Origin of the sequence: Pseudomonas sp. PSB18, assembly GCF_014596565.1 — a bacterium.
Taxonomy (GTDB): domain Bacteria; phylum Pseudomonadota; class Gammaproteobacteria; order Pseudomonadales; family Pseudomonadaceae; genus Aquipseudomonas.
In genome coordinates this window covers 1-56,764 of the sequence record NZ_NOIN01000018.1, presented here as the reverse complement: position 1 = coordinate 56,764, position 56,764 = coordinate 1, and the positions used below count along the sequence as shown (strand labels likewise).

The window sequence follows — 56,764 nt, the reverse complement described above, 5'->3', positions numbered from 1 at the left end:
CTTCAGCAACTTCCGGGCGAGCAACAGCTGGGGCATGGCGTGGCAAGTGGGCGCCGACTACATGCTGACCGACAACATCATGATCAACGGCCAGATCCGCTATATCGACATCGACACCACGGCGTATGTCGACAACAACGCCGTGGCCGGTGGCACCCGGGCCAAGGTGAATGTCGATGTGGATCCGTGGATCTACATGGTGGGGTTGGGTTACAAGTTCTAACCGAACTCGAACATACGACGTCCCTGTGGGAGCGAGCCTGCTCGCGATGGCGGCACGACAGTCACTGAAGAGGTGAATGTCAGGCCGCTATCGCGAGCAGGCTCGCTCCCACAGTTTTTTTGTGGCAATTGGAAACTCAGCGGCCCAACAACCGCGCCAGGCCCACGCTCATCGGCGTCTGTTGCGGGAAACTGAAGCGCTGCAACAGACGATGGTTATCGGCCCGGGAATGGCGGATATCCCCCGAACGTGCCGGGCCGTAGCTGACCGGAGGCAGGTCACCGACAACCGTGGCCAGGGCCTGAAGCATTTGCTTGAGGGTCGTGGCCTGGTTCCAGCCGACGTTCACCGCTCCGACTTCCACCTCAGGCTTTTCGATGGCCTGCACCAGCAAGTCCACCAGGTCTTCGACGTAGACGAAATCCCGGGTCTGCTCGCCATCGCCGAACACGGTGATCGGCAAGCCTTTCTGTGCCCGCTCGCTGAAGATGCTGATGACCCCGGAATACGGCGAGGACGGATCCTGGCGCGGGCCGTAGATGTTGAAGAAGCGGAACACCACCGGCTCCAGCGCGTGCTGGCGGCGGTAGAAGTCTAGGTAGAACTCGCTGGCCAGTTTGTCTGCGGCGTAGGGTGTGAGCGGAGCCTTGGGGGTTTCTTCGTCGATGGACTGGCCTTCGCCATTGTTGCCGTAGACCGCTGCGCTGGAAGCGAACAGCACTCGCCTCACGCCGGCCTGGCGCATGGCTTCGCAGACATTCAGGGTGCCGATGAAATTGCTTCGATGAGTGCGCACCGGGTCGTCCACCGAGGCTTGCACCGAAGCCACCGCGGCCAGGTGTGCCACGGCGCTGCAGCCGGCCATGGCCCGGGTCACCAGGGCGGCATCGGCGACGTCGCCTTCGATCAGTTCGATGGCGGGATTGTCCAGCGGCAGGTTGCTGCGCTTGCCGGTGGACAGGTCATCGAGGATGCGCACGGAATGTCCCTTGGCAAGCAAGGCGTCGGTCAGGTGCGAACCAATGAAACCCGCACCACCGGTAATTAAAACAGGGCCGTCAGCCATGGCGATAGAACCTATCCAGTAAGCCCGGGAGTGCGGCGCGCCAGGCGCGGGGCTTGATCCCGAAAGTGTGCAGAATTTTCTTGCAGGCGAGTACCGCATGCTGCGGTTCTTCCGCGGCATCCGGCCGTGCGGCGTGAGCCTGGGCCGTGGGCGATTCGATCGCCAGCGGATGCAGGGCACGGGCTTCGGTGAGGATCGCCTGGCCCAGCGCCAGCGGCGTGGTCGCCTCATGTCCGGCGTAATGATAGGTGCCCCACAGCGGCGCGGCACAGTCGAGTTGCTTGAGCACGGAGATGATCACCCGGGCCGCATCGTCCACTGGCGTCGGGTTGCCTCGACGGTCATCGGCCAGCAACAGCTCTTCGGGCTGCTCGGCCCGGGCGAGAAACCGTCCGAGGATGCCGTCGGCGCTGTCGTCCAGCAGCCAGCCGAAACGCAGCAGTACATGTTGTGGGCACGTGGCCCGCACACTTTGCTCGATCCGCCACAAGGCCTGACCCCGCAGGCCCAAAGGCACGGGCTCGTCCTTTTCGCTATAGGCGGTGGCGCGGGAGCCGTCGAATACGCGATAGCTCGACGGTTGCAGCAAGATGATGTTGTGGTGCTGGCACAATTCGGCCAGGCGCTCGACTGCACGCTCCTGGCTGGCCAGGCGCTGCTCGCTGACGACCTCGGCCTGAAACCAGTCGAAGTAATACGCCAGGTTGATCAAGGCGTCCGGACGGGTGTCGTCGAGCAGCTGCGTCAGGCTCGCGGCATCCCAGCCATCTTCGGGGGGGCGGGGGGCGAGAAAACCGATGTCTTCTTCCGCACCGAGGCGAATCAGCGCCTGCCCAAGGGCATTTCCGCCGCCCAGTAACATAAGGCGCATTCGCATAAAGTCAGCAGGCCCAGTCTGTTGGCACAAGAATTTGGTCGACAACGCCCACGGGCGTTGCCGGAATCGTTGCATTTTGCGGGTTTAGTGCGCAACCGTCATCCGTAAAGTGCAGATCAGGGATTTTGCGCCGCGCTTCAGGGCCCCATCGCGAGCAGGCTCGCTCCCACAATGGCTCTGTGGTGCTCCACCCTGTGGGAGCGAGCCTGCTCGCGATCGGGACTGCCAGACAACGGAGATATCAGCCGGCACTTGCATCTTCCCCCTCCCACCCGCATAACTGCCCCTATGAATCTGCCCCTTGCAGCCGACCACGCCATGGCAGGCTTCCACCCCGCCGTCCGTGCCTGGTTCGGCCAGACTTTCCCGGCGGTCACGGCCGCCCAGGCCCAGGCGTGGCCGCTGATCGGCCAGCGTCGTTCGACCCTCGTGGCCGCGCCCACCGGCTCGGGCAAGACCCTCACGGCGTTTCTCGCCGTGCTCGACGACCTGGTGCACCGCGGCCTGGAACAAGGCGGCCTGCCGGACCAGACCCTGGTGGTCTACGTCTCGCCGCTCAAGGCCCTGAGCAACGACATCCGGATCAACCTGCAAACCCCGCTGGCCGGCATCACCGAACAATTGCGGCAGATGGGCCTGCCGCCCCTGCAAATCACCACCGCCGTGCGTACTGGCGACACACCGCAGAAAGAACGCACGGCGATGCGCAAGACCGCGCCGCACATTCTGGTGACCACGCCCGAATCCCTCTACGTGCTGCTCGGCTCCGATTCCGGCCGGCAGATGCTCGCCAGCACCCGCACGGTGATCGTCGATGAAATCCACGCCATCGCCGCCAGCAAGCGCGGCAGCCACCTGGCCCTGAGCCTGGAACGCCTGCAAGCGCTGTGCAGCGAGCCGCTGGTGCGCATCGGCCTGTCCGCCACGCAAAAGCCCATCGAAGCGGTGTCGCGCTTTTTGGTGGGCGAAGGCCGCTCGTGCGAAATCGTCGACATCGGCCATGCCCGCCCCCGCGACCTGGACATCGAGGTGCCGCCAGTACCACTGTCGGCGGTGATGGCCAATGACGTGTGGGAACTGGTCTACAACCGCCTCGCCGACCTCGCCCGGGCGCACCGCACCACCCTGGTATTCGTCAATACCCGGCGCCTGGCCGAACGCTTGAGCCGCCATCTGAGCGAGCGCCTGGGCAAGGACGCCGTGGCCGCCCACCATGGCAGCCTCGCGAAAGAATTTCGCCTCGATGCCGAGCAACGGCTCAAGCGCGGCGAATTGCAGGTGCTGATCGCCACCGCGTCGCTGGAACTGGGCATCGACATCGGCGACGTCGACCTGGTGTGCCAGATCGCCTCGCCCCGCTCGATTTCGGCGTTCCTGCAACGGGTTGGCCGCTCCGGTCACCAGGTCGGCGGCACGCCCAAGGGACGCCTGTTCGCCACCACCCGCGACGATCTGATCGAGTGCGCCGCCCTGCTCGATTGCGTACGCCGGGGTGAACTGGACATCCTGCACATCCCCAAGGCACCGCTGGACGTGCTGGCCCAACAGATCGTCGCCGAAGTCAGTTGCCAGGAATGGCAGGAGCAGGCGCTGCTGGACACCTTTCGCCGCGCCTCGCCCTACGCCGAACTAGACGAAGGGCACTACCAGGCGCTGCTGCAGATGCTCGCCGAAGGCCTCAACGGTCGCCAGGGCGTGCGCAGCGCCTACCTGCACCGAGACGCGGTCACCCGCACCCTACGCGGGCGCCGGGGCAGCAAACTGACCGCCGTGACCAGCGGCGGCACCATCCCGGACAACGCCGACTACAGCGTGCTGCTTGAACCCCAGGGCCTGAACATCGGCAGCGTCAACGAAGACTTCGCAGTAGAGAGCATCGCCGGCGACGTGTTCCAACTCGGCAATACCTCCTACCGCATCATTCGCGTCGAGACCGGCCGCGTGCGGGTCGAGGACGCCCAGGGCCAGCCGCCGACCATTCCGTTCTGGCTCGGCGAGGCCCCGGGGCGCAGCGCCGAACTGTCCCTGGCCGTGGCCCGCCTGCAAGCGCAGCTCGATCAACTGCTCGGCGCCACGCCCGGCAATCTGCAACCAGCCCTCGACTGGCTGACCGGCACCCTGCAACTGAACCTGGCCAGCGCCGAACAACTGGTGGATTACCTGGCCCCGGCCCGCCTGGCCTTCGGCGCCCTGCCGTCCCAGGACACACTGGTGATGGAGCGGTTCTTCGATGAATCCGGCGGCACGCAACTGATCATCCATACGCCGTTCGGCAGCCGCATCAACCGCGCCTGGGGCCTGGCCCTGCGCAAGCGTTTCTGCCGCACCTTCAATTTCGAATTGCAGGCCGCCGCCAGCGAAGACGCCATCGTACTGTCGCTGTCCACCAGCCACAGCTTCGAGCTGGATGAGGTCTGGCGCTACCTCAACAGCCACAGCGCCGAACAGATCCTTGTGCAGGCGGTGCTGGATGCGCCGCTGTTCGGCGTGCGCTGGCGCTGGAATGCCGGGGTAGCCCTGGCCCTGCCGCGCTACACCGGCGGACGCAAGGTCGCCCCGCAGATCCAGCGGATGAAAAGCGAAGACCTGATCGCCAGCGTGTTCCCCGATCAGATCGCCTGTCTGGAGAACCTCGCCGGCGAGCGGGAAATCCCTGACCATCCGCTGGTGGAACAGACCCTCGACGACTGCCTGCACGAAGCCATGGACAGCGAAGGCTGGCTGGCGCTGCTGCGGCGCATGGAAGCCGGCGAGGTTCGCCTGATCAGCCGCGACCTGCCTGCCCCGTCGCCCTTGGCGGCAGAAATCCTCAGCGCCCGGCCCTACACCTTCCTCGACGACGCGCCGCTGGAAGAGCGTCGAACCCAGGCGGTCATCAACCGGCGCTGGAGCGATCCGCAATCCACCGACGACCTCGGCGCGCTGGACGCCGAGGCTATCCAGTCGGTCAGGGAGGAAGCCTGGCCGACCCCGGCCAACCTCGATGAAATGCACGAAGCACTGATGAGCCTGGCCTGCATCGCCGACAGCGAAGCCCGCGCCCACGAATCGTGGCCGGGCTGGCTGCAGGCGTTGGCCGAACGCGGGCGAGCCAGCCATGTGCAGATCAGCGCCGAGCGCGGCCTGTGGGTGCCATTGGAGCGGCTGACCTGCCTGCAAGGGATTTATCCACAGGCCCAGTGGCAGCCCGCGCTGGCACCCCTGGCCGGGTTCGATGAGGCCTGGGACAGCGACGAAGCCGTGGTGGAGGTGCTCCGCGCCCGGCTCAGCGCCTTTGGCCCGCTGCCGCTGACAGCCATCGCCTATCCGTTGGGGTTATCGACAGCGCAAGCCACCCAGGCCCTGGCGCACCTTGAACAACAAGGCTACGTGCTGCGCGGCCGCTTCACACCGGGCACCGGCCAGGAAGAATGGTGCGAACGGCATCTGCTGGCCCGCATCCACCGCTACACCGTCAAACGCCTGCGCCGGGAAATCGAACCGGTGATGCTGCAGGACTTCATGCGGTTCCTGTTCGACTGGCAACACCTGTCGCCGTCGACCCAGGGCCGGGGCAGCGCCGTGTTGCCGTCGATCATCAGTCAGTTCGAAGGTTACCCGGCCGCGGCCTCGGCCTGGGACAGCGACCTGCTGCCAGCGCGGATCAAGGACTACTCCGCCAACTGGCTCGATGAGCTGTGCCGTAGCGGCAAGCTGGTCTGGACTCGCCTCAGCGCCCGGCAGAAATCTTCCGCCGCGGCCCTGCGCAGCACGCCGGTGGTGTTGCTGCCGCGCAGCCAGGTCACCTTGTGGAGCAGCCTGACAGAACAGACGCCACTGAGCGAACTGTCCCTCAAGACGCAGAAAGTCCATCAGGCCCTCAGCGAGCATGGCGCGCTGTTTTTCGACGAATTGCTGCACGAAGCTCACCTGCTGCGCACCGAACTGGAAATCGCCTTGCAGGAGCTGGTGGGCGCCGGCCTGGTGAATGCCGACAGCTTCGCCGGGCTGCGGGCGCTGATCACCCCCGCCAGCAAACGCCAGGCCCGTAGCAGTCGGCGTGGGCGCGGGGCGTTTGTCGGTGGCATGGACGATGCCGGGCGCTGGGCCTTGTTGCGCCGCAGCCAGCCAGCACCGACCGAAGGCAACCGACCCGCGCCGACACCACCCGACACCCTGGAGCACATCGCCATGACCCTGCTGCGCCGTTACGGCGTGGTGTTCTGGCGCTTGTTGGAGCGGGAGGCGGATTGGCTGCCGAGCTGGCGCGAGTTGCTGCGCACCTTCCATCGCTTGGAGGCACGCGGCGAAATTCGTGGCGGACGCTTTGTCAGCGGCTTGGCCGGAGAACAATTCGCCCTGCCCGAAGCCATCCCGCTGCTGCGCGAAGTCCGTCGTCGTCCCACTGACGGCAGCGTGATTGCGGTGTGCGGCGTCGACCCGCTGAACCTGGCCGGGACATTGCTGCCTGGGGCGAAAGTGCCGGCGCTGGCAAGCAATCGCCTGGTGTATCGCGATGGACTGCCGGTGGCGGCACAGATTGCCGGGAAGCTGCATTTCTGGTTGGAGCTGGATGTGCAGGCGATGGGAGACATCCGGAGCAAGCTTATCCAGAAAGGTTGAAGAGCCGAACGCGGAGCGTCCGTAGAGGCGTTCCCACGCGGAGCGTGGGAACGATCAAACCGCCTCCTCGCCACCTTCTTTCGGCTCTTCCACCAATCGCTTCGGCAACATCACCTGCTGTGGATAAGTCTGCGCGAAATGCACTGCCGGATGGTTATCCACAAGCTTCTTCAAACGCTGGTTGAATGCCCGGCTCACCGCATACTGCCCACCTGAAACGGTACGGAACTGCGCCGTGAGCACCACGCCGTTGAGGTCCATCCGGTCCACGCCAAACACGTCCAGCGGCCCTTGCAGGTTGAACTTGAGAAACGGGTCTTCCGAAATCGAACGTCCGGCTTCGCGGATCAGTTCAATGGCCTGGTCCACGTCGGTGTCGTAGGTGAACTGCACCGAGAAAAAAGCAAAGGCAAACTGCCGGGACTGATTGGTCACCGCCTTGATCTGGCCGAACGGCACCGAATGCACGAAACCCTTGCCGTCGCGCAGGCGCAGAGTGCGGATCGTCAGGCCTTCCACGGTGCCGGCGTGGCCGGAGTCGAGCACCACCCAATCGCCGATGGACAAGGTGTCTTCGATGATAATGAACAGCCCGGTAATCACGTCCTGCACCAGTTGCTGCGAACCGAAGCCGATCGCCAATCCCACCACCCCGGCGCCCGCCAGCAACGGCGCGACGTTGATGCCCAGGTTGGCCATGGTGGTGATCGCGCAAATCACCACCAGGATGATTTTCGCCGCGTTGCGCAGCAGCGGCAGAATGGTCTTGATCCGTGTGCTGGGCTGGCGCGCGCCGCGCTTGTTCAGCGGTGGTTTCAAGGCTTCCTGAATCGCCGTGTCGAGCACCACCCACATCAGCCAGGTCACCAGGAAAATCAGGCCAATGCGGCTCAAGGAGTCGCTGATCGCCCGCCCCACCGCGTTGCGCGAGGCGAATTCGAACAGCGAAATCCCCCAGATCCGCCCGAGGATTTCAATGAACGCCACTGCCATGACAATCCGCAGCAAGGCGTGCAGCAGGCTCAGCAACCGGCCCTTGTAGGCGCTGTTGCGCTGGATGGTTTCGGCCTTGGGCGACTTGAACACATGCTGGAGCACGGTGCTGAGAAACACCGTGGCGATCAGCAGGATGGTGGTGAACAGCGCACAACGCAGGGCTTTCTGGTTGTCTTCGCCGACGCCGATGAGGCTGACCGCCGAAACCAGCACCATCAACAGGATCGGCCAGTTCCAGAGTCCGGAAAAGATCCGTAGCGACTCCTGCAAGGCGGGCTGCTTCAGGCGCTGGGCCAGCGGCCGGTTACGGATCAGGTGTGCCACCGGCCGGCGCATGCGAATCACCAGCCAGCCAAAGATCACCGAGGCCAGCAACCCGGTGAACACCGCCACGCTGCTGGTGATGTTGCTGCCCAATTGCCGGGCAATCTGCGGGCTGGTGAGCGCATCGCTCAGGGCGGCGAGGAAACCGATCAGGAACAACGGCCGCGGGCTGAAATGGCGAATGATCGCCACCGCCCGGCGTTTGTGGCCGGCGTTGAACATCACGATTACACACAGCAGCACTGAGGTCGAGAAAACGCCGCTGCTGGTGGCATAGGCGAAGCACAGCGCCAGGGCACGCCCGACCGACACTTGCAGGAAGTGGCTGACGTACAGGGTCAGCGGCAGACAGACCAGCGCCGGCACGGTGTAGGGCAACAGGTAACCGAGCAGGTCCAGCACCCGTTGACGGGTGCGCAGCCAACGACGCCGGCCCAGGTGACGCACCAACAACCGTGCGCCGGCCCAGATCAGCCCGAAGGCGCCCAGCCAGACGCCGGAGAGCAGCAGGAAATCCCCCGCCACACGCCAGGACGAACGGGAGGTCTGGTCCACCAGCCGGTCCACCTCATCCGCCGCCCGGTCCGCCCGCAAGCGCCAGGCATCGATCAGGCTCTGGTTGAGGTCGAGCTTGTCCTGGACGTCATCGATGCTCGAACTGATCGCTCCGAGCAAGCCACCCTGGACCAGCGGTTCGGGTTCGGCGGGGGCTTCACTGGGCGCGGGCGTGCCGGGAACGGCGGCGCCATAGGCGATACCGCCGGTCAGCGCCAGCAAGACCAGCAGGAATACACGGCTCAATCGAGACAAAACGCGAAGCTCCTTGATGGGATCGGTAAGGAACTGATCCACAACGGGCCGGCAAGTTCGCTCCAGAGGCCAATACAAAACCCTGTGGCGAGGGGATTTATCCCCGTTGGGCTGCGCAGCAGCCCTAAATACTGACACCTCGGTGTATCAGACAGATTGTGTCGATTGTCTTGGGGCTGCTCCGCAGCCCAACGGGGCGGTGCGACGTTTCGCTAAATCCCCTCGCTACAAGAACCCCACCGCTTTCGCCACCGGGCACTTCGTCGAAACTTTCTGCGTCGCCCGACAGTCATCAGCAAGACACCGGCAGTACGAGGTCATTTGGCACGGGAGGGACACATGACGGCGATCCACATCGGCATTTCCGGTTGGCGATACACGCCATGGCGGGGGGATTTCTACCCCAAGGGGCTGACCCAGAAGCGTGAATTGCAGTTCGCCTCGCGAGCGGTCAACAGCATCGAAATCAACGGCTCGTTCTACGCCCTTCAACGTCCCGAACGCTATGCCCAGTGGTATGCCGAGACACCGCCGGGCTTCGTGTTCAGCGTCAAGGCGCCGCGTTTCATTACCCACATCAAGCGCCTGCGGGATATCCACAAGCCGTTGGCCAACTTCTTCGCGTCCGGGGTACTGGAACTCAAGGAAAAGCTCGGCGCCATCCTCTGGCAGTTTCCCCCCAGTTTCAAATTCGACCCGGAGTTGTTCGAGGACTTCCTCAAGCAACTGCCCCATGACACCGAAAGTGCCGCCGCCCTGGCCCGGGAGCACGAGCCGCGCCTGGACGGCCACGCCAGTACCAAAACCGACAAGAAGCGGCCGCTGCGCCACGCGGTCGAGATCCGCCATGAAAGCTTCATCGACCCGCACTTCATCGCCCTGCTCAAGCGCTACGACATTGCGCTGGTGATCGCCGACACCGCCGGCAAGTGGCCATACCGCGAAGACGTCACCAGCGATTTCGTCTACCTGCGCCTGCACGGCGCCGAAGAACTCTATGCCAGCGGCTACACCGACGAGGCGTTGAAACGCTGGGGCGACCGGATCGAGGCCTGGAGCCACGGCACGCAACCGAAAGACGCCCACCTGATCGACCCGAAAAAGAAACCCAGGGCGCGCAAGAGCCGGGAAGTGTTCTGCTATTTCGACAATGACATCAAAGTCCGTGCGCCCTATGACGCGCGCCACTTGCTGGAGCGCTTCGACCTGGACAAAGACCTCGCCACCACACCCGGCGAGCGCCCGGCAGAGGGAGTATTGCCATGAGCACGTCTGGCCCTACCGAAGCGACCCGTGATGCGACCACCGATGCCCCACAGAATCTGGCGCATGACCTCGACCGGATCAGCCGCTTCACGGTCCTGACGGTCAATACCCACAAGGGTTTCACCGCCCTGAACCGGCGCTTTATCTTGCCGGAACTGCGCGAAGCGGTGCGCAGCGTGTCCGCCGACGTGGTGTTCCTGCAGGAAGTGCATGGCGCCCATGAACATCACCCCCAGCGTTTCTCCAACTGGCCGAGCATGCCGCAGTACGAGTTCCTCGCCGACAGTCTCTGGCCGCAGTTCGCCTACGGGCGCAACGCCGTGTATCCGGCGGGCGACCACGGTAACGCGCTGCTGTCGAAGTTCCAGATCATTCGCCATGACAACCTGGACGTCTCCATCAGCGGCCATGAGAACCGCGGCATGCTCCACAGCGTGTTGCGCCTGCCGGGTGGCGACGGCCCTCAGGTCCATGCCATTTGCGTGCACCTGGGGCTGCGCGAGGGTCATCGTGTCGAGCAACTGAAATTGTTGTGCAAACGCCTGAGCGAACTGCCACCCGAGGCACCGGTGATTGTCGCGGGGGACTTCAATGATTGGCGCGGCAAGGCCACCGACCTGCTCGAACCCTGCGGCCTGCGAGAAGTGTTCGCCGAACAATGGGGCAAGCCGGCCCGCAGTTTTCCGGCGCGCCTGCCGATCCTGCGCCTGGACCGAATCTATGTGCGCAACCTCAAGGCCCATCAGCCCAAGGTACTGAGCGTACGCCCCTGGTCGCACCTGTCCGACCATGCGCCGCTGTCGGTGGAGATCGAACTATGAGCGCGACGATGGACAAAGCGACGGTGGAGCAGGTCGAGACGCCGCCCACCGAGCGCGATCCGGCGCTGGTGGACGTCGAGTACGGCTGGCATGGCAATAACCGCGTCACCCTGCTGGAAAATGGCGAGGAATATTTCCCGCGGGTGTTCGAGGCTATCCGTCGATCCGAAAATGAAATCCTCATCGAGACCTTCATCCTGTTCGAGGACAAGGTCGGCAACGAATTGCGCGACGTGCTGGTGGACGCCGCCCAAAGGGGCGTGCGAGTCACCCTGAGCCTGGATGGTTTCGGCTGCGGGGAACTGACGCCGAACTTCCTCGCTTCGTTGAGCGACGCCGGTGTGCGCTTGCAGATGTTCGACCCCGCCCCCCTGCACCTGGGCATTCGCACCAACTGGTTCCGCCGCCTGCACCGTAAGGTGGTGGTGATAGACGGCGTGATCGCCTTCATCGGCGGGATCAATTTCTCCGCCGACCATCTGGGGAATTTCGGCCCCGAGGCCAAGCAGGATTATTCGGTGGAGATCAAGGGCCCGGCGGTGGTCGATATCCATCACTTCGCCTTGATGCAAAGCGGTCGGCCGGCCCGGGCCAAGTACTGGTGGCAGCGGCGCCGCAGCCGGCGCAGCGAGCTGGCTTTCAGCGAGCATGACGGCCAGGTGCGGCTGGTCTATCGCGATAACCACGAGCACCAGACCGACATCGAAGAGGTCTACCTGCAAGTGCTGCGCAGCGCCAAACGGCGGGTGGTCATCGCCAATGCCTATTTCTTCCCCGGCTATCGGTTGCTGCGGGAAATCCGCAATGCGGCGCGGCGCGGCGTGGAGGTGCGGCTGATCCTGCAAGGCCAGCCGGACATGATGATCGCCAAGCTGGCGGCGCGGATGCTGTATGACTACCTGCTCAAGGCCGGTGTGACGATCCACGAATATTGCGAGCGGCCCCTGCATGGCAAGGTCGCCTTGGTGGACGAGGACTGGAGCACCGTCGGTTCGAGTAACCTCGACCCCCTGAGCCTGTCGCTGAACCTGGAAGCCAACGTGCTGATCCGCGACCGGGGGTTCAACCGCGAACTGTTCCAGCGCCTCGATCACCTGAGCCGCGAGCACTGCACCGTCATGCGCGCCAACCACGCTCCACGGGGCCTGCTCTGGCGCATGACCATCGGTTTCATGGTGTTCCACTTCCTGCGTCACTTCCCGGCCTGGGCCGGATGGCTGCCGGCCCATAAACCGCGCCTGAAACCTTTTTCGCCGCCGACGGCGGTTCGGAGCGAACCCCATGAACCACTCTGAAGCGCATACCGCGCCAGGCGATGCCCGAGTCCGGGACGAGATCAAGCCCAAGTCACGCTGGAGCCGCTGGAAAAGACCGCTGACCCTGGCGTTCTTCCTGCTGCTGATCGTGCTGTTCACGACCCTGGCCCGGCGTATCGACTGGGCCGAGGTCTTCGACACCTTGGCAGACTTCAAGGTACGGACCTTGTTCATCGCCGCCGCGCTGACGGTCGCCAGTTTCATCACTTATGCCTGCTTTGACCTGATCGGTCGCACCTACATCCGCCAGAAGCTGGGTTGGCGGCAGATCCTGCCCGTGGGGGTGATCAGCTACGCCTTCAACCTCAACCTCAGCGCCTGGGTCGGTGGCATTGCCATGCGCTACCGGCTGTATTCCCGACTGGGGGTCAGCAACGGCAACATCGCCAAGATCCTCGGCCTGAGCCTGGCCACCAACTGGTTCGGCTACATGACCCTGGCCGGGGCAGTGTTCAGCAGCGGTCTGGTGACGATGCCGCCGGGCTGGAAACTGAGCAGCGATGCCCTGCAGGGGGTGGGCGCGCTGTTGTTGCTGGCGAGTGCCGGGTATCTGCTGGCCTGCCGGTTTTCCAAGCGTCGTGCCTGGACGATCCGCGGCATGGAAATCAACCTGCCCTCGCTGCGCATGGCGGTGCTGCAACTGGCGCTGGGGGCGCTGAACTGGTCGTTGATGGCGGCGGTGATCTTCACCCTGTTACCCAGCAAACTGGAATACCCAGTGGTGCTCGGCGTACTGCTGATCAGCAGCATTGCCGGGGTCATCACCCATATTCCGGCGGGGCTCGGCGTGCTGGAGGCGGTGTTCATTGCGCTGCTGCAACACGACGCATCCCGGGGCAGCCTGCTGGCGGGGTTGATTGCCTATCGGGCGATCTACTTCATCCTGCCGTTGCTGGTCACGGTGGTGATGTACCTGGTGATCGAGGCAAAGGCCAAGGCGTTGCGGATCAAGCCTGGGCTCAAGAAGCCCGAGCATTGACCATCGTCTGACCCTGCTCGCGATAGCGCCCGCATGGACAACGCCCCTCAACGCTCCTGAATGATGCTCAACCGCTCTCCCACCACCATTTCCGTGATCCAGTCCACCAGGATCGAGGTGTAGGCCTGTTGTGAGATGGGGTCGCTCAAGGCATGGTCGGCGCCATCGATGATTCGATGGGTCAACGAATGAGTCTGCTGGCACGCAGCGCGGTAGCTCATGATGGTGGCATGGGGCACATGGTCGTCGGTTTCCGACTCCACCAGCAGCACATCGCCGGTAAATTGCGAACAGGCGTGCAGCGCGCGGTTGGTACCGGCGTGCACCAGGGTACTGCGATAATCCAGCAGGTCACTCTTGTCCAAGTCGCGCTTGGGCGTGTGCCACTGCTCATCGCGGTACAGCGCCGGTACCCGCAACGCCAGCCAGCGGACCGGTCGCAGCGAGGTCAGAATCGCGGCGAGATAACCGCCGTAGCTGGTGCCGACCACCGCAATCGCCGACGTGTCCAAGGCGGGATGAGCGAGCAGTCGGTCATAGGCCGCCAGCAGGTCCCGCAAGTTGTCTTCCCGCGTCACCCGGGACAGCGGAATGCCCGCCCCGCCGGTATGGCCGCGCAAGTCGAAGGTCAGACAGACGCAACCCAGGCCGGCAATGCCCTTGGCCCGTTCCAGGTCACGCTCCTGGCTGCCGCCCCAACCGTGCACGAACAATACGCCAGGGACTTTCGACTTGGGGCTCAGGAACGTGCCGTTCATGCGCTCGTCGTCGATCTCGATCTGAATGGTTTCACTTCTAGCCGTCATGGGAATGGACCGTTACGTATTTAAGTAGAAAATCACCGTTGTGCGCCGGGCCGCGGTACACCTCCATGGCGCCGGGAGGCAACGGCTGGTCGATGTAGGTTTCCACCGAGGACACGCGGACCACGCTGGTCGACGGTTCCTGGACGAATATTTGCAGCGCCGCGAGTTCCGCACTGCTGGCCCCGCCCATGCGCCAGGATTGCTCCAGCACGCCGCCACGGGGCTGGCCGCAGGTATCGATGCCTTGGGCAATGTCGTAGTTGCGCCGGGAGGCAAAAAAACCCGGATAGGCCTGGTTGGCCGCATCGTCGAACACTTGCGCGAGCCGCACCGCTTCGCGTACCTCATCGGGCAGTTCAAGCCTGAGCAACTCGATGTAGCCGCCCTGCACCACCAACAGATCCGAGCCGCCGTACACTTCCAACCCTTGGCTGTCCCGGGTCAGGTGTTGCACACCGCAATAGCTCAGACTCTTGCCATGGATAGTGCTCTGGCCGACGCTCTGGGTCCTGACCTCATCGAGGTTCTGCTCCAGCACCACACCGTCGCGGAACACGGCCTGGGCCTCGGGATCAGCGGCGATTTCGTCGAACTGTGCGAGGTTCTGGATCACCCGCTGGTCGCGCCCGGCACACGCATGAATCGGCTTGAAGCGGATCGGCCCGGCGTACAACAGATGCTCAGCGGCCAGGCGTGCGTCCTTGAGTGAAAAGACACTCACGCCATCGAGCACCACGCTACGGGCAAGCTTGGCAAACAGTGGCGACCAGCCGATAGGGGCGACGGCATACTTGTTCAGTAGACCGTGGGTGATGGCCTTGGTGCAGATGAAATCATGCTCGACGTAACCGCCCCACAGATCGTCCGGCCCCGAGACACTCAGCTGTCGCGCGGCTTCCGGGCCGATCAAGGTTTGCGTGGGTAACAGATACAGATCGCGCCCGGCATGCTGCTGGCTGTCATAGCTGCCGCCGTATTCCATGCCTAGAATCTGCGCCAGCCAACGGGCCAAGGCACGATTGGTTTCCACTTCATGAAGTGGCGCGTGAGGGTTGACCGAATGGGCCACCACGGTTTTGTTGCGATTGACTGACGTCATGCGTTGCCCTTTTACCTGCGCTCATGGCTGTAGGTAAACGGGTGCAGAGATCAGGCCAACAGGGTGGCGCTGGTGGACAGCCAAGGAAACGGGCGGATTTCGGAAGACGGATAGCATCGAGCCTGTTTCATTCTGCACGATCCGTAGCGGGTATCCCGCAAATTGCACGATGCTTTGAATCTCACATCCCCCTCTAACGAGAGAGCCATTACTGTTTTGAAGCGCTTGGCGGACTCACTCCGAACCTTGCCCGATAATCGCTCGGCGCCAGCCCGGTGATTTTCTTGAATGTCGCCCGAAAAGCGCCAGGATCCTGATAACCCACGGTCCAGGCGATGTGATCAATGGTGCCGTTGGTGAATTCCAGCATCTCCCGGGCCTTGCCCACTCGCAGATGCTGGCAGTACTCGGTGGGCTTGAGCCCGGTGGCGCTACGGAACCTGCGCAGGAAGGTGCGCTCTTCAAGGCCCGCCTGCTCGGCCATCGCGGCCAGGGAGACGTCCACCGCGCCGCTGCCTTGCAACCAGTGTTGCACCTTGAGAATCGCCCCGTCGCCGTGACCGAGGATCGGCGCAAAATTGCTACCGCACTCGCTGGCGCTGTCACTGTGTTCGATCACCAGGAACCGCGCCGTGCGTGTCGCGATGCTAGGGCCCAGCAAGCGATTCACCAGCCGCAGCCCCAGCTCTGCCCAGGCCATCAGCCCGGCGGTGGTGATCAGGTCGCCGTCGTCGACGATCGGTTTGTCGGCGTCGAGCTTGATCTTCGGGTAACGCTCGGCAAAGGTCTTGGCCGACGTCCAGTGGGTGGTGGCGCTACGCCCATCGAGCAAGCCGCTTTCAGCCAGCAGGATCGACCCCACGCACACCCCGCCCAACACGGTGCCGCCGGCGTGCTGCGCCCGTAGCCAATCCACCAGCGCCTGGGAGACAAGCCCTTCGCTGAAACCGGCGATGGAAGGTGGAATCAGCAACGCAACCAAGCGGCCCGCAGCGCCGGATTCACTGTCGAACACCCGCTGCGGTACCTCACCTTGCTCTGCCCGCCAATGGCTCACTCGCAACCGTGGCAACTGCGCGCCGACCTGCTCGGCCGCGATCCGCTCCGCCACGGCAAACAGATCGGTCAAGCCGTGCACCGCCGCCAGTTGTGCACCGGGATAAATCAACACCCCCAGCTCGGCGACCGCCCTTTCCTGCGCCATTGTCAGTTTTCCCTCGCTTATTGTCGTTGCGGCCAATCCTCGAATTGGCGGCAAGAGCCAATACTGGCCCCACACACCTTTTCGAGGAAGCCTCCATGTCCAAGCAAGCGCTCATCGTAGTCGATATCCAGAACGACTACTTCCCCCAGGGTAAATGGCCACTGAGTGGCGTCGAAACCGCCGCGGACAACGCCGCCCGGATGATCGCAGCCTTTCGCCAGGCAGGAAATCAAGTGGTGCACATTCGCCACGAATTCACCTCCGAAGACGCGCCGTTCTTCACCCCGGGCTCCGAAGGCGCGAAACTGCATCCCAAGGTCCTCAACCAGGCCGATGAACCGGTGGTGCTCAAGCACTTCGTCAACTCATTCCGCGAAACCGAACTGCAATCCCTCCTCGACCATCACGGCATCACCCAACTGGTCATCGTCGGCAGCATGAGCCACATGTGCATCGACGGTGTCACCCGGGCGGCGGCGGACCTGGGCTACGACGTCACAGTGATCCATGACGCCTGTGCAACCCTGGACCTGGAATTCAACGGCGTCGTTGTCCCCGCCGCCCAGGTGCATGCGGCCTTCATGGCGGCGTTGGGGTTTGCTTATGCGAAGGTGGTGAGTACGGAGCAGTTTCTGGCGGCCAGCCACTGAGGCCCAGGCAAAGCAAACCGCGCTTCGAGTATCGAGGCGCGGTTTTTCATTCGAAACCGACGATTGCTGATTTCCACTAGGCGTAGTTGAGGAATAACGATAAGAATGGCCGCTCAGTTTTTTCCAAGAGCCAGCCGCATGAAACGCAAACACCCGCCGCGCCTGGTCGCCTCCCCAGTCCCAACCGATACCGCCACATCCACGCCACAACATCCCCCCACGTGGGATTACCCAAGCGAAATATCCACAACGGGATACCTGGGTACCCTGTTGTACGCTGTGGCGCTGTTGCTTGCCTTGCCGGTCTACGGGCTGGGGGTGATATCGATCGAGCTGTTCTCCACCGAAGGCTTGTCGAGCGCTCATACCAGGGTGATCGAGGACCCTCTGTTTTTGACACTCATGTTCGTCAGCGCATTAGCGGCCACCGGCATGCTCTACTGGCTGTTCTCCGGCCCTCAAGTGCTTGGCTTCTGCTTTGACGAACGCCAGCAACGCCTCACCTTCACCCAGCGCCGTCCAGCACGCGCGCCCACCGAAGAGTGCGTGCCCTACAGCGACATCTATTCCATCACGCCCTGCGTGGAAAACTCTATCGCCCACGCCTGTCATTTGGTGGTGTGCTTCACCGGGGACAATGGCAAGCCGATCGAGGTCCGGTTCTGGATGCACATTCCACTCAAGGACATGGCGTTTCATTCAACCTGGTTACGGCAGTCCATTGGCGAAAAGATGCAGGAGGTCTTGGATCTGGATTTGTGACCGGTCCTGATGCAGGCGCCAGCCCGATCTGGCCAGCGTCGAAACAAAAACCCCAGGCACGGGGCTCTGGGGCTTTCGGGGCGATACCGGGCAGGCTAGGCCTGAGACGCAGCCTTAGAACGGAATATCGTCATCAAAGCTGTCGAAATCCGGAGCCGGTTGCGGTGCGGCCTGTTGTGGGGCCGGGCGCTCGCGTTGTGGCTGTGGCGCCGATTGCGGGCGCGGTGCCTGCTGACGTGGAGCCGACTGCTGGTAGTTGTTGCCACCCTGCTGCTGGTCACCCTGTGGACGACCGCCCAGCAGTTGCATGGTGCCCTGCATGTCGACGACGATTTCAGTGGTGTAGCGCTTGATGCCGTCTTTTTCCCACTCACGCGTCTGCAGCTTGCCTTCGATGTATACCTGCGAACCCTTGCGCAGGTATTCGCCGGCGATTTCCGCCACTTTGCCGAACATCGACACGCGATGCCATTCGGTCTTTTCGACCTTCTGGCCAGTCTGCTTGTCGGTCCACTGTTCGCTGGTCGCCAGACTCAGGTTGGTCACGGCGTTGCCGTTAGGCAGGTAGCGAACCTCGGGATCCTGGCCGCATGTGCCGACCAATATGACTTTGTTAACCCCACGGGCCATAACGTTCTCCTAGGCTTCGCACGCAGTCGGGGCCGGGTTGTTCACCAGGCGCTCGAGGGTCGCACGATCCAATAATTCGGTGTCCAGTTTGATATAAACGGCCGCTTCGTCGGCGACCACCACTGCATCGGTTACGCCAACGACGGCCCTGAGGCGCTCGACCAGCCCTGCTTCGCGAATGGCTTCGGGCGATAACGGCAAGCGCAGGCTCGTCACATACGGTGGTTCGCGCATGGTAACAGCAAAGACCAGCCAAAGTGCAGCCAGCGCGGCGCATCCCAGGAAGACAACCGACAAACCGCCATGCTGGAACAGCCAACCACCGAGAATCCCGCCCAACGCCGAACCGAGGAACTGGCTGGTGGAATAAACCCCCATTGCCGTGCCCTTGCCGCCGGCCGGTGAAACCTTGCTGATCAGCGACGGCAACGACGCCTCCAGCAGGTTGAACGCGGTGAAGAACACCACCGTGCCGATAACCAGGGCCCGCAGGCTGTCGCCGAACTGCCAGAAGAATAGCTCAGTGAGCATCAGCGTCACGACGGCGCCGAGCAAAACTCGTTTCATTTTGCGTCGCTTCTCGCCATAGATGATGAACGGGATCATGGCGAAGAACGAAATCAGCAGCGCCGTCAGGTAAACCCACCAGTGCTGCTCCTTCGGCAGCCCGGCCTTCTCGACCAAGGCCAGCGGCAAGGCGACGAAACTGGACATCAGCATGGCGTGAAGCACGAAAATACCCAGGTCCAGGCGCAGCAGGTCGGGGTGTTTGAGCGTCGGGATCAGCGCCTGGCGCGCTACCCCGGATTCACGGTGCTGCAGCGGCCCGGTGGAACGGGGCACCATGAACGCCACGATCAGGATACCCACCAGCGCCATGCCACCGGTCGCCAGGAACAGGCCCGACAAACCGAAGGCACGGGTCAGCAAGGGACCGACAACCATGGCGACGGCGAACGACAGACCGATGGTCATGCCGATCATGGCCATGGCCTTGGTCCGATGCTGTTCGCGGGTCAAGTCGGAGAGCAAGGCCATGACGGCAGCGGAAATCGCCCCCGCGCCTTGCAGGATCCGTCCGGCGATCACGCCCCAGATCGAGTCGGCGTTGGCTGCCAGCGCACTGCCGAGGGCGAAGACGATCAGCCCCAGGTAGATCACGGGACGTCGGCCGATGCGGTCGGAAATGATCCCGAACGGGATCTGGAAAATGGCCTGGGTCAGGCCATAAGCGCCAATCGCCAACCCGATCAGGGCCGGCGTCGCGCCCGCCAGGTCCATGCCATAGGTCGCCAGCACCGGCAACACCATGAACATGCCCAGCATACGGAAGGCGAACACCAGGGCCAGACCGCTTGCCGCCCGGGTCTCGCCGCCACTCATGCGCTCGCTGTGGGGATCGTGCATGGAAAAACCTCATCTGAACCGGCGGCGATTCTACCAGTCCCATCGATTGAGGGGGTATATCGCGACGGTTTGACGCGCAGTCTTCATGTATGGCTTCAATCGCACGCTCAATAGTGTTTATCCATCCAGTATTTGCCCGTATACTCCTACGTTTTCGACGCCCGCCGAGCGAGGCCACTTTGGACAAGATCCTGATTCGTGGGGCCCGTACCCACAACCTGAAGAACATCGACCTGACCCTGCCACGGGACAAGCTGATCGTCATCACCGGCCTGTCCGGATCCGGCAAGTCATCGCTGGCATTCGATACCCTGTACGCCGAAGGCCAGCGACGCTATGTCGAATCGCTGTCGGCCTATGCCCGGCAGTTCCTGTCGATGATGGAAAAACCGGACGTCGACACCATCGAAGGCCTGTCGCCGGCCATCTCCATCGAACAGAAGTCGACGTCCCATAACCCGCGGTCGACGGTCGGCACCATCACCGAGATCTACGACTACCTGCGCCTGCTGTATGCGCGGGTCGGCATTCCCCGCTGCCCCGACCACGACATTCCCCTGGAAGCCCAGACCGTCAGCCAGATGGTCGACCTGGTGCTGGCCCAGCCGGAAGGCAGCAAGTTGATGCTGCTCGCGCCGGTCATTCGCGAGCGCAAGGGCGAACACCTGCTGGTGTTCGAAGAACTGCGGGCCCAGGGCTTCGTGCGGGCCCGGGTCAATGGCAAGCTCTGCGAGCTGGACGAACTGCCGAAGCTGGATAAACAGAAGAAGCACTCGATCGATGTGGTGGTCGACCGCTTCAAGGTCCGGGCCGATCTGCAACAGCGGCTGGCCGAATCCTTCGAGACCGCACTGAAACTGGCTGACGGCATCGCCCTGGTGGCGCCGATGGACGACGAGCCCGGCGAGGAAATCATCTTCTCGGCACGTTTCGCCTGCCCGATCTGCGGCCACGCCATCAGCGAGCTGGAGCCCAAGCTGTTCTCGTTCAACAACCCGGCCGGCGCCTGCCCGACCTGCGATGGCCTAGGGGTGAAGCAGTTCTTCGACACCAAGCGCCTGGTCAACGGCGAACTGACCCTGGCCGAAGGCGCGATTCGCGGCTGGGACAGGCGCAACGTCTATTACTTCCAGATGCTCGGGTCGCTGGCGGCTCATTACAAGTTCAGCCTGGACAAGCCCTTCAACGAACTGCCCGCCGACCAGCAGAAATTCATCCTGCATGGCAGCGGCTCGCAGAACGTCGACTTCAAATACCTGAACGACCGTGGCGATATCGTCAAGCGCTCGCACCCGTTCGAAGGCATCGTGCCGAACCTCGAGCGGCGCTACCGCGAGACTGAATCGGCCAGCGTGCGCGAAGAGCTGGCCAAGTTCCTCAGCACCCAGCCCTGCCCTGATTGCCGCGGTACCCGCCTGCGTCGCGAGGCGCGCCATGTGTGGGTGGGCGAGAAGACCTTGCCGGCAGTGACCAACCTGCCCATCGGCGACGCCACCGATTACTTCGCCGGCCTGAAGCTCACTGGCCGCCGGGGTGAAATTGCCGACAAGATCCTCAAGGAAATCAGCGAGCGTCTGCAATTCCTGGTGAACGTCGGCCTGGATTACCTCACCCTAGACCGCAGCGCAGACACGTTGTCCGGCGGCGAAGCCCAGCGTATCCGCCTGGCCAGCCAGATCGGCGCCGGCCTGGTGGGGGTGATGTACATCCTCGACGAGCCGTCCATTGGCCTGCACCAGCGGGACAACGACCGGCTGCTCGGTACTCTCAAGCACCTGCGGGACATCGGCAACACGGTGATCGTGGTCGAGCATGACGAAGACGCGATCCGCCTGGCCGATTACGTCGTGGACATCGGCCCAGGCGCCGGTGTGCATGGTGGACATATCGTCGCCCAGGGCACCGCCGCCGAAGTCATGGCGCACCCCGATTCCTTGACCGGCAAGTACCTGTCGGGACGGGTGAAGATCAAGGTCCCGGCCAAACGAACGCCGCGCAACAAGAAGCTGTCGCTGACCCTAAAGGGCGCCCGTGGCAACAACTTGCGCAACGTCGACCTGGAAATCCCGATTGGCCTGCTGACCTGTGTCACCGGGGTATCCGGCTCCGGCAAGTCGACGCTGATCAACAACACTCTGTTTCCCCTCAGCGCCACGGCCCTGAACGGCGCGACCACCCTGGAAGCCGCCCCCCACGACAGCATCAAGGGCCTGGAGCACCTGGACAAGGTCGTCGACATCGACCAGAGCCCGATCGGCCGTACACCGCGCTCCAACCCGGCGACCTACACGGGGCTGTTCACGCCGATCCGCGAATTGTTCGCCGGCGTGCCGGAATCCCGCTCCCGGGGCTACGGCCCGGGACGGTTCTCGTTCAACGTCAAGGGTGGGCGTTGCGAAGCCTGCCAGGGCGACGGCCTGATCAAGGTGGAAATGCACTTCCTGCCGGACATCTACGTGCCTTGCGATGTGTGCAAGAGCAAGCGCTACAACCGCGAGACCCTTGAGATCAAATACAAGGGCAAGAACATCCACGAAACCCTCGAGATGACCATCGAGGAGGCCCGAGAGTTCTTCGACGCGGTGCCAGCCCTGGCGCGCAAGCTGCAGACGTTGATGGATGTCGGTCTGTCGTACATCAAGCTCGGCCAATCGGCGACGACGCTGTCCGGCGGCGAAGCCCAGCGGGTCAAGTTGTCCCGCGAGCTGTCCAAGCGCGACACCGGCAAGACCTTGTACATTCTCGACGAGCCGACCACCGGCCTGCACTTCGCTGATATCCAGCAATTGCTCGATGTATTGCACCGTCTTCGCGACCACGGCAACACCGTGGTGGTGATCGAGCACAACCTGGACGTGATCAAGACGGCTGACTGGTTGGTAGACCTGGGGCCGGAAGGTGGCTCCAAGGGCGGCCAGATCATTGCGGTGGGTACGCCTGAGCAAGTGGCCGGGATGAAGCAGTCCCACACAGGGCACTACCTGAAGCCGTTGCTGGAACGTGATCGGGATTGATCCATCCCCGAGCATGAAAAAGCCCCTGTCATCTCATCTATGACAGGGGCTTTTGCTTTTCTGTGGGAGCGAGCCTGCTCGCGATAGCGGTGTGTCAGTTTGCATTCATGTGACGATCAATCGCTATCGCGAGCAGGCTCGCTCCCACAATTATCGCAATCAGAACTGCGACTGCAGGTAATTCTCCAACCCGATCAACTTGATCAGACCCAGCTGCTTCTCAAGCCAGTAGGTATGGTCTTCCTCGGTGTCATTGAGCTGAACACGCAGGATTTCGCGGGTGACATAGTCGTTGTGCTGTTCGCACAGCTCGATACCCTTGCACAGCGCGGCGCGGACCTTGTATTCCAGGCGCAGGTCGGCAGCGAGCATGTCGGGCACGGTAGTACCGATGTCCAGGTCGTCCGGGCGCATGCGCGGCGTACCTTCGAGCATCAGGATTCGACGCATCAACGCATCGGCATGCTGTGCTTCTTCTTCCATTTCATGGTTGATACGTTCGTAGAGCTCGGTAAAACCCCAATCCTCGTACATCCGCGAATGGATGAAATATTGATCACGGGCTGCCAGTTCGCCTGTCAGCAGCGTGTTGAGGTAATCGATTACGTCCGGGTGACCTTGCATCGCCCTACATCTCCACAAGCTTTGAAAGGCTGTAGTTTGAACCAAGCTGATCGCCAGGTCACGGTGCTATCGCAATAAATGCAAAGAAAATCTGAGAAAACCAGGTTAAATAACGCAAAAACCGCCCTAATGAGGGCGGTTCTGCTTCTCGTTTAGACTTAGTTAAGCTGTACGCCCAACGCCTTTGCGATACCTTCTCCATAAGCGGTGTCCGCCTTGAAGAAATGCTGCAGTTGACGGTCGACGACATCCGAAGAGACACCCCCCATCGCACCGGCGATGTTGCTGATCAGCAGGGCCTGCTGCTCGCTGTTCATCAGGCGGAACAGCGCACCGGCATGGCTGTAGTAATCAGTGTCTTCCCGGTGATCGTAACGATCCGCCGCCCCAGTAAGGGCCAGGGCTGGCTCCGCATAATGCGGGACCTGTTTCGGCGACTCGACGTAGCTGTTGGGCTCGTAGTTTGGTGCCGCCCCGCCGTTGCTGCCAAACGCCATCGCACCGTCGCGCTGATAGGTATTAACCGGACTGCGCGGTGCATTCACCGGCAATTGCTGGTGATTGGTGCCGACACGGTAGCGATGGGCATCGGCGTAGGCGAACACGCGACCTTGCAGCATGCGGTCCGGCGACAAACCAACGCCTGGCACCATATTGCTCGGCCCGAACGCCGCCTGCTCCACCTCGGCAAAGTAGTTCAGCGGGTTGCGGTTGAGCTCGAGCTCCCCCACTTCAATCAACGGAAACTCTTTCTGCGACCAGGTCTTGGTCACGTCGAACGGATTCTCGTAATGAGCGGCGGCCTGGGCTTCGGTCATGATCTGGATGCAAACGCTCCATTTCGGGAAGTCACCGCGCTCAATGGCGTTGAACAAGTCACGCTGGGCATAGTCCGGGTCAGTGCCCGCCAGACGTGCGGCTTCAGCTGGCGCCAGGTTCTTGATGCCTTGCTTGGTCTTGTAGTGCCACTTCACCCAATGACGCTCGCCTTGGGCGTTGATCAGACTGTAGGTGTGACTGCCGAAACCATGCATGTGGCGGTAGCCATCAGGAATGCCGCGATCGGAGAACAGAATAGTGATCTGATGCAACGCTTCTGGGGAATGGGACCAGAAATCCCACATCGCTTGGGCGCTTTTCAGGTTGCTTTGTGGCAAACGCTTTTGCGTATGGATGAAATCCGGAAACTTCAGCGGATCACGAATGAAGAAAACCGGCGTGTTATTGCCAACAATGTCCCAGTTACCTTCCTCGGTGTAGAACTTCAGGGCGAAACCACGAGGATCGCGCTCGGTGTCAGCAGATCCACGCTCGCCGCCCACGGTGGAAAAACGCAGGAACGTTGGTGTCTGCTTACCGACCGAATCGAACAGCTTGGCGCTGGTGTACTGAGTGATGTCCCAGGTGACCGTGAATGTGCCGTAGGCACCCGAGCCCTTGGCGTGTACGCGGCGCTCGGGAATGTTCTCGCGGTTGAAGTGAGCAAGCTTCTCGATGAGGTGGAAATCGTCGAGTAACAGCGGGCCACGTGGACCAGCAGAGCGAGAATTCTGGTTATCGGCGACAGGAGCGCCGCTTGCGGTCGTAAGCGTTTTGATCTGGCTCATGCTCAATCTTCCTCGGTCGGTCTTCGAACTGCCGGCTAATCGGCTGGAAAGGAGTATCGAACATGTTAGTGACAGTATCCAAATTTATTAAATCATGGATGTCGATAGTCATTATCTAACGTTGCCCTGTTGCCAATAGCGAAGCCAGCCGCAACGGCGCTTTCGCTTTTTCATCACGCACAAAAAACCGGGCACTAGGCCCGGTTTTTTGTATATTGCCGTCTTACTCAGCGGATACAGCTTCACCGCCGGTAGCACGATCAACCAACTCGACGTACGCCATAGGCGCGTTGTCGCCAGCGCGGAAACCGCACTTGAGGATGCGCAGGTAGCCACCCTCACGGGTAGCGTAACGCTTGCCCAGGTCGTTGAAGAGCTTACCAACGATAGCTTTCGAACGAGTACGGTCGAAAGCCAGGCGGCGGTTAGCCAGGCTATCTGTCTTGGCCAGAGTGATCAGCGGCTCAGCAACGCGACGCAGTTCTTTGGCTTTCGGCAGTGTAGTTTTGATCAGCTCGTGCTCGAACAGCGACACCGCCATGTTTTGGAACATGGCCTTGCGGTGCGAGCTGGTGCGGCTCAGGTGACGACCACTTTTACGATGACGCATGGTTCATTCCTTACCAAACACAACGTTCGGTGATTACGACGATCAGGCAGTCGCCTTGTCGTCCTTCTTAAGACTTGCAGGCGGCCAGTTGTCGAGGCGCATGCCGAGGGACAGACCGCGGGAGGCCAGAACGTCCTTGATTTCAGTCAAGGATTTCTTGCCAAGGTTCGGAGTCTTCAACAGCTCTACTTCGGTGCGCTGAATCAGGTCGCCGATGTAGTAGATGTTTTCCGCCTTAAGGCAGTTAGCCGAACGTACAGTCAGTTCCAGATCGTCAACCGGGCGAAGCAGGATCGGATCGATCTCGTCTTCCTGCTCGACAACCACTGGCTCACTGTCACCCTTGAGGTCGACGAACGCAGCCAACTGCTGTTGCAGGATGGTTGCAGCGCGGCGGATAGCCTCTTCAGGATCCAGGGTACCGTTGGTTTCCAGATCAATAACCAGCTTGTCCAGGTTGGTACGCTGCTCGACACGGGCGTTTTCCACCACGTATGCGATACGGCGAACCGGGCTGAACGAAGAGTCAAGCTGCAAGCGACCGATGCTGCGGCTTTCGTCTTCATCGCTCTGACGCGAGTCTGCCGGTTCATAACCACGACCACGAGCTACGGTGAGCTTCATGTTCAGGGCGCCGTTAGACGCCAGGTTAGCGATTACGTGATCGGGGTTAACGATCTCGACATCATGATCCAGCTGAATATCGGCAGCGGTAACCACCCCCGAACCCTTCTTCGACAAGGTCAGCGTAACTTCGTCACGACCGTGCAGCTTGATAGCCAGACCTTTAAGGTTCAACAGGATTTCAATGACATCTTCCTGTACGCCTTCGATGGCGCTGTACTCGTGGAGTACACCGTCAATCTCGGCCTCGACTACTGCACAGCCGGGCATTGAGGACAACAGGATGCGGCGCAGCGCGTTGCCCAGGGTGTGGCCGAAACCACGCTCGAGAGGCTCGAGAGTGATCTTGGCGCGGGTTGGACTGACAACCTGCACATCAATATGGCGGGGTGTCAGGAACTCATTTACCGAAATCTGCATGGATGCACCTATTTTCTAGCCCTTACTTGGAGTAGAGCTCGACAATCAGGCTTTCGTTGATGTCGGCGGACAGATCACTGCGAGCTGGAACGTTCTTGAAAACGCCCGACTTCTTCTCAGTGTCTACTTCTACCCATTCTACGCGGCCACGTTGGGCACACAGATCGAGAGCTTGGACAATGCGAAGTTGGTTCTTTGCTTTCTCGCGAACAGCAACCACGTCACCAGCACGAACCTGGTAGGACGGAACGTTTACGGTCTGACCGTTAACGCTGATCGACTTGTGCGATACCAGCTGACGGGATTCGGCACGAGTAGAACCGAAACCCATACGGTATACAACGTTGTCCAGGCGGCATTCGAGCAGTTGCAACAGGTTTTCGCCGGTTGCGCCTTTCTTGCCAGCAGCTTCTTTGTAGTAGCCGCTGAATTGACGCTCGAGAACGCCGTAGATACGACGGACCTTCTGCTTTTCACGCAGTTGGGTGCCGTAATCGGACTGGCGACCGCGGCGTTGGCCGTGGATACCAGGTGCTGCTTCGATGTTGCACTTCGATTCGATCGCGCGCACGCCGCTCTTCAGGAAGAGATCGGTGCCTTCGCGACGAGCGAGTTTGCATTTTGGACCAATGTAACGAGCCATTCTTTACAATCTCCTGGATTACACGCGGCGCTTCTTCGGCGGACGGCACCCGTTGTGCGGGATTGGCGTCACGTCGGTGATGCTGGCGATCTTGTAGCCACAGCCGTTCAAAGCACGAACTGCGGATTCACGACCTGGACCTGGACCCTTGACGTTGACGTCGAGGTTTTTCAGGCCGTATTCCAGCGCAGCTTGACCAGCACGCTCAGCAGCTACTTGAGCAGCGAACGGGGTGGACTTGCGGGAACCGCGGAAACCCGAACCACCGGAGGTAGCCCAGGAAAGAGCGTTACCTTGACGGTCGGTAATGGTCACGATGGTGTTGTTAAAAGAAGCATGGATGTGGGCGATGCCATCAACCACTGTCTTTTTAACTTTCTTACGAGGACGAGCAGCAGGTTTTGCCATGATTAAATTCCTGTCGATTCGCTGGGGCGATTACTTGCGGATCGGCTTACGCGGACCTTTACGGGTACGCGCGTTGGTCTTGGTACGCTGACCGCGTACTGGCAGACCACGACGATGACGCAGACCGCGATAGCAACCGAGGTCCATCAAGCGCTTGATTTTCATGTTGACTTCGCGACGCAGGTCACCTTCAGTGGTGAACTTCGCCACTTCGCCACGCAGCTGTTCAATCTGCTCGTCGCTCAGATCTTTGATCTTTGCCGCTGGGTTGACCCCAGCCACTGCACAAATTTTCTGCGCAGTAGTGCGACCAACACCATAGATGTAGGTCAGCGAGATAACAGTATGCTTGTTATCTGGAATGTTGACGCCTGCAATACGGGCCATTCAGTGGGACTCCAATTGACAGCTACCTACGCCCCGGAAGCCAAGAAATAGGGCGCGAGATAATATCGCTGTAATAACAAATAATCAACCCGGCAGCGCACTAGCTGCCGGGCTTAAAGCACAATCACACTCAGCCTTGGCGCTGTTTGTGACGCGGTTCCGCGCTGCAAATTACTCGAACAACACCTTCGCGGCGAATAATCTTGCAGTTACGGCACAGCTTTTTCACCGATGCACGAACTTTCATCACCAACTCCTCGAACCTTATGGACGCTACTCAGCGCAGCATGCCGCTGCCGTAGCCCTTCAGGTTGGCTTTCTTCATCAGGGATTCGTACTGGTGCGAAACGAGGTGCGATTGTACTTGGGACATGAAGTCCATCACAACCACGACCACGATCAGCAACGAGGTCCCGCCAAGGTAGAACGGTACGTTTGCTGCAACCACCAGGAACTGGGGCAGCAAGCAGACGGCCGTCATGTAAAGAGCACCGAACATGGTCAAGCGAGTCAGAACGCCATCAATGTAGCGCGCAGACTGCTCACCTGGACGGATGCCCGGAATAAAGGCACCGGACTTCTTCAGGTTTTCCGCTACGTCTTTCGGATTGAACATCAACGCCGTATAGAAGAAGCAGAAGAAAATAATCCCTGCACTAAACAGCAGAATATTCAACGGCTGACCAGGAGCGATCGACTGCGAGATGTCCTGCAACCAGCCCATACCTTCAGACTGGCCGAACCAGGCACCCAACGAAGCCGGGAACAGCAAGATGCTGCTCGCGAAAATAGCCGGGATAACGCCGGCCATGTTCACCTTCAACGGCAAGTGGCTGGTCTGCGCAGCAAACACCTTGCGGCCCTGCTGACGCTTGGCGTAGTGAACAGCAATACGACGCTGACCACGCTCAATGAACACCACGAAACCGATAATCGCTACTGCCAGCAAACCGATGGCAACCAGGGCAAAAATGTTGATATCACCCTGACGCGCAGACTCGAAAGACTGCCCGATCGCTCTCGGAAGACCGGCGACGATACCTGCGAAGATCAACATCGAGATACCGTTGCCAACACCACGCTCAGTAATCTGCTCACCCAACCACATCATGAACATCGCGCCTGCCACAAATGTGGTAACCGCGACGAAATAGAAGCTGAGGTCAGCATTGAACGAAACGCCCTGCCCTGCCAGGCCAATGGACATGCCAATGGCCTGGACGAGAGCGAGTACGACAGTGCCGTAGCGGGTGTACTGGCTGATCTTGCGACGGCCAGCTTCACCTTCCTTCTTCAACTGCTCCAGCTGCGGGCTGACGGCTGTCATCAGCTGCATGATGATCGATGCCGAAATGTACGGCATGATCCCCAATGCAAAGATACTCATCCGCTCCAGCGCGCCGCCGGAAAACATGTTGAACAAGCTAAGAATGGTCCCCTCATTCTGTCGAAACAGGTCTGCGAGTCGGTCCGGGTTGATACCTGGAACCGGGATGTGTGCGCCTATTCGGTAGACGATAATCGCCAGGAACAGAAAACGCAGACGAGCCCAGAGTTCAGACATACCGCCTTTGCCGAGCGCAGAGAGAGCACCTTGCTTAGCCATTTATTCCTCGAACTTGCCGCCAGCTGCTTCGATAGCCGCACGCGCACCTTTGGTGGCGCCGATTCCCTTTCCGATGGTGACAGCGCGAGCAACTTCGCCCGACAGCATGATTTTCACACGCTGTACGTTCTGGTTGATCACGTTGGCATCCTTCAGGGACTGCACGGTGACGATGTCGCCGTCCACTTTAGCCAGCTCGGACAGACGCACTTCTGCGCGGTCCATGGCCTTCAGGGAAACGAAACCGAACTTCGGCAGGCGACGATGCAGCGGCTGTTGACCGCCTTCAAAGCCTGGAGCAATGGTGCCACCGGAGCGGGAGGTCTGACCTTTGTGGCCACGGCCACCGGTCTTGCCCAAACCACTACCGATACCACGGCCCGGACGATGCTTTTCGCGACGGGAACCCGGCGCTGGACTCAGATCATTGAGTTTCATCGATTAACCCTCGACACGCAGCATGTAGTAAGCCTTGTTGATCATCCCGCGATTCTCGGGAGTATCCTGGACTTCTACAGTGTGACCGATGCGACGCAGACCCAGACCCTTAACGCACAGTTTGTGGTTAGGGATGCGGCCGGTCATGCTTTTGATCAGCGTAACTTTTACGGTAGCCATGATCAGAAGATCTCCTTGACGCTTTTGCCACGCTTGGCGGCAATGGATTCAGGAGACTGCATTGCTTTCAAACCCTTGAAAGTGGCGTGAACCACGTTTACAGGGTTAGTCGAGCCGTAGCACTTGGCCAGAACGTTCTGAACGCCAGCAACTTCGAGGACAGCACGCATAGCGCCGCCAGCGATGATACCGGTACCTTCAGAAGCAGGCTGCATGTACACCTTCGAAGCGCCATGGGCAGACTTCATTGCGTACTGCAGGGTGGTGCCGTTCAGATCAACCTGGATCATGTTGCGGCGAGCAGCTTCCATTGCCTTCTGGATCGCAGCAGGCACTTCACGCGACTTGCCACGGCCGAAGCCAACACGGCCTTTACCATCACCCACCACGGTCAGCGCGGTGAAAGTGAAGATACGGCCGCCTTTAACGGTTTTGGCTACGCGGTTAACTTGAACCAGCTTCTCGATGTAGCCTTCGTCGCGCTTTTGGTCGTTATTTGACATAACTTAGAACTCCAGCCCAGCTTCACGAGCAGCATCAGCCAGCGCCTTGACGCGGCCGTGGTACTTGAAGCCAGAGCGGTCGAAAGCCACCTGCGAGACGCCAGCGGCTTTAGCACGCGTAGCGACCAGCTGGCCAACCTTAGTGGCCGCGTCGATGTTGCCGGTGGCACCATCACGCAGTTCTTTATCCAAAGTCGAGGCACTTGCCAGGACCTTGTTGCCGTCGGCCGAAATGACCTGGGCGTAGATGTGCTGCGAAGAGCGGAACACGCAGAGACGCACGACTTCGAGTTCGTGCATTTTCAGGCGTGCTTTGCGAGCGCGACGCAGTCGAGTAACTTTTTTGTCGGTCATTTGCTATGCCCTACTTCTTCTTGGCTTCTTTACGACGGACGACTTCGTCCGCGTAGCGCACACCTTTGCCTTTGTACGGCTCTGGTGGACGGAAGTCGCGGATCTCGGCGGCCACTTGACCTACCAGCTGCTTGTCGATGCCCTTGATCAGGATATCGGTCTGGCTAGGAGTCTCAGCGGTGATGCCTTCCGGCAGTTCGTAATCCACTGGGTGCGAGAAGCCAAGAGCCAGGTTCAGAACCGAGCCTTTTGCTTGCGCTTTGTAACCAACACCGACCAGCTGGAGCTTGCGCTCGAAGCCTTGGCTTACGCCTTGGACCATGTTGTTTACCAACGCACGAGTGGTACCAGCCATTGCGCGAGTCTGTTGATCGCCATTGCGAGCAGCGAAACGCAGCTCACCGGCTTCTTCAACGATCTCAACGGACGAATGGATGTTCAGTTCAAGAGTGCCCTTGGCACCCTTCACCGAAAGCTGTTGGCCTGCGAATTTGACTTCGACACCGGCTGGCAGCTTAACGGGGTTCTTAGCGACGCGAGACATGCTTATCCCCCCTTAGAACACAGTGCAAAGAACTTCGCCGCCGACACCGGCAGCGCGCGCAGCACGATCAGTCATCACACCTTTGTTGGTGGAGACGATAGACACGCCCAGACCGCCGCGAACTTTCGGCAGATCCTCGACGGACTTGTACTGACGCAGGCCTGGACGGCTAACGCGCTTCACTTCCTCGATGACCGGACGGCCTTCGAAGTATTTCAGCTCGATGGACAGCAGAGGCTTGATTTCGCTGCTGATCTGATAACCCGCGATGTAACCTTCGTCCTTGAGGACTTTTGCTACAGCCACCTTCAACGTGGAAGACGGCATGCTTACGACGGACTTTTCAGCCATCTGGGCATTACGGATTCGAGTTAGCATGTCCGCTAACGGGTCCTGCATACTCATGGGCTAGACGCTCCTAATGCAAAAAAATTAGCCTTGCGGCTACTACGTGTCGCCGAGAAACTCCGGGCATGAAAAACACGGGCTCAGGCGAGCCGGTCATTCTAGACATACCCCAGAAATGAATCAAGCCCCAAAAGGGGCTTGATTCTGCTTCAAGGCCACCGGCGGTCAGGATCCTGGGATCCCGAACACCGAGACTTTGATAGTGCTTACCAGCTGGCTTTAACCAGACCTGGAACGTCACCACGCATTGCAGCTTGGCGCAGCATGTTGCGGCCGAGGCCGAACTTGCGGTATACGCCGTGCGGACGACCAGTCAGGCGGCAGCGGTTACGCATGCGCGAGGCGCTTGCGTCACGCGGCTGCTTCTGCAGTGCTACGGTCGCTTCCCAACGTGCTTCTGGACTTGCGTTCAGATCAACGATGATAGCTTTCAGCGCTGCACGCTTGGTGGCGTACTTGGCAACGGTGAGCTGACGCTTCAGCTCACGGTTTTTCATGCTCTTCTTGGCCATTTTCCTACTCCAATCAGTTGCGGAACGGGAATTTGAAAGCACGCAGCAGAGCGCGACCTTCGTCATCCGATTTGGCAGTGGTGGTCAGGGTAATGTCCAGACCGCGCAGAGCATCGATCTTGTCGTAATCGATTTCCGGGAAAATGATCTGCTCTTTCACGCCCATGCTGTAGTTGCCACGACCATCGAAGGACTTGGCATTCAGGCCGCGGAAGTCGCGAACCCGAGGCAGGGAGATCGACAGCAGACGATCCAGGAACTCGTACATACGATCGCGACGCAGGGTCACTTTGACACCGATCGGCCAACCTTCGCGGACTTTGAAGCCAGCGATGGATTTGCGAGCGTGAGTCACAACGACTTTCTGGCCGGTGATCTTCTCCAGGTCAGCTACCGCGTGCTCGATGACTTTCTTGTCACCGATCGCTTCGCCCAGACCCATGTTCAGGGTGATCTTGGTAATGCGCGGAACTTCCATCACGTTCGCCAGCTTAAGTTCTTCCTTAAGCTTCGGTGCGATTTCCTTCCGGTAAATCTCTTTCAGTCGTGCCATGGTCTTCTACCTAGCAGTGTTCAAGCATCAACCGCTTTTTGGGTCGACTTGAAGACACGAATTTTTTTGCCGTCTTCTACTTTGAAACCAACGCGGTCAGCCTTGTTGGTTTCGCCGTTGAAAATGGCGACGTTGGAAGCGTGCAGTGGCGCTTCTTTCTCGACGATACCGCCCTGTACGCCCGACATCGGGTTAGGCTTGGTATGGCGCTTGACCAGGTTCAGACCACCTACAACCAGACGGTTGTCAGCGAGAACCTTGAGCACCTTACCGCGCTTGCCCTTGTCTTTGCCGGCGATCACGATGATCTCGTCGTCACGACGAATCTTTTGCATGTCGGATCTCCTTACAGCACTTCTGGGGCGAGCGAGACGATCTTCATGAACTTCTCAGTACGAAGTTCACGGGTCACTGGCCCAAAGATACGGGTGCCGATTGGCTCTTGCTTGTTGTTCAACAGAACAGCAGCGTTGCCATCAAAGCGGATGATGGAGCCGTCAGCGCGACGAACACCATGGCGAGTGCGGACTACAACAGCAGTCATCACTTGACCTTTCTTCACTTTACCGCGAGGAATTGCTTCCTTGACGGTAACTTTGATGATGTCGCCAATAGCAGCGTAACGACGATGGGAGCCACCCAGCACCTTGATGCACATAACGCGGCGAGCGCCGCTGTTATCGGCCACATCAAGCATGGATTGAGTCTGAATCATATAATTTCTCCGACCCCTAGCCCTTAGACTTCCACAGCGCGTTCGAGAACATCAACCAGCGCCCAAGATTTGGTCTTGGCCATCGGACGGGTTTCACGAATAGTGACCTTGTCGCCGATGTGGCACTGATTGGTTTCGTCGTGCGCGTGCAGCTTAGTCGAACGCTTAACGTATTTACCGTAGATCGGGTGCTTAACGCGACGCTCGATCAGAACGGTGATGGTTTTGTCCATCTTGTCGCTGACAACACGGCCAGTCAGCGTACGGACAGTTTTTTCGGCTTCAGCCATGATTACTTACCTGCCTGCTGGTTGAGCACAGTTTTCACGCGAGCGATGTCACGCTTAACTTGCGAGAGCAGATGAGACTGCCCCAACTGGCCAGTTGCTTTCTGCATACGCAGATTGAACTGGTCGCGCAGCAGGCCGAGCAGTTGCTCGTTCAGCTGCTGTGCTGATTTTTCACGAAGTTCATTCGCTTTCATCACATCACCGTCCGTTTAACAAAGGAGGTGGCGAGCGGCAGCTTTGCAGCAGCCAGGGCGAAAGCCTCACGCGCCAGCTCTTCAGAAACACCCTCGATTTCATACAGGACTTTGCCTGGCTGAATCTGGGCAACCCAGTACTCCACGTTACCCTTACCTTTACCCATCCGAACTTCGAGTGGCTTCTTGGTGACAGGCTTGTCCGGGAATACACGGATCCAGATCTTGCCGCCACGTTTTACGTGACGGGTCAGAGCACGACGCGCTGACTCGATCTGACGAGCGGTGAGACGACCACGAGCAACAGACTTCAGCGCGAACTCGCCGAAGCTGACTTTGCTACCGCGCAATGCCAGGCCACGGTTGTGACCGGTCATCTGCTTGCGGAACTTCGTACGCTTTGGTTGCAACATTTGGCGTACCCCTTACTTAGCAGCTTTTTTACGAGGCGCTGGTGCTTGTGGTTTCAGCTCTTCTTGGCGACCACCAATTACTTCGCCTTTGAAGATCCAAACCTTTACACCGATCACACCGTAGGTGGTGTGAGCTTCGTAGTTGGCATAGTCGATGTCGGCACGCAGGGTGTGCAGTGGCACACGACCTTCGCGATACCATTCAGTACGTGCGATTTCAGCACCGCCGAGACGACCGCTCACTTGGATTTTGATGCCTTTGGCACCAATGCGAATTGCGTTCTGTACAGCGCGCTTCATAGCGCGACGGAACATTACGCGACGCTCCAGCTGCTGAGCTACGCTCTGCGCAACCAGCATACCGTCGAGTTCCGGCTTGCGGATCTCTTCGATATTGATGTGCACAGGCACACCCATTTGCTTGGTCAGGTCCTGACGCAGTTTCTCAACATCTTCACCTTTCTTCCCGATAACGATACCTGGACGAGCGGTGTGGATGGTGATACGTGCAGTCTGAGCCGGACGATGGATATCGATACGGCTTACGGACGCGCTTTTTAGTTTGTCTTGGAGATACTCACGCACCTTCAGATCAGCGAACAAGTAGTCCGCATAAGTCCGACCGTCTGCGTACCAGACGGAGGTGTGCTCCTTGACGATTCCCAGGCGAATGCCAATGGGATGTACTTTCTGACCCATCTCTTCGACTCCGTTACTTGTCAGCAACCTTGACAGTGATATGGCAAGACCGCTTGACGATGCGATCAGCACGGCCTTTGGCACGTGGCATGATGCGCTTCAGCGAACGCCCTTCGTTGACGAAAACGGTGCTGACCTTCAGGTCATCAACGTCTGCGCCTTCGTTATGCTCGGCGTTGGCTACGGCCGACTCCAGCACTTTTTTCATGATCTCGGCGGCTTTCTTACTGCTGAAAGCCAACAGGTTGAGCGCTTCGCCCACCTTCTTCCCGCGGATCTGGTCGGCGACCAAGCGGGCTTTCTGGGCGGAGATTCGAGCGCCCGACAACTTAGCGGCTACTTCCATTTCCTTACCCCTTAACGCTTGGCTTTCTTGTCAGCCACGTGCCCACGGTATGTGCGGGTACCGGCGAACTCGCCCAGTTTGTGGCCGACCATGTCTTCGTTCACGAGAACTGGGACGTGCTGGCGACCGTTGTGTACTGCGATGGTCAGACCGACCATTTGTGGCAGGATCATCGAACGACGCGACCAGGTCTTAACTGGTTTGCGATCGTTCTTTTCCGCCGCCACTTCGATCTTCTTCAGTAGGTGAAGATCAATAAAAGGACCTTTTTTCAGAGAACGTGGCACTGTCGTATCCCTCTATTTACTTGCGACGACGGACGATCATTTTGTCGGTACGCTTATTACCACGAGTCTTCGCGCCCTTAGTCGGGAAGCCCCATGGCGATACCGGATGACGACCACCAGAGGTACGACCTTCACCACCACCATGTGGGTGGTCAACCGGGTTCATGGCAACACCACGAACGGTTGGGCGAACGCCACGCCAGCGCTTGGCACCAGCCTTACCCAACGAACGCAGGCTGTGCTCGGAGTTCGAGACTTCGCCCAGGGTCGCACGGCATTCAGCCAGTACTTTACGCATCTCACCAGAACGCAGACGCAGGGTCACGTAGACACCTTCACGAGCGATCAGCTGAGCCGAAGCACCAGCGGAACGAGCGATTTGCGCGCCTTTACCTGGCTTCAATTCGATGCCGTGTACGGTGCTACCAACTGGAATGTTACGCAGTTGCAGAGCGTTGCCCGGCTTGATCGGCGCCAGGGCACCTGCGATCAGCTGGTCGCCAGCACTCACGCCTTTAGGGGCGATGATGTAGCGACGCTCGCCATCTGCGTACAGCAGCAGAGCGATGTGAGCAGTACGGTTTGGATCGTATTCGATACGCTCGACGGTGGCAGCGATGCCATCCTTGTCGTTGCGACGGAAGTCGACCAGACGATAATGCTGCTTATGACCACCACCCACGTGACGTGTAGTGATACGGCCATTGTTGTTACGACCACCAGACTTCGATTTTTTCTCGAGCAGCGGTGCGTGAGGAGCGCCTTTATGCAGCTCCTGATTGACCACCTTGACCACAAAACGGCGGCCAGGGGAAGTCGGTTTGCATTTAACGATTGCCATGATGCACCCCTTCCTTACTCAGCACTGCTGCTGAAATCGAGATCTTGGCCTGGCTGAAGGGAGATAACTGCCTTCTTCCAGTCATTACGCTTGCCCAGACCGCGAGCAGTGCGCTTGCTTTTACCCAGAACATTCAGGGTAGTCACGCGCTCTACTTTCACGCTGAACAGGCTTTCGACGGCCTTCTTGATTTCCAGCTTGGTTGCGTCGGTAGCAACCTTGAAAACGAACTGGCCTTTCTTGTCTGCCAGAACCGTAGCCTTCTCGGAAACGTGCGGGCCAAGCAGAACTTTAAATACGCGTTCCTGGTTCATCCCAGCAGCTCCTCGAATTTCTTCACGGCCGACACGGTGATCAACACCTTGTCGTATGCGATCAGACTGACCGGATCGGAACCCTGTACGTCACGAACATCGACGTGCGGCAGGTTACGAGCAGCCAGGTACAGGTTCTGATCAACAGCGTCAGACACGATCAGGACGTCAGTCAGGCCCATGCCATTCAGCTTGTTCAGCAGATCTTTGGTTTTCGGTGCTTCAACAGCGAAGTCCTGAACCACGACCAGACGATCAGTACGCACCAGCTCAGCAAGGATGGAACGCATTGCTGCGCGATACATCTTCTTGTTCAGCTTCTGGGAGTGATCCTGAGGACGAGCTGCGAAAGTGGTACCGCCGCCACGCCAGATTGGGCTACGGATAGTACCGGCACGAGCACGGCCAGTACCTTTCTGACGCCATGGGCGCTTACCGCCACCGGAAACGTCGGAACGGGTCTTTTGCTGCTTGCTACCTTGACGGCCGCCAGCCATGTAGGCCACGACTGCTTGGTGAACCAGCGTCTCGTTGAATTCGCCGCCAAATGTCAGTTCGGAAACTTCGATCGCTTGAGCGTCATTTACATTTAATTGCATGTCAGCTTCCCCTTAACCGCGAGCCTTGGCTGCTGGACGTACAACCACGTTGCCGCCAGTAGCGCCAGGAACAGCGCCCTTGACCAACAACAGATTGCGTTCAGCGTCCACGCGCACTACTTCGAGGGACTGCACGGTCACGCGCTCGGCGCCCATATGACCGGACATTTTTTTGCCCTTGAATACACGACCAGGAGTCTGGCACTGGCCGATAGAGCCTGGAACGCGGTGGGATACGGAGTTACCGTGGGTGTTATCTTGCCCGCGGAAGTTCCAACGCTTGATCGTACCCTGGAAGCCTTTACCTTTGGACTGACCGGTTACATCAACCAGTTGACCAGCAGCGAAGATTTCAGCGTTGATCAGATCGCCGGCCTGGTACTCGCCTTCTTCAAGACGGAATTCCAGTACGGTACGACCAGCGGCAACGTTCGCCTTGGCGAAGTGGCCAGCTTGAGCAGCTGTTACACGCGAAGCACGACGCTCGCCGACAGTGACTTGCACTGCACGATAGCCATCGGTCTCTTCAGTTTTGAACTGGGTGACGCGATTCGGCTCGATCTCAATGACCGTGACCGGAATGGAGACACCTTCTTCGGTGAAAATACGGGTCATACCGCATTTACGACCGACTACACCAATAGTCATGTTGTAAACCTCATGAGTGTACGGGGCTTTCACCCGCTATGGCCGCCCATTTCAGAGCGTTACACGACTAAGACCGAGTCTTAGCCGAGGCTGATCTGCACTTCCACACCGGCCGCAAGATCGAGCTTCATAAGTGCATCAACGGTTTTATCCGTTGGCTGGACGATGTCCAGAACGCGCTTATGAGTACGGATCTCGTACTGGTCACGCGCGTCTTTGTTGACGTGCGGGGAGACCAGAACGGTGAACCGCTCTTTACGGGTAGGCAGTGGAATTGGACCACGCACTTGAGCACCAGTACGTTTCGCGGTTTCCACGATTTCCTGGGTGGATTGGTCGATCAGGCGATGGTCAAAAGCCTTCAACCTGATACGGATTTGCTGATTTTGCATTGGATTTCAGACTCCGGCTGCTATTCCCACCGGGCGCAATACGCCCGTTAAAAGGAGGCGCAATTCTATAGACGCCCCTGATAGGTGTCAACCCAATAAAAAAGCCCCCGCTAAGCGGGGGCTTTTTCAACTCATCAAGCAGACTCTAAAAGAGACTTACTCGATGACTTTGGCTACGACGCCAGCGCCGACGGTACGACCGCCTTCACGGATAGCGAAACGCAGACCGTCTTCCATCGCGATGGTTTTGATCAGAGTGACAGTCATCTGGATGTTGTCACCTGGCATTACCATTTCAACGCCTTCTGGCAGCTCGCAGTTACCAGTCACGTCAGTTGTACGGAAGTAGAACTGTGGACGGTAGCCTTTGAAGAACGGAGTATGACGACCGCCTTCTTCCTTGCTCAGAACGTAAACTTCTGCAACGAACTTGGTGTGCGGCTTGACGGTGCCTGGCTTGACCAGAACCTGGCCACGCTCAACGTCGTCACGCTTGGTGCCGCGCAGCAGTACGCCGCAGTTCTCGCCAGCACGACCTTCGTCGAGCAGCTTGCGGAACATTTCAACGCCGGTGCAGGTAGTTTTCTGAGTGTCGCGCAGACCGACGATCTCAACTTCTTCCTGGATACGGACGATGCCACGCTCAACACGACCAGTCACAACAGTACCGCGACCGGAGATCGAGAACACGTCCTCGATTGGCATCAGGAACGGCTTGTCGATAGCACGCTCTGGCTCTGGGATGTAGCTGTCCAGAGTTTCCACCAGCTTCTTGACAGCAGTGGTGCCCATTTCGTTGTCGTCTTGGCCGTTCAGAGCCATCAGAGCCGAACCGATGATGATTGGAGTGTCATCACCTGGGAAATCGTAAGTGCTCAGCAGGTCGCGCACTTCCATCTCAACCAGTTCCAGCAGCTCAGCGTCGTCAACCATGTCAGCCTTGTTCAGGAAGACAACGATGTACGGAACGCCTACCTGACGGGACAGCAGGATGTGCTCACGGGTTTGTGGCATCGGACCATCAGCGGCCGAGCAAACCAGGATCGCGCCGTCCATCTGGGCAGCACCGGTGATCATGTTTTTTACGTAGTCGGCGTGACCTGGGCAGTCAACGTGTGCGTAGTGACGCACGGCCGAATCGTATTCAACGTGAGCGGTGTTGATGGTGATACCGCGAGCTTTTTCTTCCGGGGCGCTGTCGATTTTGTCGAAGTCAACCTTGGCCGAACCGAAAACTTCGGAGCAGACGCGGGTCAGAGCAGCGGTCAGAGTGGTTTTACCGTGGTCAACGTGACCGATGGTGCCAACGTTGACGTGCGGTTTGTTACGTTCAAATTTTTCTTTAGCCACGACAATTAACTCCTAGCCTAAAGGGGCTGAATCAGCCTTGTTTTTTAACGATAGCTTCGACGACGTTCGACGGAGCCTCGGAGTATTTGGAGAATTCCATAGAGTAGCTCGCGCGACCCTGGGACATGGAACGAACGTCGGTTGCGTAACCGAACATCTCGCCCAGCGGAACCTCGGCACGGATAACCTTACCGGAAACCGTGTCTTCCATACCCTGGATCAGACCGCGACGACGGTTCAGGTCACCCATCACGTCGCCCATGTAGTCCTCAGGTGTTACGACTTCAACCTTCATGATCGGCTCAAGAACAACACCGCCACCTTTGGTAGCCAGTTGCTTGGTCGCCATGGAGGCCGCCACCTTGAACGCCATCTCGTTGGAGTCGACGTCGTGGTAAGAACCATCGAACACGGTAGCCTTCAGGCCGATCAGCGGATAGCCGGCGACAACGCCGTTCTTCATCTGCTCTTCGATACCCTTCTGGATAGCCGGGATGTATTCCTTCGGAACCACACCACCCACTACTTCGTTCACGAATTGCAGACCTTCCTGACCTTCGTCAGCAGGCGCAAAACGGATCCAGCAGTGGCCGAACTGACCACGACCGCCGGACTGGCGAACGAACTTGCCTTCGATCTCACAAGCCTTCGTGATCTTCTCACGATAGGAAACCTGTGGCTTACCGATGTTGGCTTCGACGTTGAACTCACGGCGCATCCGGTCAACCAGGATGTCCAGGTGCAACTCGCCCATGCCGGAGATGATCGTCTGACCAGTCTCTTCATCGGTCTTGACGCGGAAAGACGGGTCTTCCTGAGCGAGCTTGCCCAGAGCGATACCCATTTTTTCCTGGTCATCCTTGGTTTTCGGCTCAACGGCAACCGAGATAACCGGCTCCGGGAAGTCCATGCGAACCAGGATGATTGGCTTGTCAGCGGAGCACAGGGTGTCACCCGTGGTGACGTCCTTCATGCCGATCAGGGCCGCGATGTCGCCAGCGCGTACTTCCTTGATCTCTTCGCGGGTGTTTGCGTGCATTTGCACCATACGACCCACGCGCTCTTTCTTGCCCTTGACCGAGTTGATCACGCCGTCGCCGGAGTTCAACACGCCCGAGTAAACGCGAGCAAATGTCAGGGTACCCACGAATGGGTCGGTAGCGATCTTGAACGCCAGAGCCGAGAACGGCTCGTTGTCGTCTGCATGACGCTCCATTTCGACAGTTTCGTCATCCGGGTCGGAACCCTTGATGGCTGGAATGTCGACTGGTGCAGGCAGGTAGTCGATAACGGCATCGAGAACCAGGGGAACACCCTTGTTCTTGAACGAGGAACCGCAAACAGCCAGAACGATTTCGCCAGCGATGGTGCGCTGACGCAGAGCAGCCTTGATCTCTTCGATCGACAGCTCTTCGCCTTCCAGGTACTTGTTCATCAGCTCTTCGTTGGCTTCGGCGGCCGCCTCAACCATGTTGCTGCGCCACTCTTCAGCCAGCTCTTGCAGCTCAGCCGGGATCGGACCACGAATGGCAGCCATACCCTTGTCGCCGTCGTTCCAACGAACAGCTTCCATGGTCATCAGATCGATCTGACCTTCGAAGTTGTCTTCGGAACCGATAGCCAACTGGATAGGCACCGGAGTGTGACCCAGACGCTGCTTGATCTGACCGATCACGCGCAGGAAGTTGGCACCAGCACGGTCCATCTTGTTCACGTAAACAAGACGCGGAACGCCGTATTTGTTGGCTTGACGCCATACGGTTTCAGACTGAGGCTCAACACCGGAAGTACCGCAGAACACAACGACAGCGCCGTCGAGTACGCGCAGCGAACGCTCTACTTCAATGGTGAAGTCAACGTGGCCGGGGGTATCGATGATGTTGAAGCGGTGCTTAGGGAATTGCTTGTTCGAGCCTTCCCAGAAAGCAGTAGTAGCAGCGGAGGTAATGGTAATACCCCGCTCCTGCTCTTGTACCATCCAGTCCATGGTCGCGGCGCCATCATGCACCTCGCCCATTTTGTGGTTTACGCCCGTGTAGAACAGGACGCGCTCGGTGGTAGTGGTTTTACCCGCATCCACGTGAGCAACGATACCAATGTTACGGTAGCGTTTAATATCGGTTGTACGAGCCATAAAGCCCTCGCAAATTGAGTGACGCTAAAATTAGAAGCGGTAGTGCGAGAAAGCCTTGTTGGCCTCAGCCATACGGTGCACGTCTTCACGCTTCTTAACTGCAGCACCTTTACCTTCAGCAGCGTCCAGCAGCTCACCAGCCAAACGCAGAGCCATGGACTTCTCGCCGCGCTTGCGGGCGAAGTCTACGAGCCAGCGCATGGCCAGAGCGTTACGACGGGACGGACGAACTTCGACCGGAACCTGGTAGGTAGCACCGCCTACGCGGCGCGACTTCACTTCGACCAGCGGAGCGATGGCGTCGAGTGCTTTTTCGAAGAGTTCCAGGGGATCGGAGTTCTTACGCTCTTTAACTTTTTCCAGCGCGCCATAAACAATACGTTCGGCAACGGCTTTCTTGCCGCTTTCCATTACGTGGTTCATGAACTTGGCGAGAATCTGGCTTCCGTATTTCGGATCGTCCAGAATCTCACGTTTGGCTGCTACGCGACGTCTTGGCATTGATAAGCCCTCAAACGGTCTTCAGGTTAGCCCGGGACAGCAAACGCGTGCCCGACCTTACTCTTATCGACTCAATAAAAATGAAAAACTGCAAAACGACCGATTACTTCGGACGCTTGGTACCGTACTTCGAACGACCCTGGTTACGGCCTTTAACGCCGGAGGTATCCAAGGAGCCGCGAACGGTGTGGTAACGAACACCTGGCAAGTCTTTTACACGACCGCCGCGGATCAGTACCACGCTGTGCTCTTGCAGGTTGTGGCCTTCACCGCCGATGTACGAGGAAACCTCGAAACCGTTGGTCAGACGCACACGGCATACTTTACGCAGTGCCGAGTTAGGTTTTTTCGGCGTGGTGGTATACACACGGGTGCATACGCCACGACGTTGCGGGCAGTTCTGCAGCGCAGGTACGTCGGATTTCTCGACGATACGCTTACGCGGCTGACGTACCAGCTGGTTGATAGTTGCCATCTACTAGCTCCACTGTTGTCTTGCGACGCTATTGTCTTACAAGAAAAGCAAAATGGCAGGAACGAATTCCCGCCAAATTTAGGGGATCAAGAGTCTAAAGAGGATCTTGTCCCCAGTCAAGGCAAGGCCCCGACCTCCCCGCTCACCGGATCTCGACAATTTGTCTCGATCCGGCGAATGAGGCGACCAGGGCCAGGCACTTAATTACTGCAGAACTCAGTTACCGCTCGAGTTCAACGCTTCGGTCAGTGCAGCTTCCACTTCACTGGCGCTTACGCGCAACGGCTTGTCTGCATCACGACGACGCTTGCGCTCGCTGTGATAGGCCAAACCGGTACCAGCCGGGATCAGACGACCCACGACCACGTTTTCCTTCAGGCCGCGCAGGTAATCGCGCTTGCCGGTGACCGCCGCTTCGGTCAACACCCGGGTGGTTTCCTGGAAGGAAGCCGCCGAGATGAACGATTCGGTGGACAACGACGCCTTGGTAATACCCAGCAGGACGCGGGTGAACTTGGCGACAAACTTGTCTTCCGTGCTCAGACGCTCGTTCTCTACCAGTACGTGAGTCAGTTCCATCTGGTCGCCCTTGATGAAGCTGGAGTCGCCGGACTCGGAGATCTCAACTTTACGCAGCATCTGACGCAGGATGGTCTCGATGTGCTTGTCGTTGATCTTCACGCCTTGCAGACGATAAACGTCCTGGATCTCGTTCACGATGTACTTGGCCAGCGCACTCACACCCAGCAGACGCAGGATGTCGTGTGGATCGCTCGGGCCGTCGGAGATAACTTCGCCGCGGTTTACCTGTTCGCCTTCGAAGACGTTCAGGTGACGCCACTTCGGAATCAGCTCTTCATACGGATCGCTACCGTCGTTCGGGGTAATGACCAGACGGCGCTTGCCCTTGGTCTCTTTACCGAACGCGATGGTGCCGCTGACTTCAGCCAGAATCGACGCTTCTTTCGGACGACGGGCTTCGAACAGGTCGGCAACACGCGGCAGACCACCGGTGATGTCGCGGGTCTTCGAAGTTTCTTGCGGGATACGAGCGATAACGTCACCGATCGCGATCCGCGCACCGTCCGCTACACCGACCAGGGCGTTGGCTGGCAGGAAGTACTGAGCGATTACGTCAGTGCCTGGCAGCAACAGGTCCTTGCCGTTGTCGTCGACCATCTTCACGGCTGGACGGATGTCCTTGCCGGCAGCTGGACGATCTTTGGCGTCGAGTACTTCAATGTTGGTCATACCGGTCAATTCGTCGGTCTGACGCTTGATCGTGATGCCTTCTTCCATGCCCACGTAGGTCACGGTACCTTTCATCTCGGTGACGATCGGGTGAGTGTGCGGATCCCACTTGGCCACGATTGCGCCAGCTTCGACCTTGTCGCCTTCCTTCACCGAAATCACAGCACCGTAAGGCAGCTTGTAACGCTCGCGCTCACGACCGAAGTCGTCCGCGATCGCCAGCTCACCCGAACGGGATACAGCTACCAGGTGACCATCCACACGCTCAACGTGCTTCAGGTTATGCAGGCGGACAGTACCGCCATTCTTCACCTGAACGCTGTCGGCCGCAGAGGTCCGGCTCGCCGCACCACCGATGTGGAACGTACGCATCGTCAGCTGGGTACCCGGCTCACCGATGGACTGGGCCGCGATAACGCCGACCGCTTCACCGATGTTCACCTGGTGACCGCGAGCCAGGTCGCGACCGTAGCACTTGGCGCAGATGCCGTAGCGGGTTTCGCAGCTGATCGGAGAACGCACGATCACTTCGTCGATGCTGTTGAGCTCGATGAATTCGACCCACTTCTCGTCGACCAGGGTGCCAGCAGGAACGATCACGTCCTCGGTACCCGGCTTGAAGACGTCACGGGCAATGACACGGCCCAGTACGCGCTCACCCAACGGCTCGACAACGTCACCGCCTTCAATGTGCGGCGTCATCAGCAGGCCATGTTCGGTGCCGCAATCGATCTCGGTCACGACCAGATCCTGCGCCACGTCTACCAGACGACGAGTCAGGTAACCGGAGTTCGCGGTTTTCAACGCGGTATCCGCAAGACCCTTACGAGCACCGTGCGTGGAGATGAAGTACTGGAGTACGCTCAGACCTTCACGGAAGTTCGCTGTAATCGGGGTCTCGATGATGGAGCCGTCCGGCTTGGCCATCAGGCCACGCATACCGGCGAGCTGACGGATCTGCGCAGCAGAACCCCGCGCACCCGAGTCAGCCATCATGTACATCGAGTTGAAGGACTCCTGGTCGACTTCGTCGCCGTGGCGGTCGATGACCTTCTCTTTCGAGAGGTTGGCCATCATCGCCTTGGAGACTTCGTCGTTCGCCTTCGACCAGAGGTCGATTACCTTGTTGTACTTCTCGCCCTGGGTTACCAGGCCGGAGGCGTACTGGCTTTCGATCTCTTTCACTTCTTCGGTAGCAGCACCGATGATGCGGGCTTTTTCATCCGGGATAACGAAGTCGTTAACACCGATGGAAACACCGGAGATGGTCGAATAGGCAAAACCGGTGTACATCAACTGGTCAGCGAAGATCACGGTCTCTTTCAGACCCACCACGCGATAGCACTGGTTGATCAGCTTGGAGATCGCCTTTTTCTTCATCGGCAGGTTGACGACGTCGAAGGACAGACCTTTCGGCACCACCTGGAACAACAGCGCACGGCCGACGGTAGTGTCGACGATACGGGTGTTGGTCACGCTGTTGCCGTCACGATCGTTCACGGTTTCGTTGATCCGCACCTTGACCTTGGCGTGCAGTGCGGCTTCGCCGGCACGGAACACACGGTCAACTTCCTGCAGATCCGCGAACACCCGACCTTCGCCCTTGGCGTTGATCGCTTCACGAGTCATGTAATACAGACCCAATACAACGTCCTGCGACGGAACGATGATTGGCTCACCGTTGGCTGGCGACAGGATGTTGTTGGTGGACATCATCAGCGCGCGCGCTTCGAGCTGGGCTTCCAGCGTCAGCGGCACGTGCACGGCCATCTGGTCGCCGTCGAAGTCGGCGTTGTACGCAGCACAGACCAACGGGTGCAGCTGGATAGCCTTACCTTCGATCAGTACCGGTTCAAACGCCTGGATACCCAGACGGTGAAGGGTCGGTGCACGGTTGAGCAGCACCGGGTGTTCGCGAATCACTTCGGCGAGAACGTCCCAGACCTCTGGCAGCTCGCGCTCGACCATCTTCTTCGCAGCCTTGATGGTGGTCGCCAGACCACGCATTTCCAGCTTGCCGAAAATGAACGGCTTGAACAGTTCCAGAGCCATTTTCTTAGGCAGACCGCACTGGTGCAGACGCAGGGTCGGACCTACGGTAATTACCGAACGACCGGAGTAGTCAACGCGCTTACCGAGCAAGTTCTGACGGAAACGACCTTGCTTACCCTTGATCATGTCAGCCAGGGATTTCAGAGGACGCTTGTTGGAACCGGTGATAGCGCGGCCACGACGACCGTTGTCGAGCAGTGCGTCGACCGCTTCCTGCAACATACGCTTTTCGTTGCGCACGATGATGTCCGGAGCGGACAGGTCGAGCAGGCGCTTCAAGCGGTTGTTACGGTTGATCACCCGACGATACAGATCGTTGAGGTCGGAAGTCGCGAAACGACCGCCATCGAGCGGAACCAGTGGACGCAGATCTGGCGGCAGAACCGGCAGAACGGTCAGCACCATCCACTCTGGCAGGTTGCCGGAGCCCTGGAAGGCCTCCATCAACTTCAGACGCTTGGACAGCTTCTTGATCTTGGTTTCGGAGTTGGTTTGCGGAATTTCTTCACGCAGACGGCCAATCTCGTGCTCCAGGTCGATCGCGTGCAGCAGTTCGCGGACAGCTTCGGCACCCATGCGGGCATCGAAATCGTCGCCGAATTCTTCCAGCGCCTCGAAATACTGCTCGTCGTTCAGCAACTGACCTTTTTCAAGGGTGGTCATGCCTGGATCGATAACGACATAGCTCTCGAAGTAGAGAACGCGTTCGATATCACGCAGGGTCATGTCCATCAGCAGGCCGATACGGGACGGCAGCGATTTCAGGAACCAGATGTGGGCAACCGGCGACGCCAGCTCGATGTGCGCCATGCGCTCACGACGAACTTTTGCCAGTGCAACTTCAACGCCGCACTTCTCGCAGATCACACCACGATGCTTCAAGCGCTTGTACTTACCGCACAGGCACTCGTAATCCTTTACCGGGCCAAAGATCTTGGCGCAGAACAGGCCGTCACGCTCAGGTTTGAACGTACGGTAGTTGATGGTTTCCGGCTTTTTTACTTCACCGAACGACCACGAACGGATCATCTCAGGCGAGGCCAATCCGATACGGATGGCGTCGAACTCTTCGACTTGACCCTGGTTTTTCAGCAAATTCAGTAGGTCTTTCAAGGCCTTTCCTCCTGGCGGAGCAGAGAGCGGGCAGGACAGCCCCGCTCTCGATTCGCGTCACGTGTTATTCGGTTTCCAGATCGATATCGATGCCGAGGGAACGAATTTCTTTGATCAACACGTTGAAGGACTCGGGCATGCCCGGCTCCATACGGTGATCGCCGTCCACGATGTTCTTGTACATCTTGGTCCGACCGTTCACATCGTCCGACTTCACTGTGAGCATTTCTTGCAGAGTGTATGCAGCACCGTACGCTTCCAGTGCCCAGACCTCCATCTCCCCGAAACGCTGACCACCGAACTGCGCCTTACCACCCAGCGGTTGCTGGGTAACCAGGCTGTAAGAACCGGTAGAACGAGCGTGCATCTTGTCGTCCACCAAGTGGTTCAGCTTCAGCATGTACATGTAGCCAACGGTAACCGGGCGCTCGAACTTGTTGCCGGTACGACCATCGAACAGCTGCATCTGGCCGCTTTCCGGCAGATCCGCCAGTTTCAGCATGGCCTTGATTTCAACTTCCTTGGCACCGTCGAACACCGGAGTGGCCATTGGAACGCCGCCCTTGAGGTTCTTCGCCAGATCCAGGATTTCCTGGTCGGAGAAGCTGTCGAGCTCTTCGTTACGACCGCCGATCTCGTTGTAGATCTCGTGCAGGAACTTGCGCAGGTCAGCGACCTTGCGCTGCTCTTCGAGCATGCGGTTGATCTTCTCGCCCAAGCCCTTGGCCGCGAGGCCCAGATGGGTTTCAAGGATCTGACCGACGTTCATACGCGAAGGTACGCCCAGCGGGTTGAGAACGACGTCGACCGGAGTACCGTTGGCATCGTGCGGCATGTCTTCAACCGGCATGATCACGGAGACCACACCCTTGTTACCGTGACGACCGGCCATCTTGTCGCCTGGCTGGATGCGACGGCGGATTGCCAGGTAGACCTTGACGATCTTCAGTACGCCCGGAGCCAGGTCATCGCCCTGCTGCAGCTTGCGCTTCTTGTCTTCGAACTTGTCGTCCAGCAGACGACGGCGATCAACGATATAAGCCTGAGCCTTCTCGAGCTGCTCGTTCAACGCGTCTTCAGCCATGCGCAGTTTGAACCACTGGCCATGCTCAAGACCGTCGAGGACTTCGTCGGTGATTTCCTGACCTTTCTTCAGGCCGGCGCCGCCTTCGGCCTTGTGGCCAACCAGCGCTGCGCGCAGACGTTCGAAAGTCGCGCCTTCAACGATACGGAACTCTTCGTTCAGGTCCTTGCGGATCTCGTCGAGCTGAGTCTTCTCGATGGACAGTGCACGGGCATCACGCTCAACGCCGTCACGAGTGAAGACCTGTACGTCGATGACAGTACCCTTGGTGCCGGTAGGCACGCGCAGGGAGGTGTCCTTAACGTCGCTGGCCTTCTCACCGAAGATCGCACGCAGCAGTTTTTCTTCCGGAGTCAGCTGGGTCTCGCCCTTCGGGGTGACCTTGCCGACCAGGATGTCGCCAGCGCCTACTTCGGCACCTACATAAACGATACCGGCTTCGTCCAGCTTGTTCAGTGCAGCCTCACCCACGTTCGGGATGTCCGCAGTGATTTCCTCTGGGCCAAGCTTGGTGTCACGGGCCACACAGGTCAGTTCCTGAATGTGGATCGTGGTGAAGCGATCTTCCTGAACCACACGCTCGGACAGGCAGATGGAGTCTTCGAAGTTGAAGCCGTTCCACGCCATGAACGCGATGCGCATGTTCTGACCCAGAGCCAGTTCACCCATGTCGGTGGACGGACCGTCAGCCATGATGTCGCTGCGCTGGACCCGATCACCTTTGCTCACCAGCGGACGCTGGTTGATGCAGGTGTTCTGGTTGGAACGGGTGTATTTGGTCAGGTTGTAGATGTCGACACCGGCTTCGCCCGGCTCAACTTCGTCATCGGCAACACGAACCACGATACGGCTTGCATCGACGGAATCGATCACACCGCCACGACGAGCCACGACGCAAACGCCGGAGTCACGGGCAACGTTACGCTCCATGCCGGTACCTACCAGCGGCTTGTCGGCACGCAGGGTCGGTACAGCTTGACGCTGCATGTTCGAACCCATCAACGCACGGTTGGCGTCGTCGTGCTCGAGGAACGGGATCAGCGACGCTGCGACCGAAACAACCTGCTTCGGCGACACGTCCATCAGGGTGACGTCTTCCGGCGCCTTGACGGTGAACTCGTTCAGGTGACGAACAGCTACCAGCTCGTCGATCAGCACTTTCTTGTCGTTCATCGTGGCCGAAGCCTGAGCGATCACGTGATCGGCTTCTTCGATGGCGGACAGGAACACGATCTCGTCGGTGACCAGAGCGTCTTTCACCACGCGGTACGGGCTCTCGAGGAAGCCGTACTGGTTGGTGCGCGCATAGGCGGCCAGGGAGTTGATCAGACCGATGTTCGGACCTTCCGGCGTTTCGATCGGGCAGACACGACCGTAGTGGGTCGGGTGTACGTCACGAACTTCGAAGCCTGCACGCTCACGGGTCAGACCACCTGGGCCGAGTGCGGAGACACGACGCTTGTGGGTGATCTCGGACAGCGGGTTGTTCTGGTCCATGAACTGGGACAGCTGGCTGGAACCGAAGAACTCTTTCACCGCCGCCGCTACCGGCTTGGCGTTGATCAGGTCTTGCGGCATCAGGCCTTCGCTTTCAGCCATCGACAGACGTTCCTTGACCGCGCGCTCTACACGCACCAGGCCAACACGGAACTGGTTCTCGGCCATTTCGCCTACGCAGCGAACACGACGGTTACCCAGGTGGTCGATGTCATCGACGATGCCCTTGCCGTTACGGATGTCGACCAGGGTCTTGAGTACTGCAACGATGTCATCCTTGTTCAGCACGCCCGAACCTTCGATCTCGGTACGACCGATACGACGGTTGAACTTCATCCGGCCGACCGCAGACAGGTCATAGCGCTCAGGACTGAAGAACAGGTTGTTGAACAGGGTTTCGGCAGCATCCTTGGTTGGCGGCTCGCCAGGACGCATCATGCGATAGATCTCGACCAGCGCTTCCAGTTGGTTGCCGGTGGAGTCGATCTTCAACGTATCGGAAATGAACGGACCGCAGTCGATATCGTTGGTGTACAGAGTTTCGATACGAACGACCTGGGCCTTGACGATTTTCGCCAGGATCTCGGTGCTCAGTTCGGTATTGCACTCTGCGAGGATTTCGCCGGTGGCCGGGTGCACGATGACCTTGGCCGTGGTGCGACCGAGGACGTAGTCCATAGGCACCTGCAGCTCTTTGATCCCGGCCTTTTCCAGCTGGTTGATGTGACGGGCAGTGATACGACGACCCTGCTCGACAATAACCTTGCCCTTGTCGTCCTGGATATCGAGGACCGCGATTTCACCGCGCAGGCGCTGAGGCACCAGTTCCAGGCTGAGGTTTTCACCCTGCACATGGAAAACGTTGGTGGTGTAGAACGCGTCCAGCACTTCTTCCGTGGTGTAACCGAGCGCACGCAGCAGCACCGATGCAGGCAGCTTGCGACGACGGTCGATACGCACGAATACGCAGTCTTTCGGGTCGAACTCGAAGTCCAACCAGGAACCGCGGTAAGGAATGATGCGCGCGGAGTAGAGCAGTTTGCCGGAGCTGTGCGTCTTGCCACGGTCGTGGTCGAAGAACACGCCCGGAGAACGGTGCAGCTGGGAAACGATTACACGCTCGGTACCGTTGATAACGAAGGTACCGTTCTCAGTCATCAGGGGGATTTCACCCATGTAGACTTCTTGCTCTTTGATGTCCTTGATCGCTTTGTTCGACGATTCTTTGTCGAAAATGATCAGGCGCACTTTTACCCGCAAAGGTACGGCGTAAGTTACACCGCGCAATACGCATTCTTTGACATCAAATGCCGGTTCGCCCAGGCGATAACCGACGTACTCCAGCGCAGCATTGCCGGAGTAGCTGATGATCGGGAAAACGGATTTGAAGGCCGCATGCAGGCCCACGTCGCGGAACTGATCTTTAGTCGCTCCCGCTTGCAAGAATTCACGATACGAATCCAGCTGGATGGCCAGGAGGTACGGCACATCCATGACGTCCGGCAACTTGCTAAAGTCCTTGCGGATACGTTTTTTCTCAGTATATGAGTAAGCCATCAGCGTTCCCCAGCTTGGTCACCTGCTTGTTTGGCTCCCCCCGACGGGAGCAGCCAGAAAATCGTGCAAACCCCATGGTTTGCGCCACCGCCTCGGGTGGTTACAGCTCGTTACCGGCACCGACCCAATCGGCTGCCAATAACGGAAAAAGGCCGGTGGCAAGAGCCACCAGCCATCAGCCTTTCGCTTGACGCTCGGGCTGGAGACGCAAGGTCGAAGTTACTTAACTTCGACGGAAGCGCCTGCTTCTTCCAGCTTCTTCTTCGCGTCTTCAGCAGCTTCTTTCGAAACGCCTTCAGCGATAACCTGAGGAGCGGTGTCAACCTTCTCCTTGGCTTCTTTCAGACCCAGACCGGTCAGTTCGCGAACAGCCTTGATCACGTTGACTTTCTTGTCGCCAGCGGCGGTCAGAACAACGTTGAACTCGGTTTGTTCTTCAACGACAGCAGCTGGACCAGCAGCAGCAACGGTAGCAGCAGCGGCAGTAACGCCGAACTTCTCTTCCATTGCCTTGATCAGCTCAACGATTTCCATTACGGATTTTTCGCCGATTGCTTCGATGATTTGTTCGTTAGTCAGAGACATGACTCAATTCCTGAATTGGGGGATAGCCTGCAAGGCCATCGAAATAAACAAAAATACGCGAGGAGGAAACGCTCAGCCTCAGGCTGCAGCAGCTTCTTTCTGATCGCGAATTGCCGCCAGAGTACGAGCCAACTTGCTGGTAGCGCCTTGAATCACGCTCATCAGCTGAGAAATTGCTTCGTCACGGGTCGGCAGAGTTGCCAGTACGTCGATTTGGTTAGCTGCGAGGAACTTGCCCTCGAACGCAGCTGCCTTGATCTCGAACTTGTCCTGACCCTTTGCGAACTCTTTGAAGATACGGGCAGCAGCGCCCGGATGTTCTTTCGAGAATGCAATCAGGGTCGGGCCGACGAACGCGTCGTTGAGCACGTCATATTGAGTGCCTTCAACAGCGCGCTTCAGCAGGGTGTTACGTACGACACGTACATAAACACCAGCTTCGCGGGCCTCTTTACGGAGTCCGGTCATAGCGCCTACTGTTACGCCACGGGCATCAGCCACGACAGCGGACAGAGCGACTTTGGCAGCCTCGTTGACTTCAGCGACGATGGCCTTCTTGTCTTCGAGTTTAATTGCCACGGGTTTAACTCCTGCTTGTTACCGTTTCATCCGATCGAAACCGAATGTCGTTTTGGTGTCTGATTCGGTAAGGAACCGGGAGCACCATCTGCGTAGGCTTGTGGTTTAAGACTTACGTCGCCTACGGTCTTGGATAGCCCCCGCCAGGCAGGGACCCCAATTTTTCAATTGGCGCAATTACTTGCGCCAATCTGTGTCTTACGCGTCCAGCGAGCTCTGGTCGATGACCAGACCTGGGCCCATGGTGGTGCTCAGGGTAACGCGCTTGACGTAGATACCTTTCGAGGAAGCCGGCTTGATACGCTTCAGATCAGCGATCAGGGCTTCAACGTTTTCCTTCAGCTTGACGGCATCGAAACCGATCTTGCCAACGGAAGTGTGGATGATGCCGTTTTTGTCGGTGCGATAACGAACCTGACCAGCCTTCGCGTTCTTGACTGCGGTAGCTACGTCTGGGGTTACGGTGCCGACTTTCGGGTTAGGCATCAGACCACGTGGACCGAGGATCTGACCCAGTTGACCTACAACGCGCATGGCATCTGGAGATGCGATTACTACGTCATAGTTCAGGTCGCCGCCTTTCATTTCAGCAGCCAGATCGTCCATGCCTACGCGATCAGCGCCAGCAGCCAGAGCAGCTTCAGCTGCTGGGCCCTGGGTGAAAACAGCAACACGGACAGTCTTGCCAGTGCCGTGTGGCAGCACGGTAGCGCTACGAACGACCTGGTCGGATTTACGTGGGTCAACGCCCAGGTTTACAGCAACGTCGAACGACTCGCTGAACTTGACAGTCGACAGCTCAGCCAGCAGAGCTGCGGCGTCTACAAAGTTGTAGGCCTTGCCTGCTTCGATTTTGCCGGCGATAGCCTTTTGACGCTTGGTCAGCTTAGCCATTACACACCCTCCACGTTAAGGCCCATGCTACGAGCAGAACCGGCGATAGTACGCACGGCTGCATCCATATCAGCTGCAGTCAGATCCGCGTTTTTGGTCTTCGCGATTTCTTCCAGCTGAGCACGGGTAACGGTGCCAACCTTAACGGTGTTTGGACGAGCGGAACCGCTGGTCAAACCTGCAGCCTTCTTCAGCAGAACCGAAGCAGGGGTGCTCTTTGTTTCGAAAGTGAAGCTACGGTCGCTGTAGACAGTGATGATCACTGGAGTCGGCAGACCTGGCTCAAGACCCTGGGTACGGGCGTTGAAAGCCTTGCAGAATTCCATAATGTTCACGCCGTGCTGACCCAGAGCAGGACCAACGGGTGGACTTGGGTTAGCCTGAGCGGCCTTCACTTGCAGCTTGATGTAAGCGGTAATCTTCTTGGCCATGAGGCACTCCAATTACGGGTTCGAACGCCTCGAAAGGCTCCCCGGTTACTTGCGCGTTTATCCCAGTGACGACAAAACCCCACAGCCTTGGGCTGCGGGGTTGGGATGCCTGTTCGATCAGACCTTTTCGACCTGACTGAACTCGAGCTCCACCGGAGTAGAGCGACCGAAAATGAGCACTGCGACCTGGATCCGGCTCTTTTCGTAGTTAACTTCTTCAACCGTGCCGTTGAAATCAGCGAATGGACCATCAGTGACCCGTACAACTTCACCTGGCTCAAACAACGTTTTCGGCTTCGGCTTGTCGCTACCATCAGCGACGCGACGCAGAATTGCTTCTGCCTCTTTATCCGTGATTGGCGCAGGCTTATCAGCAGTACCGCCGATGAAGCCCATCACCCGAGGGGTATCCTTGACCAAGTGCCAAGTCCCTTCGTTCATATCCATCTGCACCAGCACATAGCCTGGAAAGAACTTGCGTTCACTTTTGCGCTTCTGGCCATTACGCATTTCAACCACTTCTTCAGTGGGAACCAGAATCTCGCCAAAGCCATCTTCCATGCCAGCCAGCTTCACACGCTCTATCAGCGAGCGCATAACATGCTTCTCGTAACCCGAGTAAGCATGCACAACGTACCAACGCTTAGCCACGGGACACCCTTAGCCAACAATCAAGGAAACGAGCCAGCCGAGCAGGGAATCAAGCCCCCACAACAGCAACGCCATAACCAGAACGACAGCCACAACGATCAACGTGGTCTGCGTGGTTTCTTGGCGAGTCGGCCATACGACTTTACGAATCTCGGTGCGGGCTTCCTTAGCGAGTACAAAGAAAGACTTGCCCTTGGCTGTCTGCAGGCCTACAAAGGCAGCAACAGCGGCGATAGCAAGCAATGCGAGTACGCGGTACAGGATCGGCGAAGCAGAAAAATACTGATTGCCAACAACGCCAACAACCACCAAAGCGACTACCACTAGCCACTTGAGCAGATCGAAGCGAGAGCCTTGAGCTTCAGCTTTAGGAGTCATCTATGAAGATCCTGTGAAAAGAAAGCCAGACACACTGAGTGAATCTGGCAGGTCAGGAGGGAATCGAACCCCCAACCTACGGTTTTGGAGACCGTCGCTCTGCCAATTGAGCTACTGACCTAAAACAAAATCAGGCCGACCATTATGCCGGCCCGAAAAAGACATTACAACTGTTTACTCGATGACTTTTGCTACGACGCCAGCGCCGACGGTACGACCGCCTTCACGGATAGCGAAACGCAGACCGTCTTCCATCGCGATGGTTTTGATCAGAGTGACAGTCATCTGGATGTTGTCACCTGGCATTACCATTTCAACGCCTTCTGGCAGCTCGCAGTTACCAGTCACGTCAGTTGTACGGAAGTAGAACTGTGGACGGTAGCCTTTGAAGAACGGAGTATGACGACCGCCTTCTTCCTTGCTCAGAACGTAAACTTCTGCAACGAACTTGGTGTGCGGCTTGACGGTGCCTGGCTTGACCAGAACCTGGCCACGCTCAACGTCGTCACGCTTGGTGCCGCGCAGCAGTACGCCGCAGTTCTCGCCAGCACGACCTTCGTCGAGCAGCTTGCGGAACATTTCAACGCCGGTGCAGGTAGTTTTCTGAGTGTCGCGCAGACCGACGATCTCAACTTCTTCCTGGATACGGACGATGCCACGCTCAACACGACCAGTCACAACAGTACCGCGACCGGAGATCGAGAACACGTCCTCGATTGGCATCAGGAACGGCTTGTCGATAGCACGCTCTGGCTCTGGGATGTAGCTGTCCAGAGTTTCCACCAGCTTCTTGACAGCAGTGGTGCCCATTTCGTTGTCGTCTTGGCCGTTCAGAGCCATCAGAGCCGAACCGATGATGATTGGAGTGTCATCACCTGGGAAATCGTAAGTGCTCAGCAGGTCGCGCACTTCCATCTCAACCAGTTCCAGCAGCTCAGCGTCGTCAACCATGTCAGCCTTGTTCAGGAAGACAACGATGTACGGAACGCCTACCTGACGGGACAGCAGGATGTGCTCACGGGTTTGTGGCATCGGACCATCAGCGGCCGAGCAAACCAGGATCGCGCCGTCCATCTGGGCAGCACCGGTGATCATGTTTTTTACGTAGTCGGCGTGACCTGGGCAGTCAACGTGTGCGTAGTGACGCACGGCCGAATCGTATTCAACGTGAGCGGTGTTGATGGTGATACCGCGAGCTTTTTCTTCCGGGGCGCTGTCGAT

The 56,764-nt window shown here is 58.8% G+C and carries 60 protein-coding genes and 1 tRNA gene (1 of these 61 cut by a window edge); 9 read left to right on the top strand and 52 right to left on the bottom strand.

Annotated elements, in window-relative coordinates:
• A protein-coding gene (locus CGA22_RS26635) for an OmpW/AlkL family protein (protein ID WP_041022478.1) crosses the window boundary here: on the top strand, positions 1-223 show its 3' portion. It extends 476 nt beyond the left edge of the window; the window shows 223 of its 699 coding nt (coding positions 477-699); the start codon falls outside the window, past its left edge; its stop codon occupies positions 221-223.
• Positions 224-359: 136 nt separating this feature from the next.
• On the opposite strand, the gene CGA22_RS26630 is transcribed toward CGA22_RS26635, so the two are convergent.
• Together CGA22_RS26630 and CGA22_RS26625 are read right to left on the bottom strand one after the other, a co-directional pair.
• Positions 360-1,289: an NAD-dependent epimerase/dehydratase family protein gene (locus CGA22_RS26630; RefSeq protein WP_041022479.1), complete on the bottom strand. Its 930-nt coding sequence runs from the start codon at positions 1,287-1,289 to the stop codon at positions 360-362.
• Positions 1,282-2,166: a sugar nucleotide-binding protein gene (locus CGA22_RS26625; protein ID WP_041022480.1), complete on the bottom strand. Its 885-nt coding sequence runs from the start codon at positions 2,164-2,166 to the stop codon at positions 1,282-1,284. The genes CGA22_RS26630 and CGA22_RS26625 overlap by 8 nt, the downstream gene beginning before the upstream one ends.
• Positions 2,167-2,454: 288 nt before the next feature.
• On the opposite strand from CGA22_RS26625, the gene CGA22_RS26620 reads away from it, so the two are divergent.
• On the top strand, positions 2,455-6,768 hold the full coding sequence (locus CGA22_RS26620) for a DEAD/DEAH box helicase (RefSeq protein WP_041022481.1): 4,314 nt from the start codon (positions 2,455-2,457) through the stop codon (positions 6,766-6,768).
• A gap of 54 nt (positions 6,769-6,822) precedes the next feature.
• On the opposite strand, the gene CGA22_RS26615 is transcribed toward CGA22_RS26620, so the two are convergent.
• A complete protein-coding gene (locus tag CGA22_RS26615; protein ID WP_041022494.1) occupies positions 6,823-8,898 on the bottom strand; it encodes a mechanosensitive ion channel family protein in 2,076 nt (691 codons plus the stop codon).
• 339 nt (positions 8,899-9,237) lie between these two features.
• Here CGA22_RS26615 and CGA22_RS26610 point away from each other — a divergent pair, with 339 nt between their 5' ends.
• The 4 genes from CGA22_RS26610 to CGA22_RS26595 are packed head-to-tail and all read left to right on the top strand — an operon-like array spanning position 9,238 to position 13,280.
• On the top strand, positions 9,238-10,164 hold the full coding sequence (locus CGA22_RS26610) for a DUF72 domain-containing protein (RefSeq protein WP_041022482.1): 927 nt from the start codon (positions 9,238-9,240) through the stop codon (positions 10,162-10,164).
• Positions 10,161-10,985, top strand: a complete 825-nt coding sequence (locus CGA22_RS26605; protein WP_041022483.1) for an endonuclease/exonuclease/phosphatase family protein — start codon at positions 10,161-10,163, stop codon at positions 10,983-10,985. Before CGA22_RS26610 ends, CGA22_RS26605 begins: the two co-directional genes overlap by 4 nt.
• A complete protein-coding gene (clsB, locus tag CGA22_RS26600) occupies positions 10,982-12,280 on the top strand; it encodes a cardiolipin synthase ClsB (protein WP_041022484.1) in 1,299 nt (432 codons plus the stop codon). The genes CGA22_RS26605 and clsB overlap by 4 nt, the downstream gene beginning before the upstream one ends.
• Positions 12,267-13,280 (top strand): lysylphosphatidylglycerol synthase domain-containing protein, encoded by a 1,014-nt coding sequence (locus CGA22_RS26595; protein WP_041022485.1) that lies wholly within the window; start codon positions 12,267-12,269, stop codon positions 13,278-13,280. Before clsB ends, CGA22_RS26595 begins: the two co-directional genes overlap by 14 nt.
• A 47-nt stretch (positions 13,281-13,327) precedes the next feature.
• Here CGA22_RS26595 and CGA22_RS26590 read toward each other — a convergent pair whose 3' ends face one another.
• From CGA22_RS26590 to CGA22_RS26580, 3 genes are all read right to left on the bottom strand, one after another.
• Positions 13,328-14,086, bottom strand: coding sequence for an alpha/beta hydrolase family protein (locus CGA22_RS26590; RefSeq protein WP_041022486.1), 759 nt, complete (start codon positions 14,084-14,086; stop codon positions 13,328-13,330).
• The gene (locus tag CGA22_RS26585) at positions 14,076-15,185 is read right to left on the bottom strand and encodes a DUF3182 family protein (protein WP_041022487.1); all 1,110 of its coding nucleotides are present in this window, start codon (positions 15,183-15,185) and stop codon (positions 14,076-14,078) included. The genes CGA22_RS26590 and CGA22_RS26585 overlap by 11 nt, the downstream gene beginning before the upstream one ends.
• Positions 15,186-15,393: 208 nt before the next feature.
• Positions 15,394-16,389 carry a GlxA family transcriptional regulator gene (locus tag CGA22_RS26580; protein ID WP_041022488.1) on the bottom strand — a complete coding sequence of 332 codons (996 nt, stop codon included), beginning with the start codon at positions 16,387-16,389 and terminating at the stop codon, positions 15,394-15,396.
• Between the two features lie 95 nt (positions 16,390-16,484).
• Between CGA22_RS26580 and CGA22_RS26575 the strand changes: the two genes are divergently transcribed.
• Together CGA22_RS26575 and CGA22_RS26570 are read left to right on the top strand one after the other, a co-directional pair.
• On the top strand, positions 16,485-17,039 hold the full coding sequence (locus tag CGA22_RS26575; protein WP_041022489.1) for a cysteine hydrolase family protein: 555 nt from the start codon (positions 16,485-16,487) through the stop codon (positions 17,037-17,039).
• Between the two features lie 138 nt (positions 17,040-17,177).
• On the top strand, positions 17,178-17,801 hold the full coding sequence (locus tag CGA22_RS26570; RefSeq protein WP_177329253.1) for a hypothetical protein: 624 nt from the start codon (positions 17,178-17,180) through the stop codon (positions 17,799-17,801).
• A gap of 114 nt (positions 17,802-17,915) precedes the next feature.
• Here CGA22_RS26570 and CGA22_RS26565 read toward each other — a convergent pair whose 3' ends face one another.
• Entirely contained in the window at positions 17,916-18,431 is a 516-nt protein-coding gene (locus CGA22_RS26565; protein WP_024778338.1) for a single-stranded DNA-binding protein, read from the bottom strand.
• Between the two features lie 9 nt (positions 18,432-18,440).
• Positions 18,441-19,838 (bottom strand): MFS transporter, encoded by a 1,398-nt coding sequence (locus tag CGA22_RS26560; protein WP_041022490.1) that lies wholly within the window; start codon positions 19,836-19,838, stop codon positions 18,441-18,443.
• A gap of 179 nt (positions 19,839-20,017) precedes the next feature.
• Between CGA22_RS26560 and uvrA the strand changes: the two genes are divergently transcribed.
• A complete protein-coding gene (uvrA, locus tag CGA22_RS26555) occupies positions 20,018-22,852 on the top strand; it encodes an excinuclease ABC subunit UvrA (RefSeq protein WP_041022491.1) in 2,835 nt (944 codons plus the stop codon).
• A 159-nt stretch (positions 22,853-23,011) separates the two neighbouring features.
• On the opposite strand, the gene bfr is transcribed toward uvrA, so the two are convergent.
• The 44 genes from bfr to tuf (CGA22_RS26335) form a co-directional block, all read right to left on the bottom strand.
• Positions 23,012-23,476, bottom strand: a complete 465-nt coding sequence (gene bfr / locus CGA22_RS26550) for a bacterioferritin (RefSeq protein WP_024778335.1) — start codon at positions 23,474-23,476, stop codon at positions 23,012-23,014.
• A 158-nt stretch (positions 23,477-23,634) separates the two neighbouring features.
• Positions 23,635-25,083, bottom strand: a complete 1,449-nt coding sequence (locus CGA22_RS26545; RefSeq protein ID WP_188258756.1) for a catalase — start codon at positions 25,081-25,083, stop codon at positions 23,635-23,637.
• Between the two features lie 223 nt (positions 25,084-25,306).
• Entirely contained in the window at positions 25,307-25,693 is a 387-nt protein-coding gene (gene rplQ, locus CGA22_RS26540; protein ID WP_024778333.1) for a 50S ribosomal protein L17, read from the bottom strand.
• A 42-nt stretch (positions 25,694-25,735) separates the two neighbouring features.
• Positions 25,736-26,737 (bottom strand): DNA-directed RNA polymerase subunit alpha, encoded by a 1,002-nt coding sequence (locus CGA22_RS26535; RefSeq protein ID WP_003186012.1) that lies wholly within the window; start codon positions 26,735-26,737, stop codon positions 25,736-25,738.
• A gap of 22 nt (positions 26,738-26,759) precedes the next feature.
• Positions 26,760-27,380, bottom strand: a complete 621-nt coding sequence (rpsD, locus tag CGA22_RS26530; RefSeq protein WP_003176404.1) for a 30S ribosomal protein S4 — start codon at positions 27,378-27,380, stop codon at positions 26,760-26,762.
• Between the two features lie 18 nt (positions 27,381-27,398).
• Positions 27,399-27,788 carry a 30S ribosomal protein S11 gene (rpsK, locus tag CGA22_RS26525; RefSeq protein WP_002555466.1) on the bottom strand — a complete coding sequence of 130 codons (390 nt, stop codon included), beginning with the start codon at positions 27,786-27,788 and terminating at the stop codon, positions 27,399-27,401.
• A gap of 30 nt (positions 27,789-27,818) precedes the next feature.
• Positions 27,819-28,175 carry a 30S ribosomal protein S13 gene (rpsM, locus tag CGA22_RS26520; RefSeq protein ID WP_024778332.1) on the bottom strand — a complete coding sequence of 119 codons (357 nt, stop codon included), beginning with the start codon at positions 28,173-28,175 and terminating at the stop codon, positions 27,819-27,821.
• Positions 28,176-28,305: 130 nt separating this feature from the next.
• The gene (gene rpmJ / locus CGA22_RS26515; protein ID WP_002555468.1) at positions 28,306-28,422 is read right to left on the bottom strand and encodes a 50S ribosomal protein L36; all 117 of its coding nucleotides are present in this window, start codon (positions 28,420-28,422) and stop codon (positions 28,306-28,308) included.
• Positions 28,423-28,452: 30 nt separating this feature from the next.
• A complete protein-coding gene (gene secY, locus CGA22_RS26510; protein WP_024778331.1) occupies positions 28,453-29,781 on the bottom strand; it encodes a preprotein translocase subunit SecY in 1,329 nt (442 codons plus the stop codon).
• A complete protein-coding gene (rplO, locus tag CGA22_RS26505) occupies positions 29,782-30,219 on the bottom strand; it encodes a 50S ribosomal protein L15 (protein ID WP_003186032.1) in 438 nt (145 codons plus the stop codon).
• A 3-nt stretch (positions 30,220-30,222) separates the two neighbouring features.
• Positions 30,223-30,399, bottom strand: coding sequence for a 50S ribosomal protein L30 (gene rpmD, locus CGA22_RS26500; protein WP_003176408.1), 177 nt, complete (start codon positions 30,397-30,399; stop codon positions 30,223-30,225).
• Between the two features lie 2 nt (positions 30,400-30,401).
• Positions 30,402-30,902: a 30S ribosomal protein S5 gene (gene rpsE / locus CGA22_RS26495; RefSeq protein ID WP_003186035.1), complete on the bottom strand. Its 501-nt coding sequence runs from the start codon at positions 30,900-30,902 to the stop codon at positions 30,402-30,404.
• A gap of 3 nt (positions 30,903-30,905) precedes the next feature.
• A complete protein-coding gene (rplR, locus tag CGA22_RS26490; protein WP_003186037.1) occupies positions 30,906-31,256 on the bottom strand; it encodes a 50S ribosomal protein L18 in 351 nt (116 codons plus the stop codon).
• A gap of 10 nt (positions 31,257-31,266) precedes the next feature.
• A complete protein-coding gene (rplF, locus tag CGA22_RS26485) occupies positions 31,267-31,800 on the bottom strand; it encodes a 50S ribosomal protein L6 (protein WP_024077677.1) in 534 nt (177 codons plus the stop codon).
• 12 nt (positions 31,801-31,812) lie between these two features.
• Entirely contained in the window at positions 31,813-32,205 is a 393-nt protein-coding gene (gene rpsH, locus CGA22_RS26480; RefSeq protein WP_017848802.1) for a 30S ribosomal protein S8, read from the bottom strand.
• Between the two features lie 209 nt (positions 32,206-32,414).
• Positions 32,415-32,720 (bottom strand): 30S ribosomal protein S14, encoded by a 306-nt coding sequence (gene rpsN, locus CGA22_RS26475; RefSeq protein ID WP_003186042.1) that lies wholly within the window; start codon positions 32,718-32,720, stop codon positions 32,415-32,417.
• A gap of 13 nt (positions 32,721-32,733) precedes the next feature.
• Entirely contained in the window at positions 32,734-33,273 is a 540-nt protein-coding gene (rplE, locus tag CGA22_RS26470; RefSeq protein ID WP_024778330.1) for a 50S ribosomal protein L5, read from the bottom strand.
• A 20-nt stretch (positions 33,274-33,293) separates the two neighbouring features.
• On the bottom strand, positions 33,294-33,608 hold the full coding sequence (rplX, locus tag CGA22_RS26465) for a 50S ribosomal protein L24 (protein WP_003186046.1): 315 nt from the start codon (positions 33,606-33,608) through the stop codon (positions 33,294-33,296).
• An 11-nt stretch (positions 33,609-33,619) separates the two neighbouring features.
• Positions 33,620-33,988 carry a 50S ribosomal protein L14 gene (rplN, locus tag CGA22_RS26460; RefSeq protein WP_024778329.1) on the bottom strand — a complete coding sequence of 123 codons (369 nt, stop codon included), beginning with the start codon at positions 33,986-33,988 and terminating at the stop codon, positions 33,620-33,622.
• Positions 33,989-34,011: 23 nt separating this feature from the next.
• On the bottom strand, positions 34,012-34,278 hold the full coding sequence (gene rpsQ / locus CGA22_RS26455) for a 30S ribosomal protein S17 (RefSeq protein WP_003194644.1): 267 nt from the start codon (positions 34,276-34,278) through the stop codon (positions 34,012-34,014).
• A gap of 2 nt (positions 34,279-34,280) precedes the next feature.
• Entirely contained in the window at positions 34,281-34,472 is a 192-nt protein-coding gene (gene rpmC, locus CGA22_RS26450; protein ID WP_002555481.1) for a 50S ribosomal protein L29, read from the bottom strand.
• The gene (gene rplP, locus CGA22_RS26445; protein WP_003186052.1) at positions 34,472-34,885 is read right to left on the bottom strand and encodes a 50S ribosomal protein L16; all 414 of its coding nucleotides are present in this window, start codon (positions 34,883-34,885) and stop codon (positions 34,472-34,474) included. Before rplP ends, rpmC begins: the two co-directional genes overlap by 1 nt.
• A 12-nt stretch (positions 34,886-34,897) precedes the next feature.
• Positions 34,898-35,584 (bottom strand): 30S ribosomal protein S3, encoded by a 687-nt coding sequence (gene rpsC, locus CGA22_RS26440; RefSeq protein WP_024778328.1) that lies wholly within the window; start codon positions 35,582-35,584, stop codon positions 34,898-34,900.
• A gap of 13 nt (positions 35,585-35,597) precedes the next feature.
• Positions 35,598-35,930 (bottom strand): 50S ribosomal protein L22, encoded by a 333-nt coding sequence (gene rplV, locus CGA22_RS26435; RefSeq protein WP_003103908.1) that lies wholly within the window; start codon positions 35,928-35,930, stop codon positions 35,598-35,600.
• A gap of 11 nt (positions 35,931-35,941) precedes the next feature.
• Positions 35,942-36,217 (bottom strand): 30S ribosomal protein S19, encoded by a 276-nt coding sequence (rpsS, locus tag CGA22_RS26430; RefSeq protein WP_002555486.1) that lies wholly within the window; start codon positions 36,215-36,217, stop codon positions 35,942-35,944.
• Positions 36,218-36,233: 16 nt separating this feature from the next.
• The gene (gene rplB, locus CGA22_RS26425; RefSeq protein WP_007924198.1) at positions 36,234-37,058 is read right to left on the bottom strand and encodes a 50S ribosomal protein L2; all 825 of its coding nucleotides are present in this window, start codon (positions 37,056-37,058) and stop codon (positions 36,234-36,236) included.
• A 14-nt stretch (positions 37,059-37,072) separates the two neighbouring features.
• The gene (gene rplW / locus CGA22_RS26420) at positions 37,073-37,372 is read right to left on the bottom strand and encodes a 50S ribosomal protein L23 (RefSeq protein ID WP_002555488.1); all 300 of its coding nucleotides are present in this window, start codon (positions 37,370-37,372) and stop codon (positions 37,073-37,075) included.
• Positions 37,369-37,971 carry a 50S ribosomal protein L4 gene (rplD, locus tag CGA22_RS26415; protein WP_003186057.1) on the bottom strand — a complete coding sequence of 201 codons (603 nt, stop codon included), beginning with the start codon at positions 37,969-37,971 and terminating at the stop codon, positions 37,369-37,371. The genes rplW and rplD overlap by 4 nt, the downstream gene beginning before the upstream one ends.
• Positions 37,972-37,983: 12 nt before the next feature.
• Positions 37,984-38,619 carry a 50S ribosomal protein L3 gene (gene rplC / locus CGA22_RS26410; protein ID WP_041022493.1) on the bottom strand — a complete coding sequence of 212 codons (636 nt, stop codon included), beginning with the start codon at positions 38,617-38,619 and terminating at the stop codon, positions 37,984-37,986.
• An 80-nt stretch (positions 38,620-38,699) separates the two neighbouring features.
• Positions 38,700-39,011 carry a 30S ribosomal protein S10 gene (rpsJ, locus tag CGA22_RS26405; protein ID WP_003186070.1) on the bottom strand — a complete coding sequence of 104 codons (312 nt, stop codon included), beginning with the start codon at positions 39,009-39,011 and terminating at the stop codon, positions 38,700-38,702.
• 156 nt (positions 39,012-39,167) lie between these two features.
• Complete coding sequence (gene tuf, locus CGA22_RS26400) at positions 39,168-40,361, bottom strand: elongation factor Tu (protein ID WP_053191465.1); 1,194 nt, start codon at positions 40,359-40,361, stop codon at positions 39,168-39,170.
• A gap of 31 nt (positions 40,362-40,392) precedes the next feature.
• A complete protein-coding gene (gene fusA / locus CGA22_RS26395; protein WP_024776463.1) occupies positions 40,393-42,495 on the bottom strand; it encodes an elongation factor G in 2,103 nt (700 codons plus the stop codon).
• Between the two features lie 30 nt (positions 42,496-42,525).
• A complete protein-coding gene (gene rpsG / locus CGA22_RS26390) occupies positions 42,526-42,996 on the bottom strand; it encodes a 30S ribosomal protein S7 (protein WP_024776462.1) in 471 nt (156 codons plus the stop codon).
• Positions 42,997-43,099: 103 nt separating this feature from the next.
• Positions 43,100-43,471, bottom strand: a complete 372-nt coding sequence (gene rpsL, locus CGA22_RS26385) for a 30S ribosomal protein S12 (RefSeq protein WP_003186084.1) — start codon at positions 43,469-43,471, stop codon at positions 43,100-43,102.
• 216 nt (positions 43,472-43,687) lie between these two features.
• On the bottom strand, positions 43,688-47,887 hold the full coding sequence (gene rpoC / locus CGA22_RS26380) for a DNA-directed RNA polymerase subunit beta' (protein WP_041023516.1): 4,200 nt from the start codon (positions 47,885-47,887) through the stop codon (positions 43,688-43,690).
• A 64-nt stretch (positions 47,888-47,951) separates the two neighbouring features.
• On the bottom strand, positions 47,952-52,025 hold the full coding sequence (gene rpoB, locus CGA22_RS26375; protein WP_024776460.1) for a DNA-directed RNA polymerase subunit beta: 4,074 nt from the start codon (positions 52,023-52,025) through the stop codon (positions 47,952-47,954).
• A 219-nt stretch (positions 52,026-52,244) separates the two neighbouring features.
• On the bottom strand, positions 52,245-52,610 hold the full coding sequence (gene rplL, locus CGA22_RS26370; protein WP_024776459.1) for a 50S ribosomal protein L7/L12: 366 nt from the start codon (positions 52,608-52,610) through the stop codon (positions 52,245-52,247).
• A 78-nt stretch (positions 52,611-52,688) separates the two neighbouring features.
• Positions 52,689-53,189, bottom strand: a complete 501-nt coding sequence (rplJ, locus tag CGA22_RS26365; protein WP_024776458.1) for a 50S ribosomal protein L10 — start codon at positions 53,187-53,189, stop codon at positions 52,689-52,691.
• Between the two features lie 198 nt (positions 53,190-53,387).
• The gene (gene rplA, locus CGA22_RS26360) at positions 53,388-54,083 is read right to left on the bottom strand and encodes a 50S ribosomal protein L1 (RefSeq protein ID WP_003186095.1); all 696 of its coding nucleotides are present in this window, start codon (positions 54,081-54,083) and stop codon (positions 53,388-53,390) included.
• Positions 54,083-54,514, bottom strand: coding sequence for a 50S ribosomal protein L11 (gene rplK / locus CGA22_RS26355; protein WP_003176435.1), 432 nt, complete (start codon positions 54,512-54,514; stop codon positions 54,083-54,085). The genes rplA and rplK overlap by 1 nt, the downstream gene beginning before the upstream one ends.
• Positions 54,515-54,631: 117 nt before the next feature.
• Positions 54,632-55,165 (bottom strand): transcription termination/antitermination protein NusG, encoded by a 534-nt coding sequence (gene nusG, locus CGA22_RS26350; protein ID WP_010443972.1) that lies wholly within the window; start codon positions 55,163-55,165, stop codon positions 54,632-54,634.
• A 9-nt stretch (positions 55,166-55,174) separates the two neighbouring features.
• Positions 55,175-55,543, bottom strand: coding sequence for a preprotein translocase subunit SecE (gene secE / locus CGA22_RS26345; RefSeq protein ID WP_024776457.1), 369 nt, complete (start codon positions 55,541-55,543; stop codon positions 55,175-55,177).
• A 45-nt stretch (positions 55,544-55,588) separates the two neighbouring features.
• A tRNA-Trp gene (locus tag CGA22_RS26340) sits at positions 55,589-55,664 on the bottom strand.
• A 53-nt stretch (positions 55,665-55,717) separates the two neighbouring features.
• Positions 55,718-56,764: elongation factor Tu (gene tuf, locus CGA22_RS26335; RefSeq protein ID WP_188258755.1), on the bottom strand; the 1,047-nt coding region annotated here is incomplete at its 5' end.

Bases quoted from the DNA above. Each gene is read 5' to 3' on its own strand.
- rplO (WP_003186032.1), bottom strand. From the start codon at position 30,219: ATGAAACTCAATGATCTGAGTCCAGCGCCGGGTTCCCGTCGCGAAAAG.
- rpoB (WP_024776460.1), bottom strand. From the start codon at position 52,025: ATGGCTTACTCATATACTGAGAAAAAACGTATCCGCAAGGACTTTAGC.
- rplB (WP_007924198.1), bottom strand. From the start codon at position 37,058: ATGGCAATCGTTAAATGCAAACCGACTTCCCCTGGCCGCCGTTTTGTG.
- CGA22_RS26620 (WP_041022481.1), top strand. From the start codon at position 2,455: ATGAATCTGCCCCTTGCAGCCGACCACGCCATGGCAGGCTTCCACCCC.
- rpsN (WP_003186042.1), bottom strand. From the start codon at position 32,720: ATGGCCAAGAAGAGCATGAAAAACCGTGAGCTGAAGCGTCAGCTCACC.
- CGA22_RS26605 (WP_041022483.1), top strand. From the start codon at position 10,161: ATGAGCACGTCTGGCCCTACCGAAGCGACCCGTGATGCGACCACCGAT.
- rpsK (WP_002555466.1), bottom strand. From the start codon at position 27,788: ATGGCAAAACCTGCTGCTCGTCCTCGTAAGAAAGTTAAAAAGACAGTG.
- rpsM (WP_024778332.1), bottom strand. From the start codon at position 28,175: ATGGCCCGTATTGCAGGCGTCAACATTCCAGATAACAAGCATACTGTT.
- rplL (WP_024776459.1), bottom strand. From the start codon at position 52,610: ATGTCTCTGACTAACGAACAAATCATCGAAGCAATCGGCGAAAAATCC.
- CGA22_RS26565 (WP_024778338.1), bottom strand. From the start codon at position 18,431: ATGGCCCGTGGGGTTAACAAAGTCATATTGGTCGGCACATGCGGCCAG.
- rplV (WP_003103908.1), bottom strand. From the start codon at position 35,930: ATGGAAGTAGCCGCTAAGTTGTCGGGCGCTCGAATCTCCGCCCAGAAA.
- rplW (WP_002555488.1), bottom strand. From the start codon at position 37,372: ATGAACCAGGAACGCGTATTTAAAGTTCTGCTTGGCCCGCACGTTTCC.
- CGA22_RS26580 (WP_041022488.1), bottom strand. From the start codon at position 16,389: ATGGCGCAGGAAAGGGCGGTCGCCGAGCTGGGGGTGTTGATTTATCCC.
- rplA (WP_003186095.1), bottom strand. From the start codon at position 54,083: ATGGCTAAGCTGACCAAGCGTCAAAAGGCTATCGCCGGCAAAATCGAA.
- CGA22_RS26625 (WP_041022480.1), bottom strand. From the start codon at position 2,166: ATGCGAATGCGCCTTATGTTACTGGGCGGCGGAAATGCCCTTGGGCAG.
- clsB (WP_041022484.1), top strand. From the start codon at position 10,982: ATGAGCGCGACGATGGACAAAGCGACGGTGGAGCAGGTCGAGACGCCG.
- rpsL (WP_003186084.1), bottom strand. From the start codon at position 43,471: ATGGCAACTATCAACCAGCTGGTACGTCAGCCGCGTAAGCGTATCGTC.
- rpmD (WP_003176408.1), bottom strand. From the start codon at position 30,399: ATGGCTACCGTAAAAGTTACGCTGATCAAAAGCATGACCGGCCGCATC.
- rpsG (WP_024776462.1), bottom strand. From the start codon at position 42,996: ATGCCAAGACGTCGCGTAGCAGCCAAACGTGAGATTCTGGACGATCCG.
- rplD (WP_003186057.1), bottom strand. From the start codon at position 37,971: ATGCAATTAAATGTAAATGACGCTCAAGCGATCGAAGTTTCCGAACTG.
- rplK (WP_003176435.1), bottom strand. From the start codon at position 54,514: ATGGCCAAGAAGATTACCGCTTACATCAAGCTGCAAGTGAAGGCCGCT.
- rpsQ (WP_003194644.1), bottom strand. From the start codon at position 34,278: ATGGCTGAAGCCGAAAAAACTGTCCGTACGCTGACTGGCCGTGTTGTC.
- CGA22_RS26535 (WP_003186012.1), bottom strand. From the start codon at position 26,737: ATGCAGATTTCGGTAAATGAGTTCCTGACACCCCGCCATATTGATGTG.
- rplQ (WP_024778333.1), bottom strand. From the start codon at position 25,693: ATGCGTCATCGTAAAAGTGGTCGTCACCTGAGCCGCACCAGCTCGCAC.
- rplP (WP_003186052.1), bottom strand. From the start codon at position 34,885: ATGTTGCAACCAAAGCGTACGAAGTTCCGCAAGCAGATGACCGGTCAC.
- rplC (WP_041022493.1), bottom strand. From the start codon at position 38,619: ATGACTATTGGTGTAGTCGGTCGTAAATGCGGTATGACCCGTATTTTC.
- CGA22_RS26575 (WP_041022489.1), top strand. From the start codon at position 16,485: ATGTCCAAGCAAGCGCTCATCGTAGTCGATATCCAGAACGACTACTTC.
- CGA22_RS26630 (WP_041022479.1), bottom strand. From the start codon at position 1,289: ATGGCTGACGGCCCTGTTTTAATTACCGGTGGTGCGGGTTTCATTGGT.
- rpmC (WP_002555481.1), bottom strand. From the start codon at position 34,472: ATGAAAGCGAATGAACTTCGTGAAAAATCAGCACAGCAGCTGAACGAG.
- rpsH (WP_017848802.1), bottom strand. From the start codon at position 32,205: ATGAGTATGCAGGACCCGTTAGCGGACATGCTAACTCGAATCCGTAAT.
- rplX (WP_003186046.1), bottom strand. From the start codon at position 33,608: ATGCAAAAGATTCGTCGTGACGACGAGATCATCGTGATCGCCGGCAAA.
- rpmJ (WP_002555468.1), bottom strand. From the start codon at position 28,422: ATGAAAGTTCGTGCATCGGTGAAAAAGCTGTGCCGTAACTGCAAGATT.
- CGA22_RS26545 (WP_188258756.1), bottom strand. From the start codon at position 25,083: ATGAGCCAGATCAAAACGCTTACGACCGCAAGCGGCGCTCCTGTCGCC.
- CGA22_RS26590 (WP_041022486.1), bottom strand. From the start codon at position 14,086: ATGACGGCTAGAAGTGAAACCATTCAGATCGAGATCGACGACGAGCGC.
- bfr (WP_024778335.1), bottom strand. From the start codon at position 23,476: ATGCAAGGTCACCCGGACGTAATCGATTACCTCAACACGCTGCTGACA.
- fusA (WP_024776463.1), bottom strand. From the start codon at position 42,495: ATGGCTCGTACAACCGATATTAAACGCTACCGTAACATTGGTATCGTT.
- rplN (WP_024778329.1), bottom strand. From the start codon at position 33,988: ATGATTCAGACTCAATCCATGCTTGATGTGGCCGATAACAGCGGCGCT.
- rpsE (WP_003186035.1), bottom strand. From the start codon at position 30,902: ATGTCAAATAACGACCAAAAGCGCGACGAAGGCTACATCGAGAAGCTG.
- rplF (WP_024077677.1), bottom strand. From the start codon at position 31,800: ATGTCTCGCGTCGCTAAGAACCCCGTTAAGCTGCCAGCCGGTGTCGAA.
- rpsC (WP_024778328.1), bottom strand. From the start codon at position 35,584: ATGGGTCAGAAAGTACATCCCATTGGCATTCGCCTGGGAATCGTCAAG.
- CGA22_RS26595 (WP_041022485.1), top strand. From the start codon at position 12,267: ATGAACCACTCTGAAGCGCATACCGCGCCAGGCGATGCCCGAGTCCGG.
- CGA22_RS26585 (WP_041022487.1), bottom strand. From the start codon at position 15,185: ATGACGTCAGTCAATCGCAACAAAACCGTGGTGGCCCATTCGGTCAAC.
- rpsJ (WP_003186070.1), bottom strand. From the start codon at position 39,011: ATGCAAAATCAGCAAATCCGTATCAGGTTGAAGGCTTTTGACCATCGC.
- CGA22_RS26570 (WP_177329253.1), top strand. From the start codon at position 17,178: ATGAAACGCAAACACCCGCCGCGCCTGGTCGCCTCCCCAGTCCCAACC.
- rpsD (WP_003176404.1), bottom strand. From the start codon at position 27,380: ATGGCTCGTTACATTGGTCCAAAATGCAAACTCGCTCGTCGCGAAGGC.
- rplR (WP_003186037.1), bottom strand. From the start codon at position 31,256: ATGACCGACAAAAAAGTTACTCGACTGCGTCGCGCTCGCAAAGCACGC.
- CGA22_RS26560 (WP_041022490.1), bottom strand. From the start codon at position 19,838: ATGCACGATCCCCACAGCGAGCGCATGAGTGGCGGCGAGACCCGGGCG.
- secE (WP_024776457.1), bottom strand. From the start codon at position 55,543: ATGACTCCTAAAGCTGAAGCTCAAGGCTCTCGCTTCGATCTGCTCAAG.
- CGA22_RS26610 (WP_041022482.1), top strand. From the start codon at position 9,238: ATGACGGCGATCCACATCGGCATTTCCGGTTGGCGATACACGCCATGG.
- rplE (WP_024778330.1), bottom strand. From the start codon at position 33,273: ATGGCACGACTGAAAGAGATTTACCGGAAGGAAATCGCACCGAAGCTT.
- secY (WP_024778331.1), bottom strand. From the start codon at position 29,781: ATGGCTAAGCAAGGTGCTCTCTCTGCGCTCGGCAAAGGCGGTATGTCT.